The organism is Maricaulis sp. (genome assembly GCF_048270265.1).
In the GTDB taxonomy this organism is placed as follows: domain Bacteria; phylum Pseudomonadota; class Alphaproteobacteria; order Caulobacterales; family Maricaulaceae; genus Maricaulis.
Genome location: NZ_JBLWTD010000023.1, coordinates 1 through 53,061, shown reverse-complemented (window position 1 = coordinate 53,061; position 53,061 = coordinate 1). Strand labels below are relative to the sequence as shown.

The 53,061-nt window shown below is 63.8% G+C and carries 47 protein-coding genes, 1 tRNA gene and 1 riboswitch; of the genes, 26 read left to right on the top strand and 22 right to left on the bottom strand.

What is annotated here, in order from left to right; translation table 11 throughout:
- Positions 1-95: 95 nt before the first annotated feature.
- The 4 genes from ACN0YF_RS12010 to ykgO all read right to left on the bottom strand — a co-directional run bounded on the left by ACN0YF_RS12010 (position 96) and on the right by ykgO (position 3,266).
- A complete protein-coding gene (locus tag ACN0YF_RS12010; RefSeq protein ID WP_417494565.1) occupies positions 96-1,175 on the bottom strand; it encodes an acyl-CoA dehydrogenase family protein in 1,080 nt (359 codons plus the stop codon).
- Positions 1,176-1,178: 3 nt separating this feature from the next.
- The gene (locus tag ACN0YF_RS12005) at positions 1,179-2,366 is read right to left on the bottom strand and encodes an acyl-CoA dehydrogenase family protein (RefSeq protein WP_417494564.1); all 1,188 of its coding nucleotides are present in this window, start codon (positions 2,364-2,366) and stop codon (positions 1,179-1,181) included.
- Positions 2,367-2,521: 155 nt separating this feature from the next.
- Positions 2,522-3,127, bottom strand: coding sequence for an HAD family hydrolase (locus tag ACN0YF_RS12000; protein WP_417481921.1), 606 nt, complete (start codon positions 3,125-3,127; stop codon positions 2,522-2,524).
- Between the two features lie 13 nt (positions 3,128-3,140).
- Positions 3,141-3,266: a type B 50S ribosomal protein L36 gene (ykgO, locus tag ACN0YF_RS11995; protein WP_091768343.1), complete on the bottom strand. Its 126-nt coding sequence runs from the start codon at positions 3,264-3,266 to the stop codon at positions 3,141-3,143.
- 225 nt (positions 3,267-3,491) lie between these two features.
- On the opposite strand from ykgO, the gene ACN0YF_RS11990 reads away from it, so the two are divergent.
- Complete coding sequence (locus ACN0YF_RS11990; protein WP_417481922.1) at positions 3,492-3,836, top strand: hypothetical protein; 345 nt, start codon at positions 3,492-3,494, stop codon at positions 3,834-3,836.
- 123 nt (positions 3,837-3,959) lie between these two features.
- Here the strand turns inward: ACN0YF_RS11990 and ACN0YF_RS11985 are convergent, their stop codons facing one another.
- Both ACN0YF_RS11985 and ACN0YF_RS11980 read right to left on the bottom strand, forming a co-directional pair.
- Positions 3,960-4,730 (bottom strand): LytR/AlgR family response regulator transcription factor, encoded by a 771-nt coding sequence (locus ACN0YF_RS11985; RefSeq protein WP_417494563.1) that lies wholly within the window; start codon positions 4,728-4,730, stop codon positions 3,960-3,962.
- The gene (locus ACN0YF_RS11980; protein WP_417494562.1) at positions 4,727-5,863 is read right to left on the bottom strand and encodes a sensor histidine kinase; all 1,137 of its coding nucleotides are present in this window, start codon (positions 5,861-5,863) and stop codon (positions 4,727-4,729) included. Before ACN0YF_RS11980 ends, ACN0YF_RS11985 begins: the two co-directional genes overlap by 4 nt.
- Before the next feature lie 296 nt (positions 5,864-6,159).
- Here ACN0YF_RS11980 and ACN0YF_RS11975 point away from each other — a divergent pair, with 296 nt between their 5' ends.
- From ACN0YF_RS11975 to ACN0YF_RS11960, 4 genes are all read left to right on the top strand, one after another.
- On the top strand, positions 6,160-6,930 hold the full coding sequence (locus ACN0YF_RS11975) for a DUF1194 domain-containing protein (protein ID WP_417494561.1): 771 nt from the start codon (positions 6,160-6,162) through the stop codon (positions 6,928-6,930).
- Positions 6,927-7,700 (top strand): DUF1194 domain-containing protein, encoded by a 774-nt coding sequence (locus ACN0YF_RS11970; RefSeq protein ID WP_417481926.1) that lies wholly within the window; start codon positions 6,927-6,929, stop codon positions 7,698-7,700. Before ACN0YF_RS11975 ends, ACN0YF_RS11970 begins: the two co-directional genes overlap by 4 nt.
- 23 nt (positions 7,701-7,723) lie before the next feature.
- Entirely contained in the window at positions 7,724-8,920 is a 1,197-nt protein-coding gene (locus ACN0YF_RS11965; protein WP_417494560.1) for a lytic murein transglycosylase, read from the top strand.
- A 101-nt stretch (positions 8,921-9,021) separates the two neighbouring features.
- Complete coding sequence (locus tag ACN0YF_RS11960; protein WP_417494559.1) at positions 9,022-13,806, top strand: M10 family metallopeptidase C-terminal domain-containing protein; 4,785 nt, start codon at positions 9,022-9,024, stop codon at positions 13,804-13,806.
- Between the two features lie 58 nt (positions 13,807-13,864).
- On the opposite strand, the gene ACN0YF_RS11955 is transcribed toward ACN0YF_RS11960, so the two are convergent.
- A complete protein-coding gene (locus ACN0YF_RS11955; RefSeq protein WP_417481928.1) occupies positions 13,865-15,139 on the bottom strand; it encodes an MFS transporter in 1,275 nt (424 codons plus the stop codon).
- Positions 15,140-15,297: 158 nt separating this feature from the next.
- Between ACN0YF_RS11955 and motA the strand changes: the two genes are divergently transcribed.
- Complete coding sequence (motA, locus tag ACN0YF_RS11950) at positions 15,298-16,170, top strand: flagellar motor stator protein MotA (protein ID WP_417481929.1); 873 nt, start codon at positions 15,298-15,300, stop codon at positions 16,168-16,170.
- A gap of 138 nt (positions 16,171-16,308) precedes the next feature.
- On the opposite strand, the gene ACN0YF_RS11945 is transcribed toward motA, so the two are convergent.
- On the bottom strand, positions 16,309-17,508 hold the full coding sequence (locus tag ACN0YF_RS11945) for a YHYH protein (protein ID WP_417494558.1): 1,200 nt from the start codon (positions 17,506-17,508) through the stop codon (positions 16,309-16,311).
- A 236-nt stretch (positions 17,509-17,744) separates the two neighbouring features.
- On the opposite strand from ACN0YF_RS11945, the gene ACN0YF_RS11940 reads away from it, so the two are divergent.
- The 5 genes from ACN0YF_RS11940 (at position 17,745) to mnmD (ending at position 23,318) form a co-directional block, all read left to right on the top strand.
- Positions 17,745-17,879: a hypothetical protein gene (locus ACN0YF_RS11940; protein WP_417481931.1), complete on the top strand. Its 135-nt coding sequence runs from the start codon at positions 17,745-17,747 to the stop codon at positions 17,877-17,879.
- 72 nt (positions 17,880-17,951) lie between these two features.
- The gene (locus tag ACN0YF_RS11935; RefSeq protein WP_417494556.1) at positions 17,952-18,815 is read left to right on the top strand and encodes a 3-hydroxyacyl-CoA dehydrogenase; all 864 of its coding nucleotides are present in this window, start codon (positions 17,952-17,954) and stop codon (positions 18,813-18,815) included.
- Positions 18,816-18,862: 47 nt separating this feature from the next.
- Positions 18,863-20,653 (top strand): oleate hydratase, encoded by a 1,791-nt coding sequence (locus ACN0YF_RS11930; RefSeq protein WP_417494555.1) that lies wholly within the window; start codon positions 18,863-18,865, stop codon positions 20,651-20,653.
- Between the two features lie 248 nt (positions 20,654-20,901).
- Positions 20,902-21,471 (top strand): RBBP9/YdeN family alpha/beta hydrolase, encoded by a 570-nt coding sequence (locus ACN0YF_RS11925; RefSeq protein WP_417481937.1) that lies wholly within the window; start codon positions 20,902-20,904, stop codon positions 21,469-21,471.
- Positions 21,468-23,318, top strand: coding sequence for a tRNA (5-methylaminomethyl-2-thiouridine)(34)-methyltransferase MnmD (gene mnmD / locus ACN0YF_RS11920; protein ID WP_417494554.1), 1,851 nt, complete (start codon positions 21,468-21,470; stop codon positions 23,316-23,318). The genes ACN0YF_RS11925 and mnmD overlap by 4 nt, the downstream gene beginning before the upstream one ends.
- On the opposite strand, the gene ACN0YF_RS11915 is transcribed toward mnmD, so the two are convergent.
- Entirely contained in the window at positions 23,315-23,554 is a 240-nt protein-coding gene (locus tag ACN0YF_RS11915) for a hypothetical protein (RefSeq protein ID WP_417494553.1), read from the bottom strand. The genes mnmD and ACN0YF_RS11915 overlap by 4 nt on opposite strands.
- Before the next feature lie 142 nt (positions 23,555-23,696).
- On the opposite strand from ACN0YF_RS11915, the gene ACN0YF_RS11910 reads away from it, so the two are divergent.
- The 5 genes from ACN0YF_RS11910 (at position 23,697) to ACN0YF_RS11890 (ending at position 29,392) form a co-directional block, all read left to right on the top strand.
- On the top strand, positions 23,697-24,596 hold the full coding sequence (locus ACN0YF_RS11910) for a WecB/TagA/CpsF family glycosyltransferase (protein ID WP_417481940.1): 900 nt from the start codon (positions 23,697-23,699) through the stop codon (positions 24,594-24,596).
- A gap of 31 nt (positions 24,597-24,627) precedes the next feature.
- Positions 24,628-24,823: riboswitch (cobalamin riboswitch) on the top strand.
- A 202-nt stretch (positions 24,824-25,025) separates the two neighbouring features.
- Positions 25,026-26,837 carry a TonB-dependent receptor plug domain-containing protein gene (locus ACN0YF_RS11905; protein ID WP_417494552.1) on the top strand — a complete coding sequence of 604 codons (1,812 nt, stop codon included), beginning with the start codon at positions 25,026-25,028 and terminating at the stop codon, positions 26,835-26,837.
- A gap of 49 nt (positions 26,838-26,886) precedes the next feature.
- On the top strand, positions 26,887-27,648 hold the full coding sequence (locus ACN0YF_RS11900) for an ABC transporter substrate-binding protein (protein ID WP_417494551.1): 762 nt from the start codon (positions 26,887-26,889) through the stop codon (positions 27,646-27,648).
- Positions 27,645-28,634, top strand: coding sequence for a FecCD family ABC transporter permease (locus tag ACN0YF_RS11895; protein WP_417494550.1), 990 nt, complete (start codon positions 27,645-27,647; stop codon positions 28,632-28,634). The genes ACN0YF_RS11900 and ACN0YF_RS11895 overlap by 4 nt, the downstream gene beginning before the upstream one ends.
- Positions 28,634-29,392 carry an ABC transporter ATP-binding protein gene (locus ACN0YF_RS11890; protein ID WP_417494548.1) on the top strand — a complete coding sequence of 253 codons (759 nt, stop codon included), beginning with the start codon at positions 28,634-28,636 and terminating at the stop codon, positions 29,390-29,392. Before ACN0YF_RS11895 ends, ACN0YF_RS11890 begins: the two co-directional genes overlap by 1 nt.
- On the opposite strand, the gene ACN0YF_RS11885 is transcribed toward ACN0YF_RS11890, so the two are convergent.
- Both ACN0YF_RS11885 and ACN0YF_RS11880 read right to left on the bottom strand, forming a co-directional pair.
- Positions 29,389-30,471 (bottom strand): Mrp/NBP35 family ATP-binding protein, encoded by a 1,083-nt coding sequence (locus ACN0YF_RS11885; RefSeq protein ID WP_417494547.1) that lies wholly within the window; start codon positions 30,469-30,471, stop codon positions 29,389-29,391. The genes ACN0YF_RS11890 and ACN0YF_RS11885 overlap by 4 nt on opposite strands.
- 149 nt (positions 30,472-30,620) lie before the next feature.
- Positions 30,621-30,695, bottom strand: a tRNA-Val gene (locus tag ACN0YF_RS11880).
- A 336-nt stretch (positions 30,696-31,031) separates the two neighbouring features.
- On the opposite strand from ACN0YF_RS11880, the gene ACN0YF_RS11875 reads away from it, so the two are divergent.
- Together ACN0YF_RS11875 and ACN0YF_RS11870 are read left to right on the top strand one after the other, a co-directional pair.
- Positions 31,032-33,953, top strand: a complete 2,922-nt coding sequence (locus ACN0YF_RS11875) for a TonB-dependent receptor plug domain-containing protein (protein WP_417494546.1) — start codon at positions 31,032-31,034, stop codon at positions 33,951-33,953.
- 194 nt (positions 33,954-34,147) lie between these two features.
- Positions 34,148-36,175 (top strand): alpha/beta hydrolase family protein, encoded by a 2,028-nt coding sequence (locus tag ACN0YF_RS11870; protein WP_417494545.1) that lies wholly within the window; start codon positions 34,148-34,150, stop codon positions 36,173-36,175.
- Between the two features lie 133 nt (positions 36,176-36,308).
- On the opposite strand, the gene cpdR is transcribed toward ACN0YF_RS11870, so the two are convergent.
- Positions 36,309-36,674 (bottom strand): cell cycle two-component system response regulator CpdR, encoded by a 366-nt coding sequence (gene cpdR, locus ACN0YF_RS11865; RefSeq protein ID WP_143024064.1) that lies wholly within the window; start codon positions 36,672-36,674, stop codon positions 36,309-36,311.
- A 137-nt stretch (positions 36,675-36,811) separates the two neighbouring features.
- Between cpdR and ACN0YF_RS11860 the strand changes: the two genes are divergently transcribed.
- From ACN0YF_RS11860 to hisN, 3 genes are all read left to right on the top strand, one after another.
- The gene (locus tag ACN0YF_RS11860) at positions 36,812-37,687 is read left to right on the top strand and encodes an N-formylglutamate amidohydrolase (RefSeq protein WP_417494544.1); all 876 of its coding nucleotides are present in this window, start codon (positions 36,812-36,814) and stop codon (positions 37,685-37,687) included.
- 121 nt (positions 37,688-37,808) lie between these two features.
- On the top strand, positions 37,809-38,195 hold the full coding sequence (locus ACN0YF_RS11855; RefSeq protein ID WP_417467388.1) for a helix-turn-helix domain-containing protein: 387 nt from the start codon (positions 37,809-37,811) through the stop codon (positions 38,193-38,195).
- A gap of 60 nt (positions 38,196-38,255) precedes the next feature.
- The gene (gene hisN, locus ACN0YF_RS11850; protein ID WP_417494543.1) at positions 38,256-39,053 is read left to right on the top strand and encodes a histidinol-phosphatase; all 798 of its coding nucleotides are present in this window, start codon (positions 38,256-38,258) and stop codon (positions 39,051-39,053) included.
- Here hisN and ACN0YF_RS11845 read toward each other — a convergent pair.
- Both ACN0YF_RS11845 and ACN0YF_RS11840 read right to left on the bottom strand, forming a co-directional pair.
- Positions 39,050-39,715 carry a hypothetical protein gene (locus tag ACN0YF_RS11845; protein WP_417494542.1) on the bottom strand — a complete coding sequence of 222 codons (666 nt, stop codon included), beginning with the start codon at positions 39,713-39,715 and terminating at the stop codon, positions 39,050-39,052. The genes hisN and ACN0YF_RS11845 overlap by 4 nt on opposite strands.
- 2 nt (positions 39,716-39,717) lie before the next feature.
- The gene (locus tag ACN0YF_RS11840; RefSeq protein WP_417481951.1) at positions 39,718-40,680 is read right to left on the bottom strand and encodes a class I SAM-dependent methyltransferase; all 963 of its coding nucleotides are present in this window, start codon (positions 40,678-40,680) and stop codon (positions 39,718-39,720) included.
- Between the two features lie 233 nt (positions 40,681-40,913).
- On the opposite strand from ACN0YF_RS11840, the gene ACN0YF_RS11835 reads away from it, so the two are divergent.
- On the top strand, positions 40,914-41,390 hold the full coding sequence (locus ACN0YF_RS11835) for an Hsp20 family protein (protein WP_417481952.1): 477 nt from the start codon (positions 40,914-40,916) through the stop codon (positions 41,388-41,390).
- A 73-nt stretch (positions 41,391-41,463) separates the two neighbouring features.
- Here ACN0YF_RS11835 and ACN0YF_RS11830 read toward each other — a convergent pair whose 3' ends face one another.
- From ACN0YF_RS11830 to gpmA, 3 genes are all read right to left on the bottom strand, one after another.
- Positions 41,464-42,765, bottom strand: coding sequence for a pentapeptide repeat-containing protein (locus tag ACN0YF_RS11830; RefSeq protein WP_417481953.1), 1,302 nt, complete (start codon positions 42,763-42,765; stop codon positions 41,464-41,466).
- 64 nt (positions 42,766-42,829) lie between these two features.
- Positions 42,830-43,483 carry a bifunctional diaminohydroxyphosphoribosylaminopyrimidine deaminase/5-amino-6-(5-phosphoribosylamino)uracil reductase RibD gene (gene ribD, locus ACN0YF_RS11825; RefSeq protein WP_417494541.1) on the bottom strand — a complete coding sequence of 218 codons (654 nt, stop codon included), beginning with the start codon at positions 43,481-43,483 and terminating at the stop codon, positions 42,830-42,832.
- Between the two features lie 3 nt (positions 43,484-43,486).
- The gene (gene gpmA, locus ACN0YF_RS11820) at positions 43,487-44,209 is read right to left on the bottom strand and encodes a 2,3-diphosphoglycerate-dependent phosphoglycerate mutase (RefSeq protein WP_417481955.1); all 723 of its coding nucleotides are present in this window, start codon (positions 44,207-44,209) and stop codon (positions 43,487-43,489) included.
- 346 nt (positions 44,210-44,555) lie between these two features.
- Here gpmA and ACN0YF_RS11815 point away from each other — a divergent pair, with 346 nt between their 5' ends.
- Complete coding sequence (locus tag ACN0YF_RS11815) at positions 44,556-45,524, top strand: KpsF/GutQ family sugar-phosphate isomerase (RefSeq protein ID WP_417494540.1); 969 nt, start codon at positions 44,556-44,558, stop codon at positions 45,522-45,524.
- A 179-nt stretch (positions 45,525-45,703) separates the two neighbouring features.
- On the opposite strand, the gene ACN0YF_RS11810 is transcribed toward ACN0YF_RS11815, so the two are convergent.
- Genes ACN0YF_RS11810 through rfbC form a run of 4 tightly spaced genes read right to left on the bottom strand, consistent with a single transcriptional unit; the run spans position 45,704 to position 48,483 of the window.
- Positions 45,704-45,859, bottom strand: coding sequence for a hypothetical protein (locus ACN0YF_RS11810; RefSeq protein WP_417494539.1), 156 nt, complete (start codon positions 45,857-45,859; stop codon positions 45,704-45,706).
- Positions 45,860-45,917: 58 nt separating this feature from the next.
- Entirely contained in the window at positions 45,918-46,844 is a 927-nt protein-coding gene (rfbD, locus tag ACN0YF_RS11805; protein WP_417494538.1) for a dTDP-4-dehydrorhamnose reductase, read from the bottom strand.
- Positions 46,841-47,902 carry a dTDP-glucose 4,6-dehydratase gene (gene rfbB / locus ACN0YF_RS11800; RefSeq protein WP_417494537.1) on the bottom strand — a complete coding sequence of 354 codons (1,062 nt, stop codon included), beginning with the start codon at positions 47,900-47,902 and terminating at the stop codon, positions 46,841-46,843. The genes rfbD and rfbB overlap by 4 nt, the downstream gene beginning before the upstream one ends.
- Before the next feature lie 17 nt (positions 47,903-47,919).
- Entirely contained in the window at positions 47,920-48,483 is a 564-nt protein-coding gene (rfbC, locus tag ACN0YF_RS11795) for a dTDP-4-dehydrorhamnose 3,5-epimerase (RefSeq protein WP_417494536.1), read from the bottom strand.
- 159 nt (positions 48,484-48,642) lie between these two features.
- Here rfbC and rfbA point away from each other — a divergent pair, with 159 nt between their 5' ends.
- Complete coding sequence (rfbA, locus tag ACN0YF_RS11790) at positions 48,643-49,518, top strand: glucose-1-phosphate thymidylyltransferase RfbA (protein WP_417494535.1); 876 nt, start codon at positions 48,643-48,645, stop codon at positions 49,516-49,518.
- A 48-nt stretch (positions 49,519-49,566) separates the two neighbouring features.
- A complete protein-coding gene (locus ACN0YF_RS11785; RefSeq protein WP_417494534.1) occupies positions 49,567-50,541 on the top strand; it encodes an NAD-dependent epimerase/dehydratase family protein in 975 nt (324 codons plus the stop codon).
- Here ACN0YF_RS11785 and galU read toward each other — a convergent pair.
- Entirely contained in the window at positions 50,538-51,425 is an 888-nt protein-coding gene (gene galU, locus ACN0YF_RS11780; RefSeq protein ID WP_417494533.1) for a UTP--glucose-1-phosphate uridylyltransferase GalU, read from the bottom strand. The two genes, ACN0YF_RS11785 and galU, sit on opposite strands and share 4 nt — an antisense overlap.
- Before the next feature lie 110 nt (positions 51,426-51,535).
- Between galU and glmM the strand changes: the two genes are divergently transcribed.
- A complete protein-coding gene (gene glmM / locus ACN0YF_RS11775; RefSeq protein ID WP_417482002.1) occupies positions 51,536-52,906 on the top strand; it encodes a phosphoglucosamine mutase in 1,371 nt (456 codons plus the stop codon).
- The last annotated feature ends 155 nt before the right edge of the window (positions 52,907-53,061 follow it).

Below are 53,061 nucleotides of genomic sequence, written 5' to 3'. Positions count from 1 at the left end.
AGCACTTGGCGCGTCGAGGCCCTCACTTTCGTTGGGATGACGGGCTTTGAATAGGTGAGCGGGGGCACGCACCGCCGGCGCATGCCCCCAACCGTTTAAGCCGCCATCAACTCCATAACCCGGCGCAGCTGGTCTTCCGTATCGCCCAGCTGGGCGTCGATCATGGTCAGGCGTTTGGCGTAGTGGGAGCCGGCATATTCCCAGGTCATGCCGATACCGCCATGCATCTGGACGGCTTCCTCGGCCACCAGTTTGCCGGCGCGGCCGATCAGGTTTTTCGCTTTCGCCACGGCCAGGGCGCGGCCCGGCGTGTCGAGGGCGCCGGCGGCGTGGATGGTGATGGAGCGGGCCTGTTCGATCTCGATCGAGAGGTCGACGAGGCGGTGCTGCAGGGCCTGGAAGGTCGCGATCGGGCGGCCGAATTGCTGGCGCTGCATGAGATAGTCCTTGGTCATCTCCTTGAGCACATCCATCGCACCGACGGCTTCGGCACAGAGCGCCAGGCGGCCGGCATCAAGGGCGGCTTCGATGGCCTCGCCCGCATCCTCGGAGAGGCATTTGGCAGTGGTATTGTCGAGCCCGACCTCCGCCGCGCCGCCGCCATCAATCATGGCATAGGCATGGATATCGGCGGCTGACGCCTCGACCTCGAACAGGCCGATCTTGCCAGCCGGCGTGCGCGCCGCGACCAGCAGCGTGTCGGCGGCATGACCGCCATAAACCAGGCTCTTGCGGCCGCTCAGCGTCCAGTTGTCGCCGGACTGGGTGGCCGTGGTTGCGATCTCGCTGGTATCGGTGAAGGCCTCAGCCTCGAACACGGCGAGCGCCGTGCGGGCCGTGCCGGCGATGATGGCCTCGACCTTGTCGGACTGGCCGAAGGCCGCATAGAGGCGCAGGCCCATCAGATTGCCCAGCATGGGTTCCGGGCAGAGTGTGCGGCCGAATTCCTCGAACACCACGGTGATGTCGAAGCCTTCGCCGCCGAAACCGCCCTGGTCCTCGGAGACAAGCGCGCCGAGAATGCCGAGCTCGGCCAGTTCGCCCCATTTCTTCGGGTCGTGGAAGGGCGCGTCATAGGCAATTCTGATGCGGTGCTCGACCGGATACTGGTCAGCGAGATAGCGGCGCAGGCTGTCGGAGATCATGCGCCGGTCGTCGGTTTGATTGAAGTTCATGGCTCAGGCTCCGAAAATGTCTTTGGCGATGATATTGCGCTGGATCTCGTTGGACCCACCGAAGATCGAAAGCTTGCGATTGTTGAAATAGCTGGCGGCACTGGCGGCCGCTTCCGGTGGCGCGACGGCGAGATTGCCGGCCAGCGCATCCATCGGGAAGGGGGCCGCAGCCGGGCCGAGGGCGCGGCGGGCGAGATCGTCAAGATTTTGCCGGATCACCGTGCCCTTGATCTTGAGCATGGAGGCGATGGTGTTGGAGGCCGCGCCGCCGGAGGCATCGACCAGCACGCGCAGATTGGTCATGCGCAGGGCTTCCAGATCGATTTCGGCCTGGGCGATGCGGGCCGCGAAGAGCGGATCCTCGATCAGCGGCTTGCCGCGGCGTTTCAGCTTGCGGGCCAGTGCTTTCAGCTCGTGCAGCGCCTGGGTCGAGGCGCCGACACCGGCAATGCCGGTGCGCTCATGGGTGAGGAGGAATTTGGCGATGGTCCAGCCCTCATTCTCGACACCCACCAGATTGGAGACCGGAACGCGGACATCGGAGAAGAAGACCTCATTCACTTCATAGCCGCCCTCGATCAGCTTGATCGGGCGCACTTCAATGCCGGGGGTCTTGATGTCGACCAGCACGAAGGAAATCCCCTCCTGGCGCTTGCCCTCGGTGGAGGTGCGCACGAGGCAGAAAATCTTGTCGGCATACTGGCCCAGCGTGGTCCAGGTCTTCTGGCCATTGATGACGTAATCATCGCCATCGCGGATGGCGCGGGTCTTCAGGCTGGCGAGATCGGAACCGGCGCCGGGCTCGGAATAGCCCTGACACCACCAATCCGTGCCATCGAGAATGCGCGGCAGGATGTCGGCTTTCTGCTTTTCGGTACCGAATTTGATCAGGACCGGGCCGAGCATGCCGAGACCGAAGGGCACGATGCGCGGCGCATTCGCCAGGCAGCATTCCTCATCGAAGATATGGCGCTGCACCGCATTCCAGCCGGGGCCGCCATATTCTTTCGGCCAGGTCACGGCGAGCCAGCCGCGGCTCTGCAGCGTGGCGTGCCAGCCTTCAATGTCAGCCTTGCCGAGCTCTTCGCCATTGCGAACCTTGGTCGCAAGCTCTTCAGACAGATTGTCCTTGAGAAAACTGCGTACTTCCGCGCGGAAGGCCTCTTCCTCGGGCGTGAAGTTGAGATCCATGGCGTTCTCCTCGATATCGACCAATAAGCGCGGCCGGTCTGGTGCCGGTCTGCGTGCGTTTCGTGTTTGCGGTATGCATTAAATGCGAAGCGAGGCGGCGTGAATAGGGGCTTGCTGCGTCTGACGGCATGGAATCTTGACGCAGGTGTTCCGGCCTAGAGCAGGCCGCGCGCCGCGAGGTCGGCCAACAGCTTGGTTTCGCCGGTAAAGTGTTCCGCATCGAAGCCGGCCTCGCGCGCGGCGATCACATTGGCCTCGCGGTCGTCGAAGAAGATGATGTCGGCCGGATCATGCGGCAGCCGCGCGGCGGTGATTTCGTAGATCCGCCGGTCCGGCTTCACCACGCCCTCATGCGCCGAGACGATGGTGTCGCGCATATGGCGCATCGCCGGGTAGATCCGGTTGACCGGTTCGACCCATTCGGCGGGCAGATTGGTGAGGGCATATTGCGGCACGCCGGATGCGGCGAGGGCTTCGATCGCCTCGGCGGTGCCGGGGATGGAGCCGTTGAGCATCTCGGGAAAGCGGGTTTCCCAGGCGGTGATGGCCGCCTCATGCTCGGGGTATTGTGCAATCAGGGCGCGGCGATTCTCGGCCATCGGCACGCCGCGATCATGCGCTTGGTGCCATTCCATCGTGCAAACACGGCCCAGGAAGTCCTGGACCGCGTCTTCAGTGTCGAAAATCTTGCGATAGAGATAGGCGGGCGACCAGTCCAGAAGGACATTGCCCAGATCCCACAGGACAGCCTTGCGAGCCATCGACTGTGAAAGCCTAGCCGGCACGGGCTTTGAAGCGCGGGTCGGTCTTGTTGATCACATAGACACGGCCGCCACGTTTCACGACCTTGCAATCACGGTGACGATTTTTCAGCGACTTGAGAGAGCTGCGGACTTTCATGACAAGGCCTTCGTGTTGACACGCATTGAATAAGGAGGGCGCGGAGTAGCGGAGGGGCGTGGCAGTGTCAACGGGGACGTGCCGTTTCGGGCGGTGCAGCGCAGGAAGCCGGCTGCTTGCCGCACCTGCGATGCCGCAGATGCGAAAATTATTACACATGGTTAAGAAAACTGCATTACGGAGCCGCAAAATCTGCTATGTGAGTAGCGTCACAAGGAGAATGACATGCGTTTTGAAATGATGATTGCGGCATCTGCCGCTGCACTGCTGCTGGCCGCCTGTTCTGATGGCACCGGCGATTCCGCTGAAGACCAGATGGATTCGGCTGCCGAGCATATGGAAGACGCCGCTGATGCCATGGGCGACGCCGCTCAGGACGCCGGCGAAGCCATGGGCATCACCGAAGAGGAAACCGTTGGCGATCACCTGCAAGACGCTGCCGACGCAACCGGCGATGCGATGCAGGATGCGGCCGACGCAACCGGCGACATGCTGCAGGATGCAGCAGACGCGATCGAAGATGCCGTCACGCCGCCGGCCGACGAGCCTGCGACTGACGAACCCCAGTAATCGGGGCGGACTGAATTGAAGCTGCCAGATCGTGCCCGGACTTTCGTATCCGGGTGCGATCTGGCTTGCTTTGCCTGCGGGACATGAAGCTGCAGGGCAGGCAGGCCAATCCTGGCTGTCGGCCTAGCCCGGCTCCCGCATTGCGCCGAGTTGCGCCCGATAATGCCGGCCCACCGGAATCTCGGCACCGTCCGCAAGATTGACGGCGCACGAATGGCCGTCGCTGACGACTTCACTGATTTCCTGCAGATTGACCATGTGCGAGCGATGGACGCGCCGGATCGGTGTGCCCGCGAATTCCTTTTCCAGGCTGGCCATTGTCGCGCGCACCATCAGTTTCTCGTGCCGCGTATGGATAAAGACATAGTCCTTGCAGGCCTCAATTCTCATGACATCGGTCATCGCGATGCGCTGTGAACGATTGCCTGACCGCGCCCAGTAGAACCGGCCGGGCGTGCTGGCCTCATCGCCGGGCACCGGCGCCGGGTCGAGCTCGCGGGCGGCATTGCGGACCGCGCTGAGAATCGGAGCCACCAACAACCGCTGCCGCACGCGCTCGAGCGCCTCGCTCAAACGGTCCGGATCAATCGGCTTGAGCACATAATCGGTCGCCTCAACATCGAAGGCCTGTGAGGCAAACTGGTCAAATGCGGTCACAAAGATCACCTGCGGGGCTCCGCGTGTCCCCAATTCGCGCGCCAGACTCAGCCCGTCCATGCCCGGCATGTCGATATCGACGAGCACCAGATCGGGCTTTTTTGCATCAAAGGCGTGCAACGCGGCGAGGCCATTCTTGGCCGTGGCGACCACGGTGATGCCCTTCATCGAGGCCAGCAAATGCTCGAGATGGGCGACCGCGAGCGGTTCGTCGTCGACGATCAGGACTTTCATCATCCTTTGTCCTCCGGGCTCGGTGCGGGTTCGGCCTGGCTGATGGGAATGATCAGCCGGCATTCAAACTGGTTGTCGCCGAGCGGGCCGCAGCGCACCTCCCCGGCCTCCGGGAACAGGATTTTTGTGCGCTGTTTCAGGTTGGCGAGGCCGATCCCGTCATCCGCCATTTCCGCGGACGCCTCGGGGCCGGCCGGTACATAGCCATCATTGCGGACTGTGATGCAGCATCTCGACCCCGGGAGTTCGGTGATCTCGATCGTCGCGGTCACCATGTCCACCGACCGGGCGACGCTATGTTTGACGACATTTTCCAGCAGGGGCTGCAGCGTGAAGCGCGGAATGGCCACGCTGAGGAAACGGTCCGGTATCTTCCAGACAACCATCAGCCGGTCCGGGAAGCGCAAGGCTTCGACGTGCAGGTAGAGCTCTGTGGACTCAATCTCGTCCGCGACCGAGGCCAGCGGGCTGGCGCTGTGCTTCAGGCTGCGACGCAACAGCTCGCCGAGCGAGGCGACCGCGCCGACGGCATCGGATTTTCGCTCCAGCGCCACGAGCGCGGAAATTGTGTTCAGGGCATTGAACAGGAAGTGGGGGTTGATCTGGTTTTCGAGGTGGGAGAGGCGCGCATTGGCAAAGGCCGCCTCGAGATCGCGAACGCGCTCCTGTTCCCGCTGGCGCTTCATGGCGTGCAACAGCACCAGCATCACCGCGAGCCAGAGCGCGACGCGCGGGCCGCCGGTCGCGAGGACGCTGAAGAGATAGCCGTTCCACAGCCTCGCGCCCGTTGCCTCGAGCTCAGGATAGAGCACCGTCCAGTAGGACAGAATCTCGACCCCGGCATTGGCCAGCGCACCGGCCAATGCCGCCAGCCAGAGCCAGACGGGCGCGACGCCCTCGCGCAGGAACGGGGTCAGGATCAGCTGGCAGACCGCCAGACTGCCTAGTGAGTAGACGATCATGTGGGCCAGAAAGGACGGGCTGACGCCCCGCAGGCCGGCATTGGTCGCGCTGATAGCCCCAAGCGCATCGGTGAGGCTGAGCGCCAGAATGACGGCAACACCCCACAGGCGAACCTGCAGGCGTGGGTCGAGGCGGCGAATCGGCGCGGTGAGCGCTTCAAAAGTCATCTTCATCCGGTGATTCTACAGTAATTCCGCTCAGACAAGTGTTTGTTCGTGGGCCAACGCGCCGCTTCGTCGCAAAATATGAACACCGGTCGGCGGTCAGACGCGTTTCGTCGCAGGCCGCCTGACATGGTCGGCATGATGCTCAAGGTTAACTCCGCAGGGAGCCGTTTTGGGCAGGTGTGAAGCCATCTGTCCACGGTTGGGCCCCCTCCCTGGGACTGGCCGGCGTTCGCGCCGGCCAATTTTTTGTCTTACAACATCGTCAGTTGCTCTTGCCCTGCCGCGCCCATAGTTTCGCGGCCATGAGACATTTGGGTAATTGCGTTTCGGCCGCGCTCGCGGCCGTTTGTATGACCGGGCTGGCGGCCGATGCCGCAGCACAGGATGACCGTGTCGATGTTGATGTCGAGCTCGTGCTCGCGGTCGATATCTCCTACTCCGTCGACGAGGAAGAGGCCCATCGCCAGCGTGAGGGCTATGTCGCGGCGCTGGCGCATGAGGATGTGATCCGCTCGATCCAGGGCGGGCCGCTGGGGCGTATCGCCGTCACCTATGTTGAATGGGCCGATACCGGTTTCCAGCGCGCGGCCGCCGACTGGACAGTGATTGCCAGCGAGGATGACGCGCTTGATTTTGCGGCGCGGGTTGCCTCGGCGCCCTTCGAGCGCGGCCATTATACCGCGATCGGTTCGGCGATTGCCGATGGCGTGCGCCGGATCGAGGAGAATTATTACACCGCCCCGCGCCTGATCATCGATATTTCCGGTGACGGTCCACAAAACCAGGGCCTGCCCCTGGACAGCGCCCATGCGCTGGCCAACCGGTCGAACATTGTCGTCAACGGTCTGCCGGTAATTTCAGCGAATGAAGGCCGTTGGGTCAGGCCGGTCGAGGTCAATCTTGAGGGCTATTTCCGCGAGAATGTCATCACCGGGCCGGGGGCTTTCGTCCTGCCGGCACGGACCGAGGACGAGTTCCGCGTCGCCATCCTGCGCAAGCTGGTGCTCGAGATTGCCGGTGCGATGCCGTCGCAGTCCGAACTCGAGCGTTCCGGTCTGGGACGGGCACCGTGAAACCGGCTCTTGCGCTGGCCTTCCTGGTGATGGCGCCGCTCCTGCTCGGTGGCAGTGGCGCGCCGCCGGATGATCTCGTGCGGCCAATCGAGTACACGCCTGAAGGCCGCGAATATGTCGATCTTGAGCTCGTGCTCGCCGTCGATGTGTCGTCTTCGATCGACGAGGTCGAGGCCCGGCGCCAGCGCGAGGGTCATGTCGCGGCGCTGGCCGACCCGGAAGTGATTTCGGCGATCCAGGGTGGCGGCTATGGCCGTATTGCGGTGATCTATCTGGAATGGGCCGATGGCGATTTCCAGCGCGTCGTCGCACCCTGGACAGTGATCGCCAACGAAGCCGATGCCCGCATCTTTGCCGCCACCCTGGCGACGGCTCCCTTTATCTCCGGGCGCCGCACGGCGATTGGCGCGGCGATCGACAGCTCGATCACCCTGATCGAGGAAAATGCCTATGAAGGCATCCGCCAGGTGATCGACCTGTCAGGCGACGGACCGCAGAATTCCGGCGCCTCGCTATCGGCAGCGCGCAGCCGAGCGGAAGCGGCGCTGATCACCATAAATGGCCTGCCGATCCAGTCGGAGCGACAGAGCCCGTTCCGGCCCTCGGTGAGCATTGATGTCGCTGATTATTTTGAAAAACAGGTGATTGCCGGGCCGGGCGCCTTCATTTCGCCCACAAATGAGCATGAGGATTTCGTGGACGCGCTGACGCGCAAACTTATAATCGAAATCGCCGGGCTCGATCCGGCGCAATTCCTCAGGAGGGGATAATCCGCGCGCTCATAATTGGCCTGATGGCCCTGATCCTTGCCCCGACCGTCCATGCCCAGCCCGAGGGTGAAACCTTCGACGCCTGGGTTTCCGGCTTCCGTGTCCGCCTGGCCGATTCCGGCGCAGAGCCGGAAACAGTCGCCTCCATGCTCGACGGGCTGACGCCGGAAATGCGCATTATCGAGCGCGATGGCAGCCAGCCGGAATTCGTGCGGCCGATCTGGTCCTATCTCGAGATCGCGGCCTCCGATCTGCGCATCGCCAATGGCCGTGAGGCCTATGAATCCAATCGCGCCCTCGTCGATGCCGTCGCGGCGCAATACGGCGTGCGCGCCGAAACCCTGATTGCGATCTGGGGGCTGGAAAGCTCCTACGGCCAGATCCCCGGCAATAACGACATCATCCAGGCGCTCGCCACCCTGGCCTGGGAAGGCCGCCGCCGCGGCTGGGCCGAGGATCAGCTGATTGCCGTCGCCCACATGATCGATAATGGCTATGCCACGCGCGACCAGCTCACCGGCTCCTGGGCCGGCGCCATGGGCCAGATGCAATTCATCCCGACCACCTATCTGGAACGCGCCGTCGATTTCGACGGTGATGGCCGCCGCAATATCTGGACGAATAATGGCGATGCGCTGGCTTCGGCCGCCAATCTGCTCGCCCGCGCCGGCTGGCAAACGGGTGCGCCGACCGTGATCGAGGTTTCAGTGCCCGACGATTTCGACGTCGGCCGCTGGAATCCCGACCAGAACCGGCTCGTCAGCGAATGGGCGATGCGCGGTATCAGCCGCGCCGATGGCCATGGCTGGAGCGCCGACGGGCTGATGCTCACCGCGCGTCTGGAACTCCCCGCCGGCATTGCCGGGCCGGGCTTCCTCACCTTCCCGAATTTCCGCGTCATCAAGCGCTACAACAATTCCACCGCCTATGCCCTCGGCGTCGCCCATCTGGCCGACCGTATCGCTGGTGGCGCACCCTTTGCCGGGCCATGGCCCGTCGATGATGTGCCGCTGACCCGCACCCAGACCCGCGAAATGCAGGCGGCGATGAATGCGCTCGGACATGATTCAGGCACGCCCGACGGGCTCGCCGGTCCACGCACTCGAGATGCTCTCCGCGCCTTCCAGCGCGCGCATGGTCACGCCGCCGATGGCTATGCCGGCCGGGCGATGTATGATGCGGTGATGGCTGCGAGCGTCGCGGTACCCGCGGGCGAGTAGCGTCGCTGCAGCATTGACGAGGGCGGCTGCGCATATTCTTTTGTCTGCAGAGCTGCATTGGCGATGGCGTGCTGGCACGCACCGCGTTCGGGAGAGAAATAATGAAGGATTTCGTTGGCACTGATCGCGATGCTGAATCGACGCGCATTGTCCAGGACAGTGATAATCGCAGCCGGCTGGTTCTCCCGGACGCTGTAACCGCTGATGCCGGCGTCGTGCTGACCGGTGATGATGGCGACAATGTTCTGCGCGGTGGTGCGGGCGACGACACCCTGACCGGCGGTGCCGGCAATGACACGCTTGTCGGCGGCGGCGGGGCGGACAGCCTGAATGGCGGTTCCGGCACCGATCTGGCGGATTATTCCGACTCGGTTCGCCGTGTTGTGGTCGATCTCGGAGCGGGCACCGGAATCGGTGGAGACGCGGCCGGCGACACGCTGACGGGCATTGAAAACCTGCTCGGTTCAGGGTCCAGCGACATCCTGACCGGAAACGGCTCCGCCAACACGCTGACCGGCGGTGCCGGCCGCGACGAGATTTACGGCAATGACGGCAATGACACGCTGGTGGGCGATTCCGGCGCAGACTGGCTGTATGGCGGTCTGGGCAATGACGATATCGATGGCGGCACCGAAAATGACCTGGTCTACGGCAATGAAGGCCATGACCTGATCCATGGCGGCGAGGGCCATGACCGCCTGTATGGCGGCGACGGGCGCGATGAGATCTATGGCGATGCCGGTGACGACACGATTGAAGGCGGTGCCGGGGCGGACTGGCTCTATGGCGGCGTCGGAAATGACGACATCGACGGTGGTTCGGAAAACGACCAGATCAACGGCAATGCGGGCCACGACCTGATCCATGGCGGTGACGGCAATGACCGGCTGTATGGCGATGACGGCCGCGACGAGATTCATGGCGATGCCGGTGACGACAGGATCGAAGGCGGCGCCGGTGCCGACTGGATCTATGGCGGCGAGGGCCGGGACACGATTGATGGCGGGTCCGAGAATGACCAGCTGTGGGGCGGCCTGGGCAATGATGTGATCTCCGGCGGGATCGGCAATGACCGCATTCAGGGCGATGAGGGCAATGATCAGCTCTCCGGCGATGCGGGTCATGACTGGCTGTATGGCGGCGCAGGCCGGGACGAGCTGTCCGGCAATGATGGCCGCGACAGACTTTATGGCGAAGCCGATGACGACACCCTGACCGGTGGCGGCGGCGCAGACTGGCTGTATGGCGGTCTGGGCAATGACGATATCGATGGCGGCACCGAGAATGACCAGATCTACGGCAATGAAGGCCATGACCTGATCCATGGCGGCGAGGGCCATGACCGCCTGTATGGCGGCGATGGGCGCGACGAGGTTTATGGCGATGCCGGTGATGACACGATTGAGGGCGGTGCCGGTGCCGACTGGATCTATGGCGGTACGGGCAATGACGAGATTGATGGCGGCACGGAAAATGACGAGCTGTCGGGGAATGACGGCCACGACCTGATCCGGGGCGGCGAGGGCAATGACCGTCTGTATGGCGGCGATGGCCGCGACGAGCTTTATGGCGATGCGGGAATCGACACGCTTGAGGGCGGTGCCGGTGCCGATTGGCTCTATGGCGGTGACGGCCGCGACACCCTGAGTGGCGGTTCGGAGAATGACTCCCTGACCGGCGGCCTCGGCAATGATGTGATCGATGGCGGTGAGGGCACTGATACGGCGGTCTTTTCCGGCAATTACGCGGATTACACGGTCGAGATTTCGGGTTTGACCGCGACGGTCACCGGCGCTGACGGCGTTGATACCCTGACCAATATCGAAGCGCTTCAGTTTGACGATCAGCTGGTGCGGATTGTGCTCGAACCAGTGAATGACAATCCGCCGGTGATCACTTCGGCCGTGAGCGCTGACGCTGCCGAAAACCAGACCGCCGCTTATACGGTGATTGCGACCGACGGCGATTCCGGCGCAGCGACGCTGAGCTACTCCCTGGCCGGCAGTGATGCGGCATTCTTTGATATCGATTCCTCGACGGGCGTCGTGACCTTCAAGGCCGCGCCCGATTACGAGACGCCCGAGTCCGCCGATGGCGACAATGTCTACGACATCATTGTCAGCGCCAGCGATGGCAGGTTTACCACCGACCAGAACGTGGAGATCAGGGTGACCAACGTCACGGACACCACGCCGGTCATTACCTCCGGGCCCGATTTCACCGTGCCGGAAAACCTGACGGACAGCATCATGATCCGGGTCTCCGACAGCGATCCGGAAGTTCACACCTACACCCTGTCCGGCGCGGATGCCGCGCTGTTCAGAATGGCCGGTGACTGGGGTGGCCTGTTATTCCTGGCGCCACCGGATTACGAGGCCCCGGCCGATGCCGGCGGCGACAATGTCTATAATGTCACCGTGGAAGTCTCCAACGGCGTGTTTTCGACCACGCAGGATATCTCGATCGCGGTTGAGAACGTGAATGACATTGCGCCGGTCTTCACCTCGCCGGATACGGTGTCGGTGGAGGAGAACCAGATTGCCGTTGTCAGGGCACGGGCGACCGATGCCGAGGGCGATACCCTGAACTTCTCACTCGGTGGCGACGATGCCGACCTGTTCCGCATCGACAGCGAAACCGGGATTATCCGCTTTTTGTCGGCACCCGATTATGAAGCGCCGGGCGATGATGATTCCGACAATGTCTACCAATTGTCCGTGGTCGCGAACGACGGATCGAACAGTACGGTCCAGTCCCTCGCGGTGACGGTGACCAATGTCGTCGAAGCCGTGGAGGACGTACCGTCCGACCCGTCGACGCAGGTCGAGATTTCACTCGGTGAGACCTATTCCGGGGAATTGGAAGTCGTCGGGGATCGTGACTGGATCCGGGTCGAGCTGACGGCCGGGCAACGCTATGCGATTTCGCTTGATGGCACCGGCAGCAGTCCGCTGTCTGATCCCCTGGTGCGCCTCTATGACGCCTCCGGAACCGAAATTGCCTCGAATGATGATGGCGGACCGGGTCTCAACTCGCTTCTGACCTATACGGTCACGACCGGCGGAACCTATTACATCGAGGCGGGAGCCTGGGACGACAGCGTGGCGGGCAACTACACCGTCGGGCTTGAAACGGCGGAGCCGCTGGAAGCCTACACCAATGACCAGATCGCCACCTTCCTCCAGTCCGGCTACTGGGTGGGCAATGGCCAGACGGCCCGGCATTGGAGCGCCAGTGATGGCGACACGATCACGGTCAATCTGGTCGATCTGACAGCGGATGGTCAGACCCTGGCACGTGCCGCCCTGCAACTCTGGTCCGACCTGACGGGTATCGAATTCAATGAAGTCCCGTTTGGCGGTTCGATGGTGTTCGACGATGACGAGGAAGGGGCATTCTCGACCTCGTCTGTCTCCGGGGGTGTGATCCAGTCGGCGACTGTCAATGTCTCGACGGACTGGCTCTCAAACTACGGTACCGATCTCGATACCTATTCCTTCCAGACCTATATCCACGAAATCGGTCACGCACTCGGTCTCGGACATGCCGGCCCTTACAATGGTGCGGCGGACTACGGGGTCGATGCGATCTATCTCAATGATTCCTGGCAAGCGACAGTCATGTCCTATTTCAGCCAGAACGAGAACACCTATGTCGATGCGTCCTTCGCCCTCGTCCTCTCACCGCAGATAGCGGACGTTCTGGCAATCCAGAACATGTACGGCCTGGCCAGTTCGATCCGCGCGGGTGATACCGTTTACGGCTTCGGGTCGACGGCCGGAAATGCGGTCTATGATGCGACCTCCTTCACCTCGATCACGAGCTATACGATCGTGGATACCGGCGGTGAGGACACCATGGACTACTCGCTGTCCGCCGCGAACCAGACACTCGACCTGCGGGAAGAGCATTATTCGAACCTGCAGGGCGGCACCGGCAATGTCGGCATTGCGCGGGGCACCGTGATCGAGAACGCCATCGGCGGGACGGGCAATGACACCCTGATCGGCAATGACGCTGACAACACACTGACCGGGCGCAATGGTGCCGATATTTTCTACGCCAGTGGCGGCTCGGACGTGCTCGATGGCGGGAGCGGTGCGGATCGGGTCATCTTCACGGGCCAGGCCGGCGATTACACCATCACGACCAACGGGGCGGGGAATACCGTCGTCACGGACAACCGGTCCGGATCGCCCGATGGCGTGACGGAACTGATCAGCGTCGAGACGCTTGTTTATGGCGGCGAGGCTCCCTCCTCGCTTGTTGTCACGGACGGGGCCGAAAGCGATGCCATCGGTTCTGTTGCCTGGCTCCCGGACTCCAACGGATCCGGTCTGGGCACTGTGCCGGTGATGGCCGTGCTCGATCCTTCCATCCAGCCCGGGCTGATTGATGCCGGTGACAAGCCGGAGGTGGCCGATGTCATGGATACGCTCGATGGCTCGGAAATGCTGACGGGCCCTGCCGTGGGTCTGGCTCCTGATCTGGCCCTGCCGTCCGGGCAGGACTTGCTCGACGCGGCCTGGACGGATTTCCATGATTTCCGCGACCTTGCCCTCCGGGGTGATGCCGCCGGCAGGTATCCGGCCATCCGTGAGGGCGATTTCCCGTCCCTGTCCGCGGAGAGCGAAACGCCGTTCGCCGGGCTTGAGCCAGCGGCGGTCATCGATGGCGAGACCCTTGCGTTTGCGCCGGACCTGTTGGCCTTCGATTTTGGCGATGACCAGGACATGACGCTGCTGGCGGATATGGTTGCACCGACGCCGGACGGCCAGCCGCCCCTGGCGGAAGTGCCCCTCTATCCGGTCTGGGTTGAGGATACACCGCTTCCGGAAGTCGTATTCGACCAGTTGCCGGTTCTCGATATCCCCGAGGGTTGGTAACCGCCCAAGTTCCGCTGGACCACGCTGCACTGGCCCGCGCAGGCCGGTGCAGCTGTGGCTAGGGTTCCGTCTTCACGGTCACGACGCTTGTCACCCGCGCAATACCCGGATGCCACCAGGCGAGGGCCAAGGCGGCCATGCTGAGCAGTCCTGCCGCGATATAGGGGCTGAGATGGCCGAGCTGGTTATACATCAGCAGGCCACCGACCGGGCCGATGATGAAGCCGAGACCGGCCGTCGCCGTGGTCAGGCCGGCGACGCGGCCCTGTTCTTCCGGCAGGACGGCGATCGAGGCGCCGCCGACAAAGCCGGAGCGCGCCAGGCCGAAGGCGAAACTCGTCATCAGATAGGCGAAGACGATGGCGGCATAATTGGGCGCAATCAGCATCACGCCGCTGCCCAGCGCCGTGATCAATCCGCCCAGTGACATCAGGACACGCGGGCTGGCCTTCAGGGCTGGGATCACGATCAGCTGTGCCACGATCAGCGCGCCGGCACCGGCCGCCAGTGCGATCGCCGACATTTGCAGCCCCTGGCTCTCGTCGAGGCCCAGCGCATCCATGATGAAGAAGGACAGGGTTGCCAGGCTGAGGGACTGGGTGATCCAGATCACACCGCCATACAGCATGAAGGGGAGGATGCGGGGATCGGCGGCGAAGCCGAATTGCTTCAGCGGGTTGATCGGGCGCCGTTGCACGCGTGGCGGCGTCTGTTCGGGCAGGAATTTCCACACCGCCAGCGCGCTGACAGCGACGGAGGCCGAGATCATCACCATGAACAGGGGCACGCCGACAATATCCACGAAGGCCGCCGCCAGCGTCGGGCCGATCACGGCGCCGAGCCCGAAGGCGGCGGTCAGGCCGGCCAGGGCTTCGGTGCGTTCCTCGGGGCTGGTCCGGTCGGCGACATAGGCCTGGGCCGCCGGATTGGTGGCCGAGCCGAGCGAGCCGAACAGCGCGCGGGCCAGTGCCATGGCGAAAATCGCGGCCAGCGGCGGCACCCAGCCGGATTCGCCCGCCCAGGCCGCGCCGCCGAACATCAGGGTCGAGCCGGCAAAGGCGGTGAGGCCGAAAATCATCAGCGGCTTGCGCCCACGGCGATCCGAGAGTGCGCCCCAGATCGGCGTCATGGTCATGAACAGCGTGGCCGAGACCGTGTAGATCGCCCCGACCCAGTATTCCGGTACCGCCAATTGCCGCGCCAGCGGCGGCAGGATGGCGAACAGCATGTTATTGCCGATCCCGGTGGCCATCAGGCAGAGGAAAAGCAGGCGAAACGCGGCTGTGCGCTGTTTCGGGCCGGACGGGTTGGAAGGGTCGTAGAGCGGGATCATCGGGCACCGAGCTTCAGCAGCTTTGCCCGGATTGGCAAGCAATCTGTCCTGTAAACCTCCCGATAACCCTTATTCAACCGGACATTAAGCTTAACGCGTCATAGTGCCATCAAATCGGACGGCATCAATGTCCGGACATGGAACAGGTGGACGGGTTTATGTTTCAGATTATCGGCATCATAGTCGTGTTCGTGATGGTCTTCGGGGGGTTCACGCTCTCCGGCGGGCATTTCGACGTCATCCTGCACTCGTTGCCATACGAGATGATGATGATCGGCGGCGCGGCTGCCGGGGCTTTCCTGATCGGCAACAAGCCGAAGACCGTGATGAAGACCGTGGGCGATCTGGCCAAGGTCTTCACGGGTTCCAAGTGGAAGGCGTCGGACTATACGGACCTGCTCTCCCTTCTCTTCCTTCTGACCAAGATGATGAAGACCAAGGGTGTGATCGCGCTCGAGGCTCACATCGAGAACCCGAAGGAGAGCGCGATCTTCACGCGCTACCCGCGGATCATGAAGGACCATTTCGCGGTCGAGTTCATCTGCGACACGCTCCGCATGATGACGATGAACCTGGAAGACCCGCACCAGGTTGAAGACCATATGGAAAACCAGCTCGAGAAACATCATCACGAGGCTGCCGATCCGGCCCATGCCATGCAGACCATGGCCGATGGGCTTCCCGCACTGGGCATCGTGGCCGCCGTGCTCGGCGTCATCAAGACCATGGGCGCGATCGAGAGCCCGCCCGCCGTGCTGGGTGGCTATATCGGCGGCGCCCTGGTCGGCACCTTCCTTGGCGTGTTTATCGCCTACGGATTTGTCGGCCCGTTCGCCGCCTACATGACGGCGATCTATGATGAAGAAGCCCAGTTCTACAAAATCATCCAGAGCGTTCTCGTCGCTCACCTGCACGGCAATGCCGCCCAGATCTCCGTCGAGATCGGCCGCGGTGGCGTGCCGACCAAGATGCAGCCTTCCTTCCTGGAAATGGAAAAAACCCTCGACGAGATCCCGGCCGAAGTCGGCTAGGGACTCTCCACCTGTATCAAATGCAGGCGCGCGGCTCTCCGGGGCCGCGCGCTTTTGCGTCCGGGACGGGCTCATCAGCTCCGCCGCGCTGGGCCGCGCGATGTTTGGGCTGTCAGCCCGCTATGCGCCGCGCCTGGATTACCGCCCGGGCGGTGGAGGCAAGGCGGCGCGCAATTCACCTTCGGTGATGCCGAGACGGGCTGCGGCGGCGGCCAGATCGGGGCGTCCGCCACGGGGATCGCCCAGGGCCTCCATGAGTGCTTGAGGGGTAATGCCCAGCGATTCCGCCGCCTGCTCAAAACCGGGAGGCGGGCCGCCGGGGCCGCCGCGTGGCCCACCATTCATGGGCCCACCATTCATCGGGCGGGGTGGTTCATTGCGCCCGTCCTGGCCGGCGCGCGTCGCACCAATGCCCGCCGTTGCCGTCGTCGAGAAATTGTTCTGTGCCTGCACCCCGACCAGGCAGGCCGGCAGGTTCGGGAAGTCTTCCGAGGCGTGATAATGATAGGCCTCGCCCAGAACGGTCATGCCGACATGGCCGTTGCAGTCATCGAGATCGATGGCGGGATAGCCGTCAGCCTCCGTGCTGCCGAACATCGGGAAACCGTCAAAGGCATAGCCGAATTGCGCCGAACTATCCTGTTCCAGCGCGCAATGCGCGGCAACGCCGGCACCCTCGAAGACCGTGTCGATATCGGTCGAGGTCGCGTGCCGGTGATACCAGCCGCCCGGATCGATATGGCCGCCGCAGGTGTCGAGCGCGGGCATGTGGCCGGTCATCAGCACGGAGGGCGCGTCGGAGAAGATCGGCACGCCATCGAGCGATACGCCGACCTTGCCCACCACGCCCAGCATCGCCGGGGTTTCGGCCATCACCGGATTGACCGGCAGCAGCATGGTGATCTCGACGCTCTCATCGGCGGAGACATTGATGCAGGCGTGATCGTCTGCCGGCTGTTGCGTGGCAATGTCGACGACATGAACCGTGCCGTCATCATCGAAGAAGCGATAGCCCAGCTCGTCCAGCATGACGAGAAAGGTGCGGTCGACGCGGTAGAGGCCGGCATTCTCCCCATCCCAGTCCCAGATACCGCCAACATCATCGAGCGTTGCCGGGCAGAAGGGGCCGATCTCCAGACCCTGCGGCAAATAGCCCACCGTGATGCGGTGACATCGGGCCTCGCTGCCATCTTCAAGCGTGCAGTCGACGGTCTCGGGCGCTTCGATGAAGGCCGATGGCGCGAATTCATCGGGATGGATGTGGGCGCTGGCGGCGGCGGGCAGGATGAAGGGGCTGGCCAGGGCCAGCAGGGCCAGACGTGTCGTCGTTGGGGACATGATGTTTCCTTCAGGGGCGGGCTCACGGTCTCATACGCAGACAGCGGCGGATTCCGTCGCACGGGGCGCACACGGCCCGCCAACTGGGAAACACGGGCCCGCGTGCGGATTGCCCCGGCAACAACCTGGACGCTACGGCGTCAATCCGTCGCTGTGCGCGCGCGCCGCTGCGGGACTAGGTAGTGGGTCGAGGCCCGCAGTCTTGCCCGTCTCCGTTCCGATCAGGAAAGCTCATCATGATCAAGCTCTCAGTCTCCGCGCTGGCGCCCTGCGCAAGTGCGGCGCCGCCATCGGTGCTGGCAGCAGGCTTTGGCCGTGCAGCCGCCGGCGAGACCAACCCTGAGCTGTTCGAGCGTGGCCCGCCGGCGTGACCCATTGCGGCCTCCGGGCCCAGGAGAAGCGAGACATCAAATTGATTTAATGACGTAAATGGAAACAAGGCCATGACCCAGATCAAGAAAGTCACTGTCCTCGGCACCGGTGTTCTCGGTAGCCAGATCGCCTTCCAGACCGCCTATAGCGGCTTTGCCGTAACGGCCTATGACATCAGCGAGGAAGCCCTCGACCAGGCGCGCAAACGCTTCGCCGTTCTGGCCACCACCTATCAGGCCGAGGTTGACGGCGCGACGGCCGGCAAGACCGCCGAAACCATCGGCCGCATCGCCCTGTCGGCCGATCTGGGCGAGGCCGTCGCCGATGCCGATCTGGTGATCGAAGCGGTCCCCGAGGTTCTGAAAATCAAGCAGGACACCTATCAGAAACTGGGCAAGCTCGCTCCGGCCAGGACGATTTTCGCGACCAATTCCTCGACGCTCCTGCCCAGCGATATCAAGGATTTCACCGGCCGTCCCGACCGCTTCCTGGCGCTGCATTTCGCCAACCGGGTCTGGAAGTTCAACACCGCCGAAGTGATGGGCACGCCCGATACCGATCCGGCCGTCTTCGAGACCGTGACCGGTTTCGCCAGCCAGATCGGCATGGTGCCGATCCCGATCCACAAGGAGAAGGCCGGCTATGTCCTCAACTCGCTCCTGGTGCCCTTCCTGAATGCCGCGGCCGATCTTGCGGCGGGCGGTTATGCCGAGCCCGAGGATGTCGACAAGGTCTGGCGGATCGCGACCGGGGCGCCGATGGGACCCTTCCAGATCTACGACATCATCGGCCTCAACACGCCCTACAACATCCTCTCCCACGGCGATGCCCATGCGCAGGAAATCGCTGCCTGGATGAAGGAAAACTACATCGACAAGGGCCGGCTGGGCGTCGCCTCCGGTGCCGGCTTCTACACCTATCCGCAAGCGGACTGACCGGCCTGCCAGCAGCCCCCTACTTCCCCCCAAACAGGACAATGACGATGCGTTATACCAGTGGAAATTTTGAAGCTTTCGCCCGCCCCCGCAAGCCGGAAGGTGTCGAGAAGAAGACGGCCTGGTTCGTCGGTTCGGGCCTGGCCTCGCTGGCAGGAGCCGCCTTCCTGATCCGCGACGGTCACATGGCCGGCGACAAGATCACCATCCTCGAGGAAATGCAGATCCCCGGCGGCGCCATGGACGGGATCGAGGACCCGGAAAAGGGTTTCGTGATGCGTGGCGGCCGCGAAATGGAAGCCAATTTCGAATGCCTGTGGGATCTCTACCGCTCCATCCCCTCCCTCGAGATTGAGGGGGCGAGCGTGCTCGACGAATTCTACTGGCTCAACAAGGACGACCCGAATTTCTCGCTCCAGCGCAGCACCCAGATGCAGGGCCAGGACGTGCCCGACAAGGCCCAGCTGACCCTCAATGAGAAGGGGCAGAAAGACCTGCTGCGGCTCTTCTTCGCGACGCGTGAGGAGATGGAAAACAAGCGCATCAACGAGGTGATGAGCGAGGACTTCTTCGCCAGCAATTTCTGGCTCTACTGGCGCACCATGTTCGCCTTCGAGGAATGGCATTCGGCGCTGGAGATGAAGCTCTATGTGCACCGCTTCATTCACCACATCCATGGCCTGACGGATTTCTCGACGCTGAAATTCACCCGCTATAACCAGTATGAATCGCTGATCCTGCCGCTGGTCAAATGGCTCACCGATCACGGCGTCAATTTCCGCTATGGCGTCCAGGTCACCGATGTCGATTTCTACAACAGGCCCGGCCGCAAACAGGCATCGCGCATCCACTGGCTCGAATACGGCGCCGCCGGCGGGGTTGATCTCGGTGAGGACGATCTGGTCTTCATCACCATCGGGTCGCTCACCGAAAACTCCGATAGCGGTGATCACCATACCCCGGCCAAGCTCAATGAGGGCCCGGCTCCGGCCTGGGATTTGTGGCGGCGCATCGCGGCCAAGGACCCCGCCTTCGGCCGGCCCGACGTGTTCGGCTCGCATATCCCGCAAACCAAGTGGGAATCGGCCACGATCACCACGCTCGATCAGCGCATCCCCGAATACATCGCCAAGATCGTCAAGCGCGATCCCTTCAGCGGCCATGTCGTGAGCGGCGGGATCGTCACCGTCAAGGATTCCAGCTGGCTGTGCAGCTGGACGATCAATCGTCAGCCGCATTTCAAACAACAGCCCAAGGACCAGCTCGTTCTCTGGTTCTATTCGCTGTTCGTGGAAACGCCCGGCGACTTCATCAAGAAGCCGATGCAGGAATGCACCGGCGAGGAGATCACCCAGGAATGGCTCTACCATCTCGGTGTGCCGGTGGAGGATATCCCCGAACTGGCCGCGACCGGCGCGAACACGGTGCCGGTGATGATGCCCTATGTCACCGCCTTCTTCATGCCCCGCCAGGCTGGCGATCGCCCGGATGTGGTGCCGGAAGGCTCCGTCAATTTCGCCTTCATCGGCCAGTTCGCCGAATCGAAGCAGCGCGATTGCGTCTTCACCACGGAATATTCCGTGCGCACGCCGATGGAGGCCGTCTACACCCTGCTCGGGGTCGAGCGCGGTGTGCCGGAAGTCTTCAACTCCACCTATGATGTCCGCGCCCTGCTCGCGGCGGCCGGGCCGTTGCGGGACGGCAAGCCCCTCGACATCCCGGGGCCGGCCATCCTGCGCAATCTTCTGCTGAAGAAGCTCAATGCGACCGAAGTCGGCGATCTGCTGCAGGAATTCCACCTGATTTCCGAAACGGTGAAATCCGCGAAGTCAGACTGACGCCGTATCGCTGGCCGGATCGAGGCGGGCGGGGCTCGATCCGTTCAGTGCCCGGTGGGCCGTCTTGCTGTGCAAGCAGCGGTCAGCCGGCGCGGAGTGTAGTTTAGTGTAGTGGCCACCCCTCGCCCGGCCGCAACCGGTGCTCCGGGGCTCGTGCGTGACAGGCGGTGATTGCCGTCGCCTGTCCGCAGCGGGCCCTTGCATCGGGGGCTGGCCAATTCGAGTTCCCGGGCGCTAGAACACCCCTTATGAAAATCAGCGAAACCGATCTGCTTATCGTGCCCGGTCTGGGCAATGCCTCTGATGATGACTGGCAGGGGCGCTGGCTGAGGCGCATGCCCACGGCCCGCCTTGTCGAACAGGCCGACTGGCACAAGCCGCAGCGCGAGGCCTGGGTTGATGCCCTGGTCGCGGCCGTGGCCGAAGCGAAGAAGCCCGTGGTGCTGATTGCCCATTCGGTCGGCATTCTCACCCTCGCTCACGCCGCGCCCCTGCTCGACAGACACAAGGTGGCGGGCGCTTTCATGGTCGGGGTTCCCGATTGGGAGCGGCCGGAGATTGCGGAGGAGCACGGCGATCACGGGTTCGACCCGGTGCCGTGCGAACCGCTCGGCTTCCCGGCCGTGCTGCTGGCCAGCTCCAATGATCCGACCTGTGATGTCGAGCGCGCCGAAGCCTGGGCCAAAGCCTGGGGTGCCCGCTTTGTGGTCGCTGGTGATATGGGGCATTTCAATGCCGCGAGCGGTCATGGCCCCTGGCCGGAGGGCATGATGGCCTTCGCCAAATTCATCGCGACCCTGACACCGCCAACCGCATGAGCGAGGACGGGCTGTATTGCCAGCCGCCGCAGCTGGACTGGTCCCAGGCCTCCGGTCCGCGCGCGCCGGATTATGGCGATATCTATTTCTCCGCCGAGGACGGGCTGGAAGAGAGCCGGGCGGTTTTCCTCAAGGGCTGTGACCTGCCGCAGGACTGGCAGGGCAAGGCGCAATATGTGGTCGGCGAGCTGGGCTTCGGCACCGGGCTCAATGCCCTGGCCTTGTGGGATCTATGGCGCCGCGAGGGGCCGGCCACAGGCTGGCTCCACTTCGTCAGCATTGAGAAACATCCCTTGCGCCGCGAGGATGCCGAACGCGCCTTTGCCGCCTGGCCTTCGCTGGCCGGGCTGAGCGCGCAATTGCTGGCGCAATGGCCCCCGGCCCTGAAGGGCGCCCACCGGCTGATCTTCCCGGACGACCGCTTCACCATCACCCTGTTCCAGGACGAGGCGGAGCTGGCGCTGGGGCAGATCGAGGGCGAAGTCGATGCCTGGTTCCTCGACGGCTTTGCGCCCGATCGCAACGGAGCGATGTGGTCGCAGGCGGTGCTCGACGGGATCGGGAAACTGTCGCGCCGGGGCACCCGCGTCGCGACCTTCACGGTCGCCGGTGCCGTGCGGCGCGGGCTGCAACAGGCGGGGTTTTCGGTCGAGAAGCGGCCCGGTTTCGGGCGCAAGCGCGAGCGGCTTGAAGCCATCTACGCCGGCGCGGTCACCCCGCCCGAAATATCACCGGTCGAGCGGACGCGGCCCTGTTCTGGCCGGGTCGCGATCATTGGTGCCGGCATTGCCGGGGCGAGCCTGGCGCTGGCCTTTCGCCGCCGTGGCCGCGAGGTGGTGGTGATCGATGCCATCGGCCCGTCCGGCGGTGCCTCGGGCGCGCCGGTGGGGCTTCTGACCCCGCGTCTGGAACGCACCGGCCGGCCACATGTCCGCGCCACGCTCGCCGCCTATGAATTTGCCCGCCGCACCTATCAGGGGCTGGAGGGGTTTCATCCCGATGGCGTGCTGCGCCTGCCGCGCGATGATGCGGATCGCGAGCGTCTGCAATTGATCGCCAGCCGGATGGATGCGGACCATGTCTGGGATGGCGAGGGCTTGTGGCAGCCCCGCGCGGCACGCATCGAGCCGCGCCGCCTGGTGGGGCAATTGCTCGCGGATACGCCGTTGGTCATCGCGCAGATCGCCCGGGTCGAGGAGCGCGAGAGCGGGGTTTGTCTGTTCGATGCCGATGGCCGCGAGATCGTCGCCGCTGATCTTGTCATCCACGCCAATGGCTGGGGTGCCAGCGCCGTATTCGATGCGCTGGATGCGAATGCCGGACAGCTGGCCGTGATCGAGGGCGTGCCGCCGGTGCGGCCGGTGGTCTGGGGGGGCTATGCCTGCGCGGCACCGGGCGGCGGCGTGATGCTCGGCACGACCCATGTCCGCGGCACCGATCCCGGTCCGGCGGGCAGCGCCATACCGGCACTTCGCGAGGAACTCACGGCGTTCCAGCCCGATCTTGCGGCGCAGCTGGGTGATGAAGTCTTGCAGACCTGGTCGGGCATCCGGGCCGTGACGGCAGACCAGTTGCCTGTCACCGGGCCTCTGCCGGGGGCGGAATTCACGCAGCGCTGGCTGCAATATTCAACCGGCCGCCTGCCGCGTATCAAGCCGGGACCACCGGGGCCGTGCCGGCAATTCATCCTGTCCGGGTTCGGCTCGCGCGGCTTTGCCCACGCGCCGCTCCTGGCCGAGGCGATGGCCAGCGATCTGGGGGGTGAGCCGGGCGCGCTGGAGCGGGCCGGGCGGGAATGTCTGCAATCGACACGCTTTGCCTGGCGCCGGCTCAAGCGCAGCCACTAGATACCGATCCGCAGCGTCTCCCGGCCGGCGGCGCCATAGCGCAGCTCAATCATCGGACATTCGCGGCTGAGGCAGGCGATGTCGAGATCGAGCTCGAGCGCATTTTCCCGGTCATAGGTCACGGCGACCGGACCCATGGCGAGGGCCACCGGCACACCGGCAGCCATGGGCACAGCGATCGGCGCGCTGGCCAGCGCGGCCAGTACAATACCGATCAGGATTGGCTTGATGGTCATTTTGAGCGTCCCACAACTGTCCACAGGATAGGGATGCCGCCGGATGGCCATTCGGATGCAGGCCCCGCCTCTTTTTTCGGCCCGGGATTTGCAGAAATTCTCCCAGAGACTTCGCTTGTGACGCGAAACGGGACGAAAACCGATGAATCAACTGGCCGACAGCACGCAATTCCAGGACCGGCGTTCCGGCTCGCGACATGTCTGGTTCCTCAATTCCGCCTTTGACCGGATTGGCCTGGACGTGGCGCTGGAACGGATATCGGAGCGTGACGCGCAAAAGCCTTTCGCTTTTGTCGTGACCCCGAATGTCGATCATCTGGTCCGGCTCGAGACGGATACCGTTCTGGCGACGCTGTATGCGCAGGCCTGGCTGACGGTGTGCGACAGCCGTGTGCTCGAGCTGATCGGCCGTTTTTCCGGAGAGACCATTGATGTCACCCCGGGCTCCGATCTGACGGCGCGCCTGTTCGACCAGGTGATTGATCCGGCTGAAACCGTCACCATTATCGGCGCATCAAAGGATGTCGTCGATGCCGTGACCGCACGCTATGGCCTGACCGATGTGCGCTGGCATGAGCCGCCCATGGGCCTGCGCCACAATCGCGAGGCGCTGGAAGACTGCGCCCGCTTCGTTGCGGAGAACCCGGCCCGTTTCATCTTCATGTGTGTCGGCTCGCCGCAGCAGGAAATGGTCGCCGAGGCCTGTCTTGATCGCGGCGACTGCACCGGTCTGGGCCTGTGCGTCGGCGCTTCGCTGGATTTTCTCGGCGGCAAGGTCGATCGCGCACCGGTCTGGATGCAGCGTTCGCGGCTGGAATGGCTGCACCGCCTCGCTTCCGAGCCGCGCCGTATGTGGCGCCGCTATCTGGTCGACGGGCCCAAGGTCCTGTTCCTGTGGCAGCGCTGGCGCAAGACCCAGCGCGAACTGCGGGCGCTCGAAAAAACCCTGTCCGCCCCGCAAAAGGTGCGCGAGCGGGACCTGCATCAGCGCATCCGTGCGCTGGAGGGCCTGCTCCAGGCGCCGAAGGCCGATGAGGGCTGACTCCCCGATTGTGTTCCGCTGCGACCGCGTCTAGCTTCGCGGCCGTGATGGTTCCCGCAAGGGATTAATCGGGAAGCCGGTACGGTGGAAACACCCAGTCCGGCGCTGTACCCGCAGCCGTAGGCGGCGAGCGGCGATGCAATCAGCCACTGGGGTGAAATCCGGGAAGGCGCATCGTTCGTGACGACCCGCAAGCCGGAAGACCTGCCATCACCGTCGTCTGTCCGCTCGCGCGGTGTTACGCGAGACTGACGCGGTCTATCCGTTTTCTGACGACTCCTGCCAATCGTGCCGGCGTCGTGATGCGCCGGCTCCAAAGTTCTGGAGACGTGCATGCCTGGAAGTAATCCCCACCCGTTCCTCACCCGTTTATTCTCTGCCACTGCGCTGCTGGCGGCTTCCTCCGCCGCGATGGCGCAGGAGAGGCAAATGGCTGAGACCATCTATGTCACCGCCGCCCGCATTCCGCTCGCCGCCGGCGATGCGACGGCCAGCATTTCCGCGCTCGATCCCGCCATGATCGAAGCGCGCGGCGGCGTCTTCATCGCTGACATCCTGCGCACCATTCCCGGTCTGTCCGTATCGCGTTCGGGCACGGCCGGTGCCCTGACCCAGATCCGCGCCCGCGGCTCGGAAGCCAATCATGTCCTTGTGCTGATCGACGGTATCGAGGCGGCCAGCCCCTTCACCGGCGAGGCCGATTTCGCCCACTATACCTTTGACGATCTCGCCTCGATCGAGGTCGCGCGCGGTGAGCAGTCGGCGCTGTGGGGCGCGGATGCGATCGGCGGCGTGATTTCCCTGCGCACAGCCGTGCCGGAACAGGGGCGTGAATTGTCGCTGCGGGCCGAGGCTGGTTCCTTCGGCACAAGCCGCTTCAGCGCCCGCTTCGGCAAGGGGCTGGAGCATGGCTATCTCGCGGCGGGGATCGGCGCCTACGAGACTGACGGGGTCGATGTCTCCGGCCTGGGCGGCGAGCGCGATGGCTATAGCAATCACACCGCCAATTTTCTGGCCGGTCATGAGCTGGGCACCGGGGTGCGGATCGAGACCGCCCTGCGCTGGGTGGGCTATGAGACCCGCTCCGATGCCGATACCGATTATGACGGGCTGCTCGACGACACGAATGACCGCCGCAGCGGCGACCAGGTCCTCGCCCGGGCGGCTCTGACGATCGAGCAGCAGCTCGGCGGCGTCGCCGTGACCCATGAGATGGCGACGCAATACACAGATGATGTTTCGCGCAGCTTTGATGATGTTTCGCGTACCGCCCTGTCCGAAGGCCAGCGCACCCAGGCACACTACCAGCTGACCGGACAATGGATGACAGGCGAGACCGAACATCGCCTGACCGGTCTGGTCGAATACGAGCAGGACCGCACCCGCAATGATGCCGGCCCCGGCTCGCTCGCCAATCAGAGCCACGACCTGGGCAGCACCGCCTTCGCCCTCGATTACGGCTTCGGCCACGGTCCGCTCGATCTGACCGCCTCGGTGCGGCATGAGAGCAATGAGCGTTTCGACGACGCCCTGACCTGGCGGGCCGGGATCGCCTGGGCCTTTGACAGTCTCGGCGGCCGGCTTCGTCTGAGCGGCGGCGAGGGGGTCAAGAATCCCGGTGTGTTCGAATTGTTTGGCTATTACCCGGCCTATTTCATCGGCAATCCGGCCCTGAAGCCGGAGCGTTCGCGCGGCTGGGAGCTGGGCTGGGAACAGGGGGTCGGCGATGGCCGTGGCCATGTTTCGGCGGTCTGGTTCCAGTCGGAACTGACGGATGAGATCTATACCGATTTCGGCGTCTTCCCGGCGACCGCGAGGAACGCCACCAGCCGGTCAGACCGGTCCGGGCTGGAACTGGAAGCGGGCTGGGATGTGAGCGATGCCATCGCCCTGTTCGGCTCGGCCACCTTCATGGAAAGCGACCAGGACGGGGCGGCGGAAATCCGCCGGCCGGAACGGCTCGCCTCGCTGACGCTCGACTGGCACCCGGAAGGCAGCTGGTCAGCCTCGATGACCGTCGATCATACCGGCGAGCAGCTCGATACCGAATTCGGGACCTTCCAGAGCGTGACGCTCGATGCCTATACCCTGCTTGGCAGTCAGTTGCGCTGGCAGGCCCGTGAGGGTGTCGAGCTCTATCTGCGCGGGGAAAACCTGCTTGATGAGGACTATCAGGATGTCTTTGGCTATCACACGCCGGGCCGCGGTGTTTATCTCGGCCTGCGTCTTCGCCATGGCTAGCGCCGCAGCGGCGCCGGCACAGCAAACGGTCCCGCCCGAGGGCGGGGCCGTGTCGGCTTCCCTGTGCGCCGATTCCTACCTGCTGGCCCTGCAGCCACGGGCCGGCATTGCGGCCCTGTCCTGGCAGGTCGATCAGCCCGTCTCGGCGGCGCCGGACTGGGCCCGGGATTTGCCGCGGGCCTGGCCCGATGCCGAGCGTCTGCTGGCGTTCGATCCCGGTCTTGTCGTGTTCGGTGCCGGCGAGGGCGGGCGCGCGGCGGCGATGCTGGAGCGCAGCGATTACCCGACGCTCGAGCTTGCCTGGACCGAAGACTTTGACGGCGTGCGCGCCAATCTTCTGGCGCTGGGGGCGGCGCTTGGGCGCGTCGATGCGGCGAGGGCCGAAATCGCTGATCTTGATCGCCGGCTGGCGGCACTGGCACAACGCGCGGCGGCGCGCGATGTGGTGCCGCGCGTGGTCTATCTCAGCGCCTCGGGCGGTTCGGCCGGTGCGGGCACCTATGTCGATGCCACCATCACCGCCGCCGGCGGGCTGAACAATGCCGCGCAGAGCGGGGTTGTTGGCTGGGGCCGGTCCGATCCGGAACTGGCCCTGACCCTGGAGGCCGACATCATCGTCACCAGCTATTTCACCGACGGTTTCGCCGGCACGCTCAACCGCGCTACCCGCCATGCAGCCTACCGGCGCCTGCTCGACCAGGCCGGCCGGGTCGATATTCCCAGCGCCGACTGGCCTTGCGCCGGACCGCGTCTGATCGATGCGGCGGAAGCGATTGCCGATGCGATTGACGACTGGGCGGCTCGCTCATGAGACCGCTGCACCTCAATCTCCTGCTCGCCGGCGGCCTGTTGCTCAGCCTCGCCGCCTCGCTCTTCCTCGGCGATGCCCGGCTCGGCCTGGCAAGCCTGGCGGGAGCCCTGGCCGGTGCTGACGATCTTCCCGCTTTGCTGATGCGCGAATTGCGCCTGCCCCGGGCCCTGCTCGGTCTGGTGGTCGGCGCCGGTCTGGGCGGGGCGGGTGCGGTGCTGCAGGGCTTTTTCCGCAATCCGCTGGCCGATCCCGGCGTGATCGGGGTTTCCGCCAGCGCCGGGCTGGGCGCAGTGACAGCGATGTATTTCGGCGCGGCGGCGCTGGGGGTTCTGGCCGTGCCCTTCGCGGCGGTCATGGCGGCCGGGCTTGGTGTGGCCAGCCTGCTCCTGCTCGCCGGGCCGCGCGCCAGCGCGACCACGCTCATTCTCGCCGGTGTCGCCATCGGCTCGATCGCGACGGCGCTGACGGCCCTGTTGATGAATCTCGCCCCCAATCCCTGGGCCCTGGCGGAAATCGCCTATTGGCTGATGGGCTCGCTGCAGGATGCCAGCTGGACGGAAGTGCGCTTTGCAACGCCGATCGTGCTGGCCGGACTGGGTCTGCTCGCGCTGACGCCGCGGGCGCTGGATGCGCTCAGCCTCGGCGAGGAGAGTGCGCGCAGTCTCGGCATCGACATGGCGCGCCTGCGCCTGGTGGTGATCGGCGGCACGGCGCTGGCCGTGGGCGGCGGGGTCGCGGTGGCCGGGGCGATCGGCTTTGTCGGACTGGTGGTGCCGCACCTGTTGCGGCCGCTGGTCGGCCACCGGCCCGGCGCGCTGATCCTGCCCTCGGTGCTGGGCGGCGGGATGTTGATCGAGCTGGCGGATCTGGCGACGCGATTGCTGTCGGGCCCGGGCATGCCGCTCTATCTCGGTGTGCTGACGGCGCTGATCGGGGCGCCCTTCTTCCTGTGGCTGGTGCGGTCCCTGCCGGGGAGGGCGCTCTGATGCGGCTTGAATTGTCAGCGGTGGATTTTGGCTATCAGGGCCGCCCGGCCCTGGCGCAGATCGGGCTCGAGGCCGGTGGCGGCGAACTGGTCGCCCTGGTCGGGCCGAACGGTGCGGGCAAGTCGAGCCTGCTGCGCCTATGTGCCAGCCTGCTCGACGCGGATAGGGGTGAGGTCATGCTCGACGGCGCCTCGATCCACGATATGCCGGCCTTGCAACGCGCGCGGCGTATCGCCTATCTCCCGCCCGACGGGGCCTCGGCCTGGCCGATGCCGGTGCGGCGGATCGTGGCGCTGGGGCGGGTGCCGCACCTCAAACCCCTGCGGCGGCTGAGCGCCGAGGATGAGGCCGCCATTGACAGCGCGCTGGGCCGCGCCGGGATCGCCGGACTCGCTGATCGCCCCTTCGACCAGTTGTCGTCCGGTGAGCGTGCCCGCGTCCTGCTCGCCCGGGCGCTCGCGACCCGGGCCGATCTGATCCTGCTGGACGAGCCGACCGCCGCGCTTGATCCGCGGCATCAGCTTGCCGTGATGGAAATCCTGCGCGCCGAGGCCGGGCGCGGGGCGCTGGTCATCGTCGCGGCGCACGCGCTCGATCTGGTCGCGCGCTATGCCGACCGGGCCATATTGATGCAGGCTGGCCGTATCATCGCCGACGCACCACCGGCCGAGAGCCTGTCCCAGGCGCGCATTGCCGAGGTGTTCGGCGTGGTGGCGCCGGGCGGGATCGTCCCGACGCCGCTGCGGCTCAGTGACTAGTCGAAGATGATCTTCGGTGCGGGCTTGGAGGCCTGATCGGCTGCTTCCAGCGCGGCTTTGGCCGCCTTGAGGAAGGCACGTCCGACGGGGGTGTCGTCAAGCGCAGCGGGCTGGCCTTCATCGGAGGATGTGCGCAGCTGCGGGTGCAGCGGGATCTCGCCGAGGAAGGCAACGCCGAGCCGTTCGGCCTCGGCCTTGGCACCACCATGGCCGAAGATGTCGCTGTGCTCGCCGCAATGCGGGCAGATGAAACTGCTCATGTTCTCGACAATGCCGAGAATGGGGATGTGGGTCTGTTCGAACATGCCGATCGCCTTGCGGGCGTCATCCAGCGCGAGGTCCTGCGGCGTCGAGACGATCACGGCGCCATCGACGGGCAGGTCCTGGGCGATGGCGAGCTGGGCATCGCCGGTGCCCGGCGGCATGTCGAGGATCAGCACGTCAAGATCGCCCCAGTCGGTATCGGTCATGAACTGGCGGATCGCACCCTGCACCATCGGTCCGCGCCAGACCACCGGAGCGCCCGGTTTGATCACGAAGCCGATCGAGACCAGTTTGACGCCATGGGCAATGATGGGCTGCACGCCCGCATCATTCTTGCGCAGGCCCGGCGCGTCGGTAATGCCGAACAGGCGCGGGGCGGACGGGCCGTAAATGTCGGCATCGAGCAGGCCGACCTTCATCCCGTCACGCGCGAGGGCGACCGCGAGATTGGCTGCGACGGTGGACTTGCCGACCCCGCCCTTGCCGGAGGCAACGGCGATGATGCGCCGGGCGGGCTTCTTCACCGCCTTGGCGGCGGGCTTGGGTGGATGGGCGTGGGCGTGTTTGGCGGGCTGGTCGCGATGGGCGGTCATCACGACGCGGGCGCGGTTGATGCCCCTGACACCGGTCACAGCGGCCTCGATCATCGGACGCAGGGTCTCGAAATCGGCATTGCCCGCGACGGGCGGAGTGAGGACGATGGTCGCGGTATCCCCGGCGAGACTGGCTGAGTCGACCCGGCCGGCATCGATGATATTGCGGCCGGACTGGCGTTCAGTGACGCTGGTCAGGGCTTTGCGCAGGCGTTTGTCCATCTGGTCCTCCACGATTTGCCGCAGAGATAGGCCTTTGTGACCCGGGCTGAAAGCCTGATCGCTGATGTTGGCCGCTTGATGAGGGGTGGTGTGCAGCTTCCCGGGGGTCAGGAGGCCGGATCGAGACCGGCGCCCGTGGGGGAAGTGGATGGTGGGCGATACTGGGATTGAACCAGTGACCCCTTCGATGTCAACGAAGTGCTCTCCCGCTGAGCTAATCGCCCATCCGTGCAAGGAGCCGAGTATCTAGCGTCCGCCGACTGGAGAGGCAAGGCACAAATGCCAGTGTATTTCAGCTGATCTGCATTCGGCCCCGGTGGGCAACCGTTTGGCTCTGCACAAGGTCGCCCGTCGCAACAAATGGCAGGTTTGTCACAGGCCGGCCGGAATATGGCTTTTTTGCAACAAGCTCCGACGAAAGCTCCGGGAGCGGCCTCCGGCGCTTGTCGAACTTGTTCCTTTCTCCTCTTATGGGCCTATCAGTCAGGGTAATCTGGCTAGGTGTGAAAGCCGAAAACGGACCGCACCGCCCACCACGAAGACACAAAAGGGGTATGATCGTGAGCAATATCTGGGATCGCGAACGCTTGCTGCGTTCGACAATTCTCGCCGGGTTCGCTGCGGCTGGTCTGGCTATTTCGCCAAGCTATGCACAGCCGGCAGACACTGAAGAAGAAGCCGACGAAGAAGTTATCGTCGTCACGGGTTCGCTCATTCGTCGTAGCGAATTCACCTCCATCTCTCCAATCCAGGTCGTCAACGCCGAGATTGCTACTCTGGAAGGCCTGGTTGACCCGGCTGAAATGCTCCAGGGTGCCAGCGTGGCTTCCGGTTCGGTTCAGCTCAACAACCAGTTCGGCGGTTATGTCGTCGAAGGTGGCGTTGGCGTGAACTCGATCTCGCTTCGTGGCCTTGGCGCTCAGCGCTCGCTGGTCCTGGTCAACGGCAATCGCCCTGGCCCGGCCGGTACGCGTGGTCAGGTCGGCTCGTTCGACCTCAACGTTATCCCGTCTTCGATCGTTCAGCGCTTCGAAATCCTGAAGGACGGCGCGTCCTCGATCTACGGTTCTGACGCCGTCGCCGGTGTGGTCAACGTGATCACCCGCCGCCAGGTTGATCGTCCGGAAATCACCGTCACGATGAACGCCCCGCTTGCCGGTGGTGGCGAAACCTATGGCATCAGCGGTGCCTATGGTTTCAACTTCGATCGCGGCAGTGTCGTTCTCGGTGCTGAATACCAGCTCCGTGAATCGCTCCAGATCGGCGACCGTGAATATCTGAGCTGCCCACAGGATCTCGTGCGCGACTCGGCCGGTGGCAACATCATCGACCGTGAAGACCGTTCCATCCTCGCCGGCACCCCGCTGGCTGGTTGTAACAATCTGTATGCGAACACCATCATTGATGCCTTCTTCGGTGATCGCTACATCCCGGATCCAGATGGCCTTTCCGCTGGCAGCGTGATCCCGGGCTACCGTCCGCGCGCCAACGGCCGCTATGACGATCCGGCTGGTGAAGCCTATTATGAAGACGTGCTGAACGACGCTCGCGTCCTGACCGCAGATGCGATCAACCGCCAAGAGCGTATCAGCCTTTATGCGTCTGCCGACTACTCGCTCGATTTCCTCGGCGGTGTTGACTGGCAGTCCGACGCGCTCTTCACGCGTCGTTCGACCGAATCCAATGGCTGGCGTCAGTTCTTCCCACTCATCGGCGGCGCGACCGCAGCTGTGTGGACTGGCTCTACCGGCTATCGCTACGACAACGACCCAACGTTTGATGGGCCGCTCCAGCTGTCGCAGCCTGTCGCCGCTTGGCCATCCAACTCGCGTATTGAAGTTGACTACTTCTCGTTCAACACGGGCTTTGACGGCGGCTTCGGCTCCGGCATGGGCTTCCTGAGCGATTGGGCCTGGTCTCTTGATATGCAGTATTCGCGTTCGGAAGGTACCTACGAAGGCAATGGCATCCTGGCATCGAATTCTGGCGACGTTCAGTACGATGACAACTCGCCTGTCTACGATCCCTTCTCCGCCGAATTCCTCAGCGGCAACTATTCCGACGCTGTCTATGATCACCTGACGGTCAACACGGTCGGTGAGACGATCTACGAACAGACCGTCTTCAAGGCGATTGCCACTGGTGAACTGTTTGATCTGCCTGCCGGTGCTGTCGGCATGGCAATCGGTGCCGAACACCGCACCTTCTCGATCGACGATACCCCGGATCAGGCCGCCCAGGACGGAGACCTTTGGGGTTCGTCCAGCGCCCAGGTCACCCGGGGTGATGACACGGTGAACGAACTCTTCGCCGAAGTCGAAGTCCCAGTGATTGCTGGCGTGCCGCTCATCGAATCCTTCACGGTGAACGGTTCGGCTCGTGTCTTTGATTATGAGTCCGCCGGTTCCGACTCGGTCTGGAAGATCGGTGCCAACTGGCAGATCACCCCGACCTTCCGTCTGCGTGCTACCGAAGGTACCTCCTACCGTGCCCCGGCGCTGTATGAGCTCTTCCTGGGTGACCAGACGGCATTCGTTGGCCAGACCGCAATCGATCCTTGTATCGATTGGGAAAACAGCACCAACGCGAACATCGTCGCCAACTGTAACGCTGCTGGTATCCCGATGGGCTATACCGGTATCGGTTCCTCCGCGACGATCGTTTCCGGTGGTGGCGCTGGTGTCCTCGAGTCGGAAACGTCGCGAGCCAGCACGATCGGTTTCGTCTACACCCCTCAGCGGTTCGCGCTTAGCGTGGCGGTTGATTACTTCTCGATCGAAATCGAAAACCAGGTCGCTCAGCTCGGTGGCGCTGCCATCGTTGGCGGCTGCTACGGTGCCAACAACTATCCGAACGTGTTCTGTACGTTGTTCGACCGTAACCCTGCTACCGATCCGGTTTCGCCGTATCGCATCGGGGAAGTCCGCGACAGCTACATCAACGTCAACTCGCAGAACACGTCCGGTTTCGACCTGACGCTTCGTTATACCCACGAGCTCGACATTGGTGATCTGACGATTGAAGGTCAGGGTACCTGGACCATGGATGACGAAGTCTTCCTGTTCGATCCGGCCCTTGAAAGTGGTTATGATACCAATGACTTCAACGGCACGATTGGCGATCCTGAGTTTGTCGCCAACATGCGTACGGAACTTCGTCGTGGCGACTGGACCTATTCCTGGTTCATGAACTACATCGATGGCACGTCCAACAGCATCTATTCGAGCAATACGGCCTCCTACTTCGGTCAGGCCAATGCCTTCTACGACGTGAATGTCGAAGGTACGCTCTATCATGATGTGTCGGTCCGCTGGCAGGGAGACACCCTGTCGCTCCTGGCCGGTCTGTCCAACATGTGGGACGAAGAGCCACCAACGGTCTCGACCGGTACGGCGACTCGCCGCGGCAACACCGCGCTGTCGGCAACCCAGTACGACCTGCGTGGCCGGACCCTGTTCGTCCGTGCAACCAAAACCTTCTAAGGTTTTGTAGTATCAGTATTGATGAGGGGCGATGGGCAACCATCGCCCCTTTTCTTTGCAGCCCGCATTTTCTGCGATCAGGCTGCGGCCAGGCAGGGCAAGACCCGCTAGGATATTGTGACGATTTCCCCTAGTGTGTCCGTGGAACAGTTACCGCGCCGGTTTGATCGCGCGACAGAAGGAGAATTGCAGTCATGTTGAAGCGAACATTGATCTCGCTGGCCATTGGTATGGGGATTGCGTCGGCAGCGACTGCCGAAATGCGCATTGCCCCCATTCCTGCCGATGCGTTTGCCAGGGTCCCCAACATCGCCTCCGTCACCATGAGTACTGAAGGCGACATGATCTCGGCGCTCGTCGCCGCGCCAGGATCGGACAACCAGGAAACAGCCATCGCAACCTGGAATCTGAACGATCTTTCCGAACCGCCCGTCGTTACGCCCAGTGGCGACCGGATGAAATTCGTTGGCGTGACCGCGCTCAAGGCCGGCCAACTCCTGGCTCTGGGCCGGCAAGACTGGACCGGTCAGCTTCGTGGTTGCGGTGAAGGGCGTGAGAGCGGCGCGACCGCGACATTTGTCACCCAAGTCTATCTGACTGACCGCGAACAAACGGATTTTGAGCAGGCCTTCGCCCGCAATGGCCGCACTATCGGTGTCAGCCGTGATACGGAACGGTGTTTCGAACTTGCGGGTACGGCGTCCGTCGCGGCCTTTCTGCCGCTTGACCCGGACAATATCATTATTCGCCGCGTCAATGTCGCGACCCTCGCAGCCAGCTTCTATCGTTACAATCTGCGCACAGATCAAACCGAGCTGATGTACCGCGCCAATGGCCGGACGGAGATTTCGGTGATCGATCCCCGCACCGGCGAAATTCTGGTGCGTAACAGCCTCGAGCCAATTCCGGGCAACGACTATGAGTCCCGGACCTTTATCCGGAACGAGACGACGGGTGAGTTCGAAATTCACGACCCGCTGACCTATCAGCTGCGTGCGCGCCATACCGTTGCGGTGGCCGGCCGCGATGAGGCGACGGGCCAGTATTATGTGATCACGGACCAGTTCTCCGACCTTGCCCAGGTCTATGCGTATGATCCGGTGAGCCGGCGCTACTCGGATGGCCCGATCCTGGCGCATCCAAATTATAGCGTGACCGGCTTGATTCTGGGCACAACACCCAGCAATTTCAATGAAGTGCTCGGTTTCCGCTATAGCGGTCCTGGCGGCAATGACGTCTACTGGATCGACCCGACCATGTCGGCGACCCAAACGACGCTCGAGGGACTTTTCCCGACAGCCGGCGTTTCCATCCTTGATTACACTGATGGAATGGGCACGGTGCTGTTCGCGGTCGGAAGTGGCGCGATGCCGACGGTCTATTATGTCTTCCGCGATGGCCACATTACGCTGCTTGGCAATTCACGTCCGTGGATTGACCCGGAGGACCTGACTGACTCGACTCTGATCCATTACACAGCGCGCGACGGTCGGCAGATCCCCGGAATTCTGACCCTGCCGGCAGGCTGGGAACCTTCTGACGGCCCATTGCCGACCATCATCCACCCACATGGTGGACCATGGGCTCGCGATGGCGTCGGCTGGGACGGGAGCGGCTGGGTGCCCTTCCTGACCTCACGTGGCTATGCCGTGTTGCGTCCGCAATATCGTGGTTCCGATGGTTGGGGCCTGGATCACTGGCGCGCCGGCGATGCCCAATGGGGCCTGTCCATGCAGGACGACAAGGATGACGGTGCGGCCTGGCTGGTCTCGCAGGGCATTGCTGACCCGGACCGGATCGCCATCTTTGGCTATTCTTATGGCGGCTTTGCTGCCATCGCAGCTGTGGTCCGTGAAAACAGTCCCTACCAGTGCGCGATCGCCGGTGCCGGGGTCAGCAATCTGGCGCGTATCGGCACTAACTGGAGCGAAAATCGCGTTCAGCGCGCAGTCCAGGGCTGGACCGTTACCGGCATGGATCCGATGCAGAACACCGAACGCGCCAACATCCCGATCATGCTGTTCCACGGCAATCGCGATGTCCGCGTCCCCCTGTTCCACTCGGTCGACTTCTACAATGCGGTCCGTGGCCGGGTGCACGCCGAGCTGCTGGTCGTGGAAGACATGCCGCACAGCATGCCTTGGTATCCACGGCATCAGACCGAAACGCTTCCGGCGATCGAGCGCTTCCTCGCCGAGGATTGCGGGCCTGGCGGACTCTAGTCCGCTCCGGCCAGACTTGAAGAAGAGCCTCCCGGGAGACCGGGGGGCTTTTTTTTGAGCTGCGCCGTGCGGGCACAAAAAAACACCGCCCTGAAGGCGGTGTTTTCGTATGCGTGATCCGGAAAAGCCGGTGTCAGGCCGCCATGACCCGGGCGACTTCATCGACAAGTTCGCGCAGATGGAAAGGCTTCGAGAGCACCTTCGCATTGGTCGGAGCCCCCGAGCCCGGATTGAGCGCGACGGCGGCGAAACCGGTAATGAACATGATCTTCAGGGCCGGATCGACTTCCGCTGCCCGGCGCGCGAGTTCAATCCCGTCGACGCCCGGCATCACGATATCCGTCAGCAAGAGGTCGAACTGGGCAGCCTTCTCGCCAATGGCGTCGAGGCCTTCCTCACCGTCGGAACAAACCGTCACGTCATGGCCGGCGCGCTTGAGCGCCTTGGCCAGGAAGTCCCGCATTGAATCATCATCTTCAGCCAGAAGAATTTTGCACATGATTGGGTCCCACCCTCACGAAAACCGATATTGACGCAACCATACACCCCTAAGGTAAAAGCCCGCTGAACGCGCTGCCGCTTGACCAGCGAACTGCACCCGCCCACTCTCATCCCATGACAGCGCCCCATTCAATCATGCCGAAGACACCCGCAAGAGCAGATGAAGCCAGTGTCGCCGGCGTGGTTTGCGTGGTGCGCCCTGATGGTCCGGATGCGCGGCCGCTCATCCTCGCCTCGCCCCATTCGGGGCGGGACTATCTGCCGGAATTATGCGCCGCGACCTGTGTTCCTGTCGAGCAGCTTCGACGATCGGAAGACGCTTATGTCGACCGGCTCATCGACGGCGCGGCCAACAGCGGCGCCAGCCTGGTGTGTGCGCTCTTCCCCCGTGTCTTCATTGATGCGAACCGGGGGCGCGGCGAACTGGATACGGGCATGTTTCGCGACCGCATCGGCCTGCGGGCCGATCCGCCATCGCGCCGTGTTGCCTGCGGCCTTGGCGTGATCCCGCGTGTCGGCGCGGACGGACAGGTGCTCTACCGCCGGCGATTGCAGTCGGAGGAGGCCCACACAAGGCTAGCGACCTATTACGAGCCCTATCACGCCGCTCTCGATCAGTTGATTGCGGAAACCCGCGAGGCCTTCGGATATGCCGTCGTGCTGGATATGCATTCGATGCCCGCACACAGCGCGCCCGGCGTCGACTTTGTGCTCGGCGACCGCTTCGGCCAGTCCTGTGACCCGCGCGTCACGGCCGCGATCGAAGCGGGTCTGCGCGGGCAGGGATACGTTGCAGTTCGAAACACTCCCTATGCCGGCGGCCACACCACCGAGCATTACGGCAAACCCGCCACAGGCGTGCATGTGATCCAGATCGAGATCAATCGCGGGCTCTACCTGCACGAATCCCGCGTCATGCCGACAGCCGACTTCGAAATCTTTCGTGAAAAGATACAAAGCTTTATCTCCGAAATCTGCGGCCGGGACTGGGCTTGCCTCTCATCGTCATAATCATGCCCATATAAGGCGAGCATCATGGTCTCGCTTCGCGCGGCACGCGCTTTGCTCTCCTCTCAGGTGAGCGTCCCACAGCGGCGCACATCAACAGGCGAAGAATGGGCGGCAAACGATTATGACAAGCGATATCGACCTTCACGTTGGAAAGCGTCTGCGGCGCCGGCGCCGGCTCCTGGGTCTCACCCAGCAACAGCTGGCTGAGTCGGTCGGGATCCGGTTCCAGCAGATCCAGAAGTACGAATGCGGCGCCAACCGCGTGAGTGCCAGCCGCCTGTTCGAGCTCGCGGAGTCGCTCGACGTTCCGGTGCAGTATTTCTATGAGGGCCTGTCGCATCGCGACGAGATCGCCGGTGAGGGTCACCTTGCCGCCGATGTGCTCTCGCAGAAGGAAACGGTCGACCTGATCCGCGCCTATTACCGGCTCGGTGAACGTCCGCGCAAACGTCTGCTCGAACTGGCCAAATCGCTCGAGCCCGAAGAAGCGGCGAACGACGCTGCCTGAGACGGAGGCCGGGCCGCATCCTGTCTGGTGCGGCTGGCCCCGCCATGCTAGGCGCATGGCATGTCAGCAGAAAAAGACCAGGCCGATCTGATTATCGCCGCCCGCATGGCCGACGCCGCGCGGGCTGCGATTGCGCCGCATTTCCGTCAGCCACTTGCCGTTGAAAACAAGCTGCAAGCGGGCTTCGATCCGGTGACGATCGCTGATCGGGCCTCGGAAACCGCCATGCGCGCTGTGCTGGCCGAGCTGGCGCCGGACGACGGTATCCTCGGCGAGGAATTCGCACCGAAACCGGGCCTGAATGGGCGTCAATGGGTGCTCGACCCGATTGATGGAACGCGCGCCTTCATCGCCGGCCTGCCGAGCTGGACGGTGTTGATTGCCCTGTCCGAGCAGGATCAGCCCCGTATCGGGCTGATCGATCAGCCATTGACCGGCGAACGCTTTATCGGCTGGCCCAGCGGCGCGCGCTGGCAGCGCGGCAACGAAACGCGAAATCTCCAGACCAGCCGGACCGCGGCCTTGTCCGATGCGATCCTGTCGTCGACGGATCCATACCTGTTCCAGGGTGATGAGGCGGCGGTCTTCGATCATCTGCGCCAGCGGGTGCGGCTGTGCCGCTACGGCTATGACGCCTATGCCTACGCCATGCTGGCCATGGGCGGGATCGACCTCGTGGTCGAGAGCGGACTGCAGACCTATGATGTGCAGGCGATCATGCCCGTGGTGCGGGGCGCTGGCGGGGTGATGACCAACTGGTCCGGTGGTGATTGCAGTGGCGGCGGCCAGGTGGTCGCGGCAGCCAATCGCGAACTCCTGGCGGAAACGCTCGCACTGCTGAAACCGGCAGCGCTCTAGCTGTCGATCAGAATGAAGGCCGGCGCGCGGCCGAGCACGATTTCGCTGACATTGCGCATATCGCGGTCATTGGGCCGGTAGATCACGCGGTTTTCCTGCACGGTAAGCGGCGTGCGTTCCATATCCGCGCGGACCGCCCAGGCTTCGGGTGCCGGGCCATCGAACACGAAAATCACCGTCTTGAAGGCCGGTGCGAACAGCGCGGCGACCCCGCCGACGCGGCGCATGGCCCGATTGGCCTGGTCCAGGGCCCCGACAGCGTCGTGCGGGGAGATCCGCATCATGTCGTCAAAGCGCGCCTCGAATGTCATCCGGCCGGCCATGCTGCCGGGGGGCTGGTTCACCGCAGCAATGGGGGCGGCCTCGATCAACGCGGTATCCGGCGGATTGAGCACGCGTCCGTGTGCGTCCAGTTCGAGCGTGCCGCGGATATCTCCGGCGCTATAGCTGACCTGGATCTCTTCGGCCGGAACGCCCTGGCTGGAGCTGATCTGATAGCCGAGCGTGAAGCGGCTGCGGTCCTCGGCTGGCAGGTCAAGATAGTCCTGCCAATGCGGGAACAGCGTCATCAGCGGGCCGATCTCGCGCGGTTCGGTCTGAGCCGATGCACCGCTGGCCATCAGGCCAGCGGTCATGACAGCCGCGAGGATGAGCCGCATCATTGTCACTCGCCATCGTCCTCGCTGGCCGCGGCGGCATCATCGGCGGCAGGCTTTCTGAACAACAGGGTCATGCGGTCGCTCTCGCCAATCGCATCATAGCCGGCGCGATCAAAATCAGCCGCCATTTCCTCGCCGCCCGCTGCCGACCGGCGCACGGGTGGCAGGGTCCAGACGCCGAATGGATGGTCCGCCGTATCGGCCGGATTGGCATTGATCTCGGAGGTCCCGACCAGCTCGAAACCGGCTTCCTCGGCCATCGCGATGACATAGGCCTGTTGCACATAGCCGGAACGGGCCTGCGGGTCCTGTTCACGGGTGGAGGGCAGGCGGTGGTCGACGACACCGAGGACACCGCCCGGGCGCAGGGCGGCATAGAAATCGTCAAAGGCCCGCTCCGCATAGCCGAACATCATCCAGTTGTGGACATTGCGGAAGGTCAGGACGGCATCGGCGGTTCCCGGTTCAACCAGGGCATTGCTGCGCTGGCCGAAATCGACCATGCGGACATTGCCGTAGATGGCGTGGTCGCTGACATGGTTCTCGAAGGCTGCGCGGGAATTGCGCCGGGCGGCGTTTTCCGAGCTCAACGGGAAATGCGCGGCGACATACTGGCCGCCATTGGCGGCAATCCATGGCGCCAGAATATCGGTATACCAGCCGCTGCCGGGCCAGATTTCGATGACGGTTCCGCTCGGATCAATCCCGAAGAACTCCAGCGTCTCTGCAGGATGGCGGGCGGCGTCGCGGGCGGCGTCGGCCTCGCGCCATTCACCGGCGAGGACATCGGAGAGTTCGGTCAGTTCCGGCAATGCGGGCACGTCCGTCTCGGCGGGTGCCGTTTCGGTGCCAGTGCTGGCGTCTGCGTCGGCAAGCGTGTTGTCTGCCGGTGGGGCAGCCGGTTCGCTGCAGGCGGTGACGAGCATAAGCGAGGCCATGGTGGCCCCAAGCAGGATATTCTGATTCATCGGTTCTCTCCGGCAACGGGAGGGATAGTCCTAGAGAAGGCCCGGCAGCAAGGCAATCACCCTCGCGCGCGACAGGGCTTGCAGCGGCGATAATCAGTTCCCATCTGAGTCTTGCGAGCCGCCTTTATGGGGTTCGCGACCCGGTTACGGCCATCTGGCGTAACCCGGGTTGGTTCAGCTCTGGCAAATGGTTTGCCGGCAGCTCTTGTCGCTCAAAAAGAGGATAAGTTGAAATGAGAACAGTTGATTTCACCCCGCTCTACCGCTCCATCGTCGGTTTCGACCGGCTGGCCGACATGATGGATTCCGCGACCAAGATCGAGTCGCAGGGCTATCCGCCCTTCAACATCCAGCATGTCGATGAGAACGAGTATCTCATCGAGCTGGCCGTTGCCGGATTTGGCGAAGCGGACCTGACCGTCGAGGTCCAGGAAAATGTCCTGACCATCGCCGGCAAGATCGTCGAAAAGGATGAGGCTGAAACCCGGCGCTTCCTGCACCGTGGTATCGCCGAGCGCGCCTTTGAGCGCCGCTTCCATCTGGCGGACCACGTCGAAGTGGCCGACGCCGAATTGCTCAATGGGTTGCTGACAGTGCGGCTCGTGCGCGAGGTCCCCGAAGCGGCCAAGCCGCGCAAGATCGCGATCACAGATGTCTCCGGCAAGCCGAAGGCGCGTCTGATTGAATCGCGCAAGACCAAGGCGGCCTGATCGCCGTCACACACGACAGCAAATACCCCTCCGAATTGGGCGGCGAACCCGGGTTCGCCGCCCTTTTTTCGGGTCAGGCTGCCCGGATATCCACAGCGCCGTCGACGGCCTCGGCCTGTTCGAGAAAGTCCCGGTCAAGCGTTGCGCCGGTAAAGCATGAGCCGCTGAAGCGGGCCTTGCGGACATTGGCGCCGTCGAGCCGCGAATAGGAGAAATCGGCGCCGGTGGCCTTCGCCTGGCGCAGGTCGACCCCGCGAAGATCGGCATAGCGCGCCTTGCTGCCCGCCAGCGAGGCCGGCAGCATGCGGTTGCCCTCGAGAACCAGCGGTCCGAACTGGCAATCGCGCAGGTCGGCATTGCTCAGATTGGCCCCGGTCAGATCGGCGCCCCGCAAATCGGCTCCGCGCAGGCAGGCCATGCGCAGGTCGGCGCGTTCAAGACGGGCACCCTGCAACTGTGCCCCTTCGAGATCGAGGCCATAAAGCGTCGAGCCGCGGGCGTGGAAGGCGGTCAGCGTCTTGCCGGCGAGCGAATGCAGCCCGCGCAGGTCCATGCCGTCAAACAGGGATGGCTTGCCTTCGCGGCCATCGGTTTCACACCACAGGACATGGGCGGCAATCTGGTCGGCGACCGGATGCTCGAGCGCGGTGGGGTCAATGCCGACCGGTTCGTTGGTCAGGGCCCCGTCGGTTTTCATGCCTTCGGTTTTCGCCATGGTCGTCTTGACGCCGATCATCACGCTGTTGGTGAAATCGACACCGGTCAGGTCGGCCCCGGACAGGTCGGCACCCTCCAGATTGGCGCCGTGGAAGGAGGAACCGCGAAGATTGGCCCGGATCATCCGGGCGCCCAGCAGGACAGCATCGGTAAAGTCGGCGGTCTGGGCAGTCATGCCGGCCATTTTCGAGCCCGACAGATTGGCGCCGGTGAAATTGGCCTTGCCGGCGTCATTTTGCTGCGCCGTATGGGTGAGGATCGCCAGACCTTTTTCCTTGTCGACCTGGGCGATCGCGCCTTCACGCAGATCGGCCTCGGTCATGTCCGCTCCGGTCAGATTGGCGCCGCGCATGATCGCACCGCGCAGGTCGGCGCGGCGCAGGCAGGCGCCCTCAAGCGATGCCCGGCGCAGGTCGGCGGCGAAGAAGATGGCGCTGTTGAGCGTCGCACCGGACAGATTACTGCCGCGCAGCACCGCGCCGCTGAAGTCCGCATCCGAGAGCTCGCGATTGGAAAGATTGAGGTCTTCAAGAATCGAATAGGCGAAATTGGCACGGGCTCCGCCCGAGCGTCCGGACCACAGCCGCTCATGCCGGTCACAGATCTGGTCGACCTGCGTCTGGTCGAGTCTCGTGTGCTCGATTTTCTGCCCGGCCATGCATCACCTCTGTCGGTCGCACCTGTCAGTGCGGACTCTGACTGATCAGCCTAGCGCTGGAGTGTTAACGCACGGTGTGGGTTGCAGGGCCGGGAAATTGCGCCTGACCGGCTTCGACAAGGTGGCCTGCCAGCGGGTGTTCCGGGTCCAGGTTCACCCGGTTCATGCCGGCCTCGCCAAGCTCGTCGAGAATCCTGTCCAGCTCGTTCTGTGACGTCAATGTCAGCACTGCGTCATACCGGGCGGGGTCGGGGTCGAGATAGATCCTGGGTTGCCCGGTCCGGAGCCGGTGAAAGAAACCGGCATAGAGCGCCTCGGCATCCTGTGCCCGCAATCCCGTCTCGACCTCGATCCCGGCCTCGCGCAGCCGGGTGATGCCGCGGCCGGCGACTTTGGGATGCTCATCGAGGCAGGCGATGCAAACGGAGCTGACCCCGGCTTCGACCAGCGCATCGGCGCAGGGCGGGGTCTGGCCGTGAAAGGCGCAGGGCTCAAGCGTCACATAGGCGCGGCTGCCGCGCGCCAGCTCGCCGGCCATATCGAGGGCGCGGCGTTCGGCGTGAGGCCGGCCGCCATCGGCGGTCGCCCCCCAGCCGACAATCCTGTTGCCGGACACCAGGACACAGCCCACGGCGGGATTGGGTGCCGTCCGGCCCAGTTGCGCCCGGGCCAGGGCCAGGGCGGTATCCATGAAACGGTGATCGGCCGGACTGAACATCAATCAGGGCAGGGGTGGCAGCGACCGGGCACGCTCGGGATCGAGATAACGCGCGGCGACCGGCTTGAGCTCATCGGAGAGGTCGATCAGCAGGGGATTTCCGGTCGGCACCTCGATGTCGATGATGTCCTGGTCATTGACCTCGAACAGGAATTTGATCAGCGCGCGCAGGCTGTTGCCGTGGGCGGCGATAATCACGTTCTCACCGGCGGCCAGGCGTGGCGCAATCATGCCTTCCCAGGCCGGCTCGACGCGTTCGAGCGTCATCTTCAGCGATTCCGAATTGGGCAGGAGTGCCGCCGGGACGCTCCGGTAGCGCTCATCCCTGGCGGGATGGTCCGGATCGTCTTCGGCCAGCGGCGGTGGCGGCGTATCGAAGGAGCGGCGCCAGATCTTGACCTGGGCATCGCCATGCTTGGCCCGGGTCTCATCCTTGTTGAGGCCGGCGAGGGCGCCATAGTGGCGCTCATTCAGCCGCCAGGACTTCTCCACCGGGATCCAGACGCGATCCAGGCCTTCCAGGCAGAAATTCATCGTGCGGATTGCCCGTGTCAGGACCGAGGTGAATGCGCGATCCGGCTTGAACCCGGCTTCGGCCAGCAGGTCGCCGGCATGGCGCGCCTGGGCGACGCCCTCATCGGTGAGATCGACGTCAACCCATCCGGTGAACCGGTTTTGCCGGTTCCACTCGCTCTGGCCGTGGCGGATTAGGGCGAGTTGTGGCATCGCGATATCTCCTTGCGCATAACGGTGGCGAAGCGATAGCCCGGCGTGAGGTTGTGGGCAAGGATCGGTGGCTGTCACGGGCGCCGCGCGGGCCGATTTCAATTCACTTGTCAGGCGAGTTGTGCTAGTCGTTTTCCCGTAGGAGCAGAGGGGTGGATTCGGGGATTATCTCGCAAAAGATGCCCGCGAAACCGGCCTTGGTGGCGAAAACTGACCCGGCATTGCGCGCCCCCCTGTGGAGTGCCGGACCCGCTCTCGTCAGACCAGCCGCGCACCTCCCTTTCCGGGACGTGCGCGGTTCTGTTATGGAGGCGCACAGTATGCCCTCGCGATTCAGGAACCCGGCATGATTGATTTTGACCCCGTCGCATCCGCCCGGCGCGTGATCGCGCTTGAACGAGACGGGCTGGACGCCTTGCTCCATTCGGTTGATGGCGCATTTTCCGCCACGATCGAACGGCTCCGCCAGGTCAAGGGTCGCCTGATCTGTTCCGGCGTCGGCAAGTCCGGGCATGTGGCGCGCAAGATCGCGGCGACCCTCGCCTCGACCGGTACGCTGGCCTATTACGTCCACCCGACCGAGGCCAGCCATGGTGATCTCGGCATGATCACTCCGGATGATGCCGTGCTCGCCCTGTCCAAGTCCGGCGAGACTCGCGAACTGGGCGATCTGATCGCCTATTGCCGCCGCTTTTCCGTCCCGCTGATCGGCATGACAACCCAGGCCGAAAGCACGCTGGCACGGGCCGCCGACTACAAGCTGATCCTCCCCGACGCGCCGGAAGCCTGCGGCGAGACCAGTGCGCCGACGACATCGACGACGCTGATGATGGCGCTGGGCGATGCCCTCGCCATTGCCCTCCTCGAGCACCGTGGTTTCACGGCGTCTGACTTCAAGACCTTCCACCCTGGCGGCGCGCTCGGCGCGGCCCTCGCCACGGCCGGCGACATCATGCATCGCGGCGAGGAAATGCCGCTGATCGCGCGAACCGCCCCGATGAGCGATGTGCTGATCGAGATGACGGTAAAAAGCTTCGGCTGTGCGGGCATTGTCGACGAGGACGACCACTTGGTCGGGATCATCACCGATGGTGATTTGCGCCGGCATATGGGGGATGCGCTGGTCGAGCAGTCCGCGCAGGCGATCATGACGGCCGATCCGAAAACGGGTACCCCGGGCATGCTCGCCGCCGACGCCCTGCGCGAAATGACGGCAGGCAAGGCCAAGATCATGCAGCTGTTCATCGTCGACGCCGACAATCGCCCGCAAGGCATCTTGCACCTGCACGACCTGTTGCGCGCCGGACTGAAATAGACACCCAAGACCGTCAGGCCGCTCACGCTTCCGGCTTTGTCGCCAGCGGATGCGGGCCTGGTGCCCGACCAGGTTGTGTTGATTTGTCCGGGATAGGTGGCGCAGCCCTTCAGGGACTCGTCGTGGCATCGCTCTGCGGCGCCGTTCCGGGTGTTATTCCGTCAGGTTTCTGGATTGTCTCAATGGCTCTTCGAGCGGGCGCTGGCGAGCTTCGCGAACTGACCCTGATAGAAGCGGAGCAGAGTGTAGGCGGCGACGGCTGCCCCATAGGCAAGGAAGCCGGCAAAGATGCCGAGCAATCCCCAAGTGACGAGACTGCACACAAGATCAATCATCAACCAAGCCCACCCGCTTGTTACAACAACGGGTTCAGTGTCGGTCAAATTAACATTTTTAGCAAGCTTTGGTTGCGTCGCCGGTAGTGCCTCCAGCCAGGATCAGGGTGATTGCGCGGGCCAGGGCCTCGCCGTGATCCGGCTGGCTGATCCCGAACCGGTCTGCAATGGCACCGCAGTCGAGGACGGAGAAGGCGGGCCTCGCCGCCGGGCTCGCAAACTCCTTCGCGGCGATGCGCCCGACCTGGACGGCGCGCTCTCCCAGCCCTTCGGCGATGCCGAAAATCTCGGTCGCGAAATCTGCCCAGCTGACCGAAGTGTCGCCGCAGAAGTGGAAGACACCGCCATCAGGCGTACCCATTGCCAGGCGGTCGGCGATTTCGAGGATGGCGGTTGCGATGTTCGCCGCTGCGGTCGGGTTGGTGCTTTGATCCGCGACCACCCGGACGTGGTCCTGCCGGCGGCCGAGCTCAAGCATGGTGCGCACGAAATTCTTTCCCGTCGCCGAGTAGACGGCGGAGGTTCGCAGGATCACGTGGCGGGCGCCGCTGCGCATGACGGCTTCATCGCCGGCGAGTTTGGTGCGGCCATAGACTGAAAGCGGGTTGCAGGCATCGGTCTCGACATAGGGCGCGCCCTTCGTCCCGTCATAGACGTAATCCGTGGACAGATGAATCAGTGGCATGCCCGCCTGCCGGCAGTTCTCGGCCAGGATGCCCGGTGCCAGGGCATTGAGCGTGTGCGCCAGATCCGGCTCCGCCTCGGCGCGATTGACATCGGTATAGGCGGTTGCATTGACCAGCACGCTGCCCGGAGCCGCGGCGGCCAGCACCGGCTCGAGCGCGGGGGCGATACTGTCGGGGTTTGAAAGGTCGAAGGCCGGACGGGCCAATTGCCGGATATTGCGCCCGGTCGTTGCTGCCAGCGCCGCGACGGCCGTGGCGACCTGGCCGGAGCGTCCGAGCAGGATGATATCCGCCATCATGGCTTCGGCCCGAGCCCGAGGCGTTGCAACGAGGCTTCACTGCCAACCCGTGCCAGTGACTGGCGGCACCAGGCGTCATGATCGAGATACCAGCGCACTGTCCGGGCCAGCCCGTCTTCCAGCGTGAGACGCGGTGACCAGCCCAGTTCGCGATGCAGCTTGCTGGCGTCGATGGCGTATCTGAAATCATGACCCGGCCGGTCGGCCACGAAGGTGATGAGATCACTGGAGGCGCCCTGGCGGGGAGACTGGCGGTCGAGTTCGGCGCACAGAAGCTTGATCAGGTCCAGATTGCTGCGTTCCGCATCGCCGCCGACATTATACGTCTCGCCGATCCGTCCGCGTTCCAGAATGGCGAGCAGGGCGTCGGCATGATCCTCGACATGAAGCCAGTCGCGCACATTGGCACCGCGCCCGTAGACGGGGATGGGCGCGCCACTGAGCGCCGACAGGATGACCACAGGGATCAGCTTTTCCGGGAATTGCCGCGGTCCGTAATTATTGGAGCAGTTGGAGATGACGACCGGCAGGCCATAGGTCTCGTGCCAGGCGCGCACCATCATGTCGGCGGACGCCTTGCTGGCCGCATAGGGGGAATTGGGCCGGTAGGGACTGTCTTCGGTGAAGCGGCCTGTCGCGCCGAGCGAGCCATAGACCTCGTCGGTCGAGACGTGGTGAAAGCGGAAGGCATCAGCGCGGCCGGAGGCAAGCGTCTTGCGATATTCGGTGCTGGCGCGCAGCAATTGGGCTGTGCCGCCGACATTGGTGTCCACAAATATCTGTGGTCCGTCGATCGAGCGGTCGACATGGGACTCTGCGGCGAGATGCATCACGGCATCAGGCTGGTGCCGGGCAAGGATGGCTTCCAGCGCCGCGCCGTCGCGAATATCGGCCTGCTCGAACCGATAGGCGGGGTTGTCTTCGACACTGGCGAGATTGGCGGGGTTGGCGGCATAGGTCAGCGCGTCGAGATTGACGACATCATGGCCGCGTTCGAGCGCCGCGAGGACCACGGCAGAACCGATGAAACCGCAGCCGCCTGTGATGAGAATCTTCACGCTGTTGCGCCTCCGCTCTACGCGCCGAACCGGAACGGCGTCTCGAATTGCGCCCAGGACAAACCGTTGGCGTCTTTTTCCGACAGGGTCGCGGCGCCGTGCTCGATGCCCCAGTCAATGCCCAGCTCCGGATCGTCCCAGGCCACACTTCCATCCAGCCCTGGTGCGTAGTCATTGTCGACCTTGTACTGGACGATTGTATCAGCTTCGAGCGTTACAAATCCGTGCAGGCAGCCGCGGGGCACGAAAACCTGGGTGCCGTTCTGCGCTGACAGTTCGGACTTGGTGTGCTGGCCGAAGGCCGGCGAGCCGTGCCGCGCATCCACCACCACGTCCATCACCCGGCCCTGGACGACCCGGACCAGCTTGGCCTGTTCAGCCGGCGGACGCTGGAAGTGAAGCCCGCGCACGGTGCCGGCTGCGGCGGACCAGGATTGATTGTCCTGGGAGAAGTCGGAGTGGATGCCCAGCGCGGCGAGGGCGTCGCGATTATAGGTGACAGAGAAGTATCCACGGTGATCGCCAAAACGCGGCGGGGTGAATTGCACCACTCCGGGAATGGCGAGGCGTTCAATCTGCATGTCGGCGCTCCCTGTTCTACGGGGATATGCGCAGGTTTGCAGGGCAACTCAAGTCTGGCCGGGCAGGAACCGCCTTCGTGCGGTTCCCAGACCGGCTGAGGTCTTGTATGCGTGTAGCAGTCCGTCTGGGGCGTGCGCGGTAACTGACTGGGGTGGAACGTGAAAGGAATTGTGCTTGCAGGGGGCAGCGGAACGCGGCTTTGGCCTTTGACGCTCTGCACGTCCAAGCAATTGCTGCCTGTCTACGACAAGCCCATGATCTACTATCCGCTCTCGGTGCTGATGCTGGCCGGGATTCGGGAGATCCTGATCATCACCACGCCGGAAGATCAGGACCGGTTCCGGCAATTGCTCGGTGACGGGTCCCGGTTCGGCGTCCAGCTGAGCTATGTCGTGCAGCCCAGCCCGCAGGGCCTGGCGCAGGCCTTCCTGCTCGACGAGGATTTCATTGGCGACGAGCCGGTGACGCTGATCCTCGGGGACAATCTGTTTTATGGGCACGGGTTCGATGACCTGGTGCGCAAGGCCGCCGGGCTGACCTCCGGGGCCACGATTTTCACCTATCATGTCAACAAGCCTCAGCGCTACGGCGTCGTTGTGCTCGATCGTGATGGCCGCCCGGTAGCGATCGAGGAGAAGCCGCGCGAGCCGCGCTCGAATCTCGCGGTCACCGGTCTGTATGTCTACGACAATGATGTGATCGAGATTGCCCGGTCGATCCGCCCGTCGCCGCGCGGCGAGCTTGAGATCACCGATGTGAACCGCGCCTACATGGAGCGCGGCGACCTGCGTGTCGAGCGGCTGGGCCGCGGCATTGCCTGGCTCGACACCGGTACGCCGCAGGCCTTGCTCGAGGCATCGGAATATGTCCGGTCGCTGGAGCGGCGGCAGGGTTTGCAGATCGCCTGCCTTGAGGAAATCGCCTTTGTGAATGGCTGGATAGACCGCGATGCCCTGCGGTTTTCCGCGCAGCGTTTTGCGAATTCCGACTATGGGAAGTATTTGGCCAAGCTGTTGGACGTTGAAGATAATTAGCGATATCCGCCGCCAGGTTCGGCCGGTGGATTGACGTGGGGAAATTGAATGACGGTTCTAGTGACAGGTGCTGCAGGCTTTGTGGGCTTTCATGCGGTCAATGCCATGCTCGATCGGGGTGAGGAGGTTGTCGGTATCGACAATCTGAACGCCTATTACGACCCGGCCCTGAAACAGGCCCGTCTGGACCTGTTGAAGGCCCGTGACGGCTTTACCTTCGAGAAGATGGAACTGGCAGACAATGAGGCCGTGCTGGCGCTGGTCAAACGCGTTCGCCCCGACCGTATCCTGCACCTCGGTGCCCAGGCCGGTGTGCGATATTCGATCGATCAACCCTTCGCCTACGCCAATTCCAACCTTCACGGCCATCTCTCCATCCTCGAGGCGGCCCGCTTTCTCGGCGATGATCTCAAACACCTGGTCTACGCCTCGTCCAGCTCGGTTTATGGCGAGCGCTCTGCAGTGCCGTTCCGGGAAGATGACGTCACCATGCAGCCGGCCTCGCTCTACGCAGCGACCAAGCTGGCGGATGAATTGATGAGTTCGGCCTATGCCAGCCTCTATGGCATCGCGGCGACGGGCCTGCGTTTCTTCACGGTCTACGGCCCCTGGGGCCGGCCTGACATGGCCTATTGGCTGTTTTCGGACGCCATGTTCGAGGGCCGTCCGATCAAGGTCTTCAACAATGGCGAGATGGAACGCGACTTCACCTATATCGACGACATCATCGCGCCGCTGCTGCGCGTGCTCGACGACAGCCCGGCGCGCGGCCATCACGATGTGTTCAATATCGGCGGGGCCTCACCGGTCAAGCTGATGGACATGATCTCGGCGCTGGAAGGCGCACTGGGCATGACGGCCGAGAAGGTCATGCTGCCGATGCAGGCCGGCGATGTCACGCGCACCTATGCCGACGCCAGCAAGCTGGAGCGGGTCTACGGCTACAAGCCGAGCATCCGGATCGAGGACGGGCTGGCCCGCTTCGCCGACTGGTATCGTGACTGGCGTGGCCCGTCGGCCTAGCCCGTCTGTCCTTCGGATTTCAGGACGGCTTCCGCGACGCTGCGGGCCGCCGGGCCGTATTCGGGATCGTTGAGTGCGAAGGCGAGCGTGGCGCGCAGATAGCCCAGCTTGTCGCCGCAATCATATGAGCTGCCTTCATACTCCACCGCGTGGAAGTCCTGGTGCTGCATCAGGCGCGCCATCGCGTCGGTCAGCTGGATTTCGCCGCCGGCTCCCGCAGCCTGGTCCTCGAGATACTTGAAGATCGAGCCTTGCAGGATATAGCGGCCAGTGATCGCCAGGTTGGACGGCGCCTTGTCGACGGCCGGTTTCTCGACCATGCCGCGCATGCGGATCCGGTTGCCATGGCGTTCGATCGGATCGATGACGCCGTACTTGTCGACATTCTCCGGTGCGACCTGTTCGACGGCAATGATATTGCCGCCGGTATCTTCATAGGCGGCGACCATCTGCGCCAGGCAGCTGGGTTCGGCGCGCACGAGCACGTCGGGGAGCAGGATGGCAAACGGGTCGTCGCCGATAATGTCCCGCGCACACCAGATCGCGTGCCCGAGCCCGAGTGGTGCCTGCTGGCGTACGAAGCTCATCGAGCCGGGTGTGGCCCGGGTCTGGTCGAGGATCTCGAGAATGTCCGTCTTGCCCTTGCCCTGCAAGGTTGCCTCGAGTTCGTAGGCGCGGTCGAAATAGTCCTCGATCGCTCCCTTGTTGCGCCCGGTGACGAAGACGAAATGCTCGATGCCGGCCGCGATGGCCTCGTCGACGACATACTGGATAGCCGGCCGGTCGAACACCGGCAGCATTTCCTTCGGGATGGATTTCGTGGCGGGCAGGACGCGTGTTCCCAAGCCGGCAACCGGCAGGACGGCTTTGCGGACTCGCTTCATGACGGGCGCTCTCCATGTCTCTATCGTTGATAAACGCCTATCGGATCAAACAACTGCCGTCCAGCTTACGCATTCACTTCGCGTAAGGGCCGAGCTCCTATATGTTCGGGATAAACCAGTGTCTGGATGCGCGCATGGGCAAGAAATACTTTGGCACGGACGGTGTCCGCGGCCTCACCAATTCATTCCCGATGACGGCCGAGACCGCGCTGCGGCTGGGCATGGCAGCGGGCCGGCACTTCGTGCGCCACAATGGCCGCCACTCGGTCGTGATCGGCAAGGATACGCGCCTGTCCGGCTACATGATTGAATCGGCGCTGGTCGCCGGGTTCACATCGGTCGGGATGGATGTGTTCCAGTTCGGCCCCCTGCCGACGCCGGCGGTCTCGCTGATGACGCGGTCTTTGCGGGCAGATCTCGGGGTGATGATCACCGCCTCGCACAATCCCTATCATGACAATGGCATCAAGCTGTTCGGACCGGAGGGCAAGAAGCTCGACGATGTGACCGAGCTGGAGATCGAGGCGCTGATGGATGGCAGCCTCAGCGAGGAACTGGCGGGCCCGTCCGATCTCGGCCGGGCCAAGCGGATCGATGATGCCCAGGCGCGCTATGTCGAGATCGTCAAATCCACCTTTCCGCGCACCCAGCGCCTGTCCAGTCTCCGCCTGGTGATCGATTGCGCCAATGGTGCCGCCTACAAGGTTGCCCCGACCGCGCTGTGGGAGTTGGGCGCCGACGTGATCCCGATCGGCGTCGAGCCGAATGGTTTCAACGTCAATGAGGATTGCGGCTCGACCGCACCGGCGCGGCTGGCCAAGGAAGTGGTCAAATACCGCGCCGATCTGGGCATTGCCCTGGATGGCGATGGCGACCGGCTGATCCTGTGTGACGAGAAGGGCCGCGTGATTGATGGCGACCAGATCCTCGCCATGCTTGCGCGTCACTGGCACAAGACCGGCGAGCTCGCCAAACCGGCCATCGTCGCGACGGTGATGTCCAATCTGGGCCTTGAGCGGTTCCTCGAAGGCGAGGGCATCGCGCTCGAGCGGACCCAGGTCGGCGACCGCTATGTCTCCGAGCGGATGAAAGAGACCGGGATCAATCTCGGCGGCGAAGCCTCGGGTCATATCGTGATGCCGGATTTCTCGCCGACGGGTGACGGGCTGATCGCCGCGCTGCAGGTCCTGCGCGTGCTGGTCGATTCCGGCGAGCCGGCGAGCTCGGTGTTCCGGGTGTTCAAGCCGGCGCCGCAATTGCTCGAGAATGTCCGCGTTGGCAAGGGCAAGTCCCCCCTCGCCAGCGAGGCGGTGAAAGCCGCGATCGCCGAGGCGGAGCAGCGCATGGGCACGAATGGCCGGCTTCTGGTGCGTGCATCCGGTACCGAACCGGTGATCCGGGTGATGGCCGAGGGCGAGATGAAACTGATCCGCAGCGTGGTCGATGATGTCCGTTCGGCGATCGAACGCGCGGCCGCCTAGCGACCATGTCGGGAAAGCCGGCCACCGGACAGATCGTCGAACTGCAATACCTCCGGGCCCTGGCCGTCATCCTGGTCATTCTCGGTCATGCCCATCAGACCGAGGGGCGGCTTCTCGGTGATCAGCTGCTGGGAAGTTTTGCCTATTTCGGCTTC

Coding starts and splice junctions, on each gene's coding strand:
- ACN0YF_RS12010 (WP_417494565.1), bottom strand. CDS start 1,175: ATGAACTTCAATCAAACCGACGACCGGCGCATGATCTCCGACAGCCTG.
- ACN0YF_RS12005 (WP_417494564.1), bottom strand. CDS start 2,366: ATGGATCTCAACTTCACGCCCGAGGAAGAGGCCTTCCGCGCGGAAGTA.
- ACN0YF_RS12000 (WP_417481921.1), bottom strand. CDS start 3,127: ATGGCTCGCAAGGCTGTCCTGTGGGATCTGGGCAATGTCCTTCTGGAC.
- ykgO (WP_091768343.1), bottom strand. CDS start 3,266: ATGAAAGTCCGCAGCTCTCTCAAGTCGCTGAAAAATCGTCACCGTGAT.
- ACN0YF_RS11990 (WP_417481922.1), top strand. CDS start 3,492: ATGCGTTTTGAAATGATGATTGCGGCATCTGCCGCTGCACTGCTGCTG.
- ACN0YF_RS11985 (WP_417494563.1), bottom strand. CDS start 4,730: ATGATGAAAGTCCTGATCGTCGACGACGAACCGCTCGCGGTCGCCCAT.
- ACN0YF_RS11980 (WP_417494562.1), bottom strand. CDS start 5,863: ATGAAGATGACTTTTGAAGCGCTCACCGCGCCGATTCGCCGCCTCGAC.
- ACN0YF_RS11975 (WP_417494561.1), top strand. CDS start 6,160: ATGAGACATTTGGGTAATTGCGTTTCGGCCGCGCTCGCGGCCGTTTGT.
- ACN0YF_RS11965 (WP_417494560.1), top strand. CDS start 7,724: ATGGCCCTGATCCTTGCCCCGACCGTCCATGCCCAGCCCGAGGGTGAA.
- ACN0YF_RS11960 (WP_417494559.1), top strand. CDS start 9,022: ATGAAGGATTTCGTTGGCACTGATCGCGATGCTGAATCGACGCGCATT.
- ACN0YF_RS11955 (WP_417481928.1), bottom strand. CDS start 15,139: ATGATCCCGCTCTACGACCCTTCCAACCCGTCCGGCCCGAAACAGCGC.
- motA (WP_417481929.1), top strand. CDS start 15,298: ATGTTTCAGATTATCGGCATCATAGTCGTGTTCGTGATGGTCTTCGGG.
- ACN0YF_RS11945 (WP_417494558.1), bottom strand. CDS start 17,508: ATGTCCCCAACGACGACACGTCTGGCCCTGCTGGCCCTGGCCAGCCCC.
- ACN0YF_RS11940 (WP_417481931.1), top strand. CDS start 17,745: ATGATCAAGCTCTCAGTCTCCGCGCTGGCGCCCTGCGCAAGTGCGGCG.
- ACN0YF_RS11935 (WP_417494556.1), top strand. CDS start 17,952: ATGACCCAGATCAAGAAAGTCACTGTCCTCGGCACCGGTGTTCTCGGT.
- ACN0YF_RS11930 (WP_417494555.1), top strand. CDS start 18,863: ATGCGTTATACCAGTGGAAATTTTGAAGCTTTCGCCCGCCCCCGCAAG.
- ACN0YF_RS11925 (WP_417481937.1), top strand. CDS start 20,902: ATGAAAATCAGCGAAACCGATCTGCTTATCGTGCCCGGTCTGGGCAAT.
- mnmD (WP_417494554.1), top strand. CDS start 21,468: ATGAGCGAGGACGGGCTGTATTGCCAGCCGCCGCAGCTGGACTGGTCC.
- ACN0YF_RS11915 (WP_417494553.1), bottom strand. CDS start 23,554: ATGACCATCAAGCCAATCCTGATCGGTATTGTACTGGCCGCGCTGGCC.
- ACN0YF_RS11910 (WP_417481940.1), top strand. CDS start 23,697: ATGAATCAACTGGCCGACAGCACGCAATTCCAGGACCGGCGTTCCGGC.
- ACN0YF_RS11905 (WP_417494552.1), top strand. CDS start 25,026: ATGGCTGAGACCATCTATGTCACCGCCGCCCGCATTCCGCTCGCCGCC.
- ACN0YF_RS11895 (WP_417494550.1), top strand. CDS start 27,645: ATGAGACCGCTGCACCTCAATCTCCTGCTCGCCGGCGGCCTGTTGCTC.
- ACN0YF_RS11890 (WP_417494548.1), top strand. CDS start 28,634: ATGCGGCTTGAATTGTCAGCGGTGGATTTTGGCTATCAGGGCCGCCCG.
- ACN0YF_RS11885 (WP_417494547.1), bottom strand. CDS start 30,471: ATGGACAAACGCCTGCGCAAAGCCCTGACCAGCGTCACTGAACGCCAG.
- ACN0YF_RS11870 (WP_417494545.1), top strand. CDS start 34,148: ATGTTGAAGCGAACATTGATCTCGCTGGCCATTGGTATGGGGATTGCG.
- cpdR (WP_143024064.1), bottom strand. CDS start 36,674: ATGTGCAAAATTCTTCTGGCTGAAGATGATGATTCAATGCGGGACTTC.
- ACN0YF_RS11860 (WP_417494544.1), top strand. CDS start 36,812: ATGCCGAAGACACCCGCAAGAGCAGATGAAGCCAGTGTCGCCGGCGTG.
- ACN0YF_RS11855 (WP_417467388.1), top strand. CDS start 37,809: ATGACAAGCGATATCGACCTTCACGTTGGAAAGCGTCTGCGGCGCCGG.
- hisN (WP_417494543.1), top strand. CDS start 38,256: ATGTCAGCAGAAAAAGACCAGGCCGATCTGATTATCGCCGCCCGCATG.
- ACN0YF_RS11845 (WP_417494542.1), bottom strand. CDS start 39,715: ATGATGCGGCTCATCCTCGCGGCTGTCATGACCGCTGGCCTGATGGCC.
- ACN0YF_RS11840 (WP_417481951.1), bottom strand. CDS start 40,680: ATGAATCAGAATATCCTGCTTGGGGCCACCATGGCCTCGCTTATGCTC.
- ACN0YF_RS11835 (WP_417481952.1), top strand. CDS start 40,914: ATGAGAACAGTTGATTTCACCCCGCTCTACCGCTCCATCGTCGGTTTC.
- ACN0YF_RS11830 (WP_417481953.1), bottom strand. CDS start 42,765: ATGGCCGGGCAGAAAATCGAGCACACGAGACTCGACCAGACGCAGGTC.
- ribD (WP_417494541.1), bottom strand. CDS start 43,483: ATGTTCAGTCCGGCCGATCACCGTTTCATGGATACCGCCCTGGCCCTG.
- gpmA (WP_417481955.1), bottom strand. CDS start 44,209: ATGCCACAACTCGCCCTAATCCGCCACGGCCAGAGCGAGTGGAACCGG.
- ACN0YF_RS11815 (WP_417494540.1), top strand. CDS start 44,556: ATGATTGATTTTGACCCCGTCGCATCCGCCCGGCGCGTGATCGCGCTT.
- ACN0YF_RS11810 (WP_417494539.1), bottom strand. CDS start 45,859: ATGATTGATCTTGTGTGCAGTCTCGTCACTTGGGGATTGCTCGGCATC.
- rfbD (WP_417494538.1), bottom strand. CDS start 46,844: ATGATGGCGGATATCATCCTGCTCGGACGCTCCGGCCAGGTCGCCACG.
- rfbC (WP_417494536.1), bottom strand. CDS start 48,483: ATGCAGATTGAACGCCTCGCCATTCCCGGAGTGGTGCAATTCACCCCG.
- ACN0YF_RS11785 (WP_417494534.1), top strand. CDS start 49,567: ATGACGGTTCTAGTGACAGGTGCTGCAGGCTTTGTGGGCTTTCATGCG.
- galU (WP_417494533.1), bottom strand. CDS start 51,425: ATGAAGCGAGTCCGCAAAGCCGTCCTGCCGGTTGCCGGCTTGGGAACA.